Consider the following 57,671-nt stretch of genomic DNA (forward strand, 5'->3'; position numbering starts at 1 on the left):
TTCACTTGAAAATCTAGAAAGAACCATTCAATTATTCAAAGATTAAGGGAGGCTTTTATATGGAATTTATTATTGTCATATTATTATTTGTTGTAGTTGGAACGATCGTAACAGCAGTTCGATCAAACAAAAAGAAGGTAAATCTTACAAAACAAAATAACATTCATAATTCATCCAACAGCTCATCACCATTATTTTTCTTTGCTGGATCGGATAATGATGGCTCGCACGATGGAGGTTCACATGATTGCGGAGGTTCTTTTGGTGGAGATAGTGGAGGTAGCTGCGGTGGTGGAGGCGGCGGTGATTGATGAGAATACGCCCTATAGGGGGGCGTATTTCTTTTTAAACAAACGTTTGATTAGTTGGCTTACATATGCATAAAAACAGTTAAACAAACGTTTGATTAATATTTTTAATGTAATAAGGGGAATAGAAATGAAAAGGGAACCGAAAGTGAAAAATAAGGGGAAAGTAATGTTATTTTTATTAGCTGCGGGAGGCGTATTTCTTGTTAAATTAGGATTTAAAATTGGAATAATACATATGATTCGAACGTGGTTTGAAAGTACGTTTTCTTAAATAAGGAATATAGCCTCTTGCGATAGAGGTTTTTTATTTGTTATTATTAGACTGAACGGTCGGTTTGAAGAGGTGTAAATATGAGAAGAAGTACAGAAGAGATAAAGAAAGAAATTGCTTATAAAGCAGAAAGTCTGTTTTCACAGAAGGGTTATGCAGCTACATCTATGGAAGAGATTTGTGAAATTACAGAGCGAAGTAAAGGAAGCATTTATTATCACTTTAAAAGTAAAGAAGAATTATTTTTATTTGTAGTAAAACAGCATACGTATGATTGGCTTGAAAAATGGAATGAAAAAGAGAAGTTGTATAGTACGAGTACTGAAAAACTATATGGTCTCGCGGAATATTATGTAGAGGACATACAGCAACCCATTTCAAATGCAATAGAGGAATTCTCTATGAGCCAAGTTGTAAGTAAAGAAATTCTGGATGAACTGTTAGCTTTAACTAGAGAATCATATGTTACGGTTGAGGAATTAGTTGAAGCAGGTATACAGTCTGGAGAGTTTCGAGAAGATGATACGCGTGATCTTATGTATATTGTGAATGGATTATTATCGGGGCTTGGAGTACTTTACTACGAGTTAGATTATAAAGAGCTGAAACGTATTTATAAAAAGGCAATAGATGTATTGTTAAAAGGAATGGCAGCTGAATAATAGGTCAGTTGCTTTTCTTACAAAAAAATAGACCGAACGGTCGGTTTATGAAAGAGGAATGAAAATGAACGCTTTATTTAAAAACCGAGCATTTATGCTCGTTATGGCATCTGATATTTTACAACAATTTGCAATTTGGATTAGAAATATGGCTCTTTTATATTTCATAATGGAGCGAACGAATAATGATCCAGTTTCAGTTTCTTTGTTATCGGTTATGGAATATGCACCTATTTTTATTTTCTCGTTTATCGGTGGGGCGCTAGCTGATCGCTGGAATCCGAAAAGAACGATGGTTGCTGGAGATGTATTAAGTGTACTGTCTATTGTAGGAATTGTCTTGTTGTTAAAGCTGGATTATTGGCAGGCTATATTTTTTGCAACACTCATTTCCGCGATTGTAGGTCAGTTTTCTCAGCCATCATCTTCGCGTATATTTAAACGCTATGTAAAAGAAGAACAGGTAGCAAATGCGATTGCATTTAATCAAACATTACAGTCATTATTTATGATTTTTGGACCAGTGGTAGGATCGCTTGTATATACACAACTTGGTTTATTTACGTCACTATATAGCTTAATCATTTTATTTTTGTTATCTGCTATAGCCCTTTCATTTTTACCAAAATGGGTGGAACAAGAGCAAGTGGCGAGAGGTTCATTAAAAAATGATATAAAAGAAGGATGGAAATACGTTCTTCATACGAAAAATTTACGTATGATTACGATTACTTTCACCGTTATGGGCTTAGCTGTTGGACTAACGAATCCATTAGAGGTATTTCTTGTAATAGAGCGCCTTGGAATGAAAAAGGAAGCAGTTCAATATTTAGCCGCAGCTGATGGAATCGGTATGTTAATCGGTGGTATTGTTGCTGCAGTTTTCGCTTCAAAAGTGAACCCGAAAAAGATGTTTGTATTCGGTATGAGCATATTAGCAATGTCATTTTTAGTAGAAGGGCTATCTACATCATTTTGGATTACTAGTTTCATGAGGTTTGGAACAGGTATTTGTTTAGCTTGTGTTAATATAGTCGTCGGTACGCTTATGATTCAACTTGTACCAGAAAATATGATTGGAAGAGTAAATGGAACAATTTTACCACTGTTTATGGGGGCAATGTTAATCGGAACTTCACTAGCTGGAGGATTGAAGGAGATGACCTCACTAGTTACTGTATTTTGTATAGCAATGTCACTTATTTTGTTAGCAATAGGTCCGGTTTTACGTATGCAAATAAAGAAAGAAGATATTGTGAATCGAGAGGAAATGACGAATTGATTAGTTTCGAAATAGCTATTGTAAGGGAGCAGAATTGCTCCCTTTTCTTGCGGCAATCTTTTGACAATGATATGCCCCAACTATATACTGATGATGTAAAAACGATTTTACAGGTTAGGAGAAATGGTGTGAAAAATCAAATCTATGAATTACGCACTGAAAACAATATTTCACAAGGTGCATTGGCTGATAAGTGTAAAGTTTCTAGACAGACGATAAATGCAATTGAGAATAATAAATATGATCCAAGCTTAGCGTTAGCATTCCGTTTAGCTGAAGTATTAGGAACAACTGTTGATAAACTATTTTTGTACAAGCTGTAGGGGGAGTAGTTGTTGGGGAAAGAGAAAATAAGTCTTGTAGTTACGGCATTAGTAGCTATAAGTACGTTAGTGTTTGCACTTTATTATTGGTTAACTGAACTTCAAGTAAACTGGTATGCACTATTTATTTGTAGCATCGCATTACATTATATGTTTAAAAGTTTGGCATCGGTAGGTTTTAATAAATGGATTGATTTTCATAACATACCTCTTTTATTTGCGTTATGCGCTGCGGTAGTTGTAAAGCCGGCTGTAGAATTTTTAATTGTAAGACGTTATCGCTAAAACTAAAGAAAAGATCCTCTTCTCATGAGAAGAGGATCTTTTTTTTATAGCGTTTTAGTTTTTGGACTAGGTGGTGTAACCGATGTATCATTTTCGGGAACCCTAGTTAGTAAGAATCCACCGATAACGAACAGTACAATAATACTAAGGACACCAGCGTTGGTTTTTCCTGTTAATTGCGTTGTAACACCGACTAATACTGGCCCCATAATTGCCGCGAATTTACCAAAGATATTATAAAATCCGAAGAATTCATTTGCAGATTCTTTTGGTACCAGTTTTGCAAAATAGGAACGACTAAGTGCTTGAATACCACCTTGAGAAGTGGCAACTAACATTGCTAAAATCCAGAAATCGAGTGTCGTTTTTAAGAAATAAGCATATATGCAGATAATGATATAAATAATAATGCCGACGTATAGCATTTTTTTACCTGTAAATGTTTCTGATAACTTTCCGTATAATAAGGCGAATGGACAAGCTACAATTTGTGTGACAAATAAGATGATTAATAGATTCGTTGCACTAATACCGAGATCTGTTCCGTAAGCGGTAGACATAGTAATAATTGTATCGACCCCGTCAATGTAGAAGAAGTAAGCGATTAGGAACATAAATACAGTTTTATATTCTTTAATATTTTTAAAAGTATCAGCAAGGCGTTTGAAGCTCATTGCAATTGGTCTTGGATGACGTTCAATGTAATGTGTTTGCTCTACATTTTTTAACATTGGAATTGTAAATAATCCCCACCAAAGAGCTGTTATTGCGAACGAAATTTGACTAGCAATGCCGACTGATAAAGGGATAGTTCCTTTTTGAGCAAGAATAATAAGAGCGATACAACCGATAAAAGGAATTGTGCTCCCAATATAACCTAATGCAAAGCCCCTTGTAGAAATTCGGTCCATTCTATCTTTAGAGGTAACATCTACTAAAAATGCATCATAAAAAATGTTTGCTCCCGCAAAACCGACTAATGCGAGCATATAGCAGCCTAGTAATAAGTACCACTGAGATGTTGGGACGACTGCTAGCATACTTGTAAATACGATACCGAGTCCAAAGAAGAATGTGAAAAATCGTTTTTTAAATCCTTTATAATCAGCAACTGTGCCGAGAATAGGAGCAAGTATAGAAATTAAAAGTGTAGCGAAAGAGTTCGCATATCCCCAATATGCCGTTGAAGTTGCACCAGATAGTCCGGCTTCTTTTGCAGCTGCTTTAAAGTAAATTGGAAATAATGCAGTGGTAATGACGAGCGAATATACCGAATTCGCCCAATCGTATAATATCCAGCTTTTTTCTTGTCTGGACATTTTTTTCATATAATGTTCCCCCTTAAATTAGTTCTACTAACAGTGTACAAAAATAAAAATTATAAAAAGAGAAACAGTGATGATTTTTACATAACTTTTACATATATACACAGTTCTTTACAATTGAAGTAAATCCTCTACAATTGATCCGTCTGTTTCACCTAAGTGTAAACCGAGTAGTCTAGCGATAGTTGGACCTTCATCAATAAGTCTCATATACGGAATGGTAACGCCGCTTTTTATCCCTTTCCCAGCAGCGATAAAAATTGTTTCATAGTTAGGTTTTGTTGGAGAGTATCCATGCGTACCAAATGTATATTTTTTACTAGGCGTAACATCTTTTTCAGTAATTTCTTTTATAAAATCGCCTGTATAGTTTTCAGTGAAATAATATCCTTCTTGTGCTTCCAACATAAATAAACAATTACCATCTGCACCGCAGTCTTTTGCAGCTTCATCATGAAGCATAAATTCAATACCATTTTGTTTATTTTGAAGTAACTCTTCAAGTAGTAGTTGTACTTTTTGAATTGTATCCGTATCATTTTTGTCCTTCACATATACATAGGCAGAGCCGTCGCAACTTTGGCAATAGACCTTCCAGTCTACTAATTTTCCTTTTGAATTTATAGATATAAGCCCTTTTTGATGAAATAGTACATTTAATTGAATGGCTTTGTTTTCACTTAAGGCGCTATGATCACCGAGAGCGATAATTGTACTTTCTTCGTATAGGTCACTGTCTTTTAAAGCTTGAATAATTTTTCCTAGCCGTTCATCATGTCTATAGATAGCAGCTATTGTTTCGTTAGATTCAAAGCCGTGATAGTGTCTTTGAGTGTCTAAATCGGTGAAATGTACAAACATGACATTAGGCTTCTTCGTCTGGATTGTATACACAGCAGAAGCAAGTACGAAATCATCGAGTTCAGGTTGTGACAGCCCATTTCGTATATGGCCGAAGCGCTGATTTAAATCTAATTGATATAGCGGGCTACCGCTAAATAATGAAACTAAGATTTGATTTTGCCACGGTCTATTTGGAAAGATTTCTGGTAAATTGTAATCAATATTTGCTCTGCCGGTAACAGGCCATAGAAGGGCAGCTGTCGTTAAATTTGCTTTACGTGCTTCATCGTATAACGTTGTTCCTTTAATGGATTTTCGGTACCAATGCCAATCTGGTGACTCGCGTCCAGGTTGAAGTAACGTATTGCTAACTACACCATGTTTATTAGGGTAGTTTCCAGTAACGATTGTTGAGTGACTTGGATATGTTACAGAAGGATAAATAGGTTCCACTTTTCTCGCCATCGCGCCCTTATTTATTAATGTTTGGAAATTAGGAAGCTTTTGTAATATAGGAAAATCTAAAGCTGATAAGCAATCGAAAGATAAAATAATGACGTGATTTGTTAATGCTTTATCCATAAAGTTCCCTCCTGATTATATAAAACCTATTCTTATATATTACTATTAATACCTAGTAATAAAAATATATTTCTAGGTAAAAATTTATTATTTATTTTCAGAAAAATTAAACATATAATTAAGTATAAGGGAATGAATGGAAGGAGGGAATACTATGGAGTGGCTAGATGGATTTAGTATCTTTTACATCATTGGCGGAATTACGATTATCCTTGTATTTGCTATTTCGTATTTACTAAAGAAACGGTTTCCAAACAAACAGTTCGATATTATATTTGCACTTAGTTTAATACTTCTGTGTTTAGCATCTTTTCCCGTTACAATGATGGTGATTGGTGGATGGGAAGGAATGGGATATGGATTTATTGGTTTCTTCGTTCTACTTGGTACACTTATCGGTATGATTGCACATCAACTTGTAAAAATCTCGCGAAAAAGCTACGTATAAAACTGCAGAAAATGAAAAGAATATATAAAGATGAGAAAATTAGCTATTGTTTTAAAAAAGAATTTATATTATGATAATCAACAAATTTATTTCGTTATAACGATGAAAAAGGACTAGTACATGTTCAATCTTTTTAGCAGAGAGAGAATCCGTCAGGCTGAAAGATTCTTAAAAAGGCGATATGGAACCTACCTTTGCGTTCTGCATATGCAGCGGGAATTTCCCGTTATCCAAAAGAGAGCATGCGCAATTTTTGTGCATGAATCAGGGTGGTAACGCCGGCAAAGCTCGGTCCCTATTTAGGGACACGGGCTTTTTTGTATTTTCAAAAGGAGGAAGACTGACTATGGCAAAAGAACAAGTACAAGCGATTACGAAGATGGAAGAGGACTTTGCACAGTGGTACACAGATATTGTAAAAAAAGCAGAACTTGTTGATTATTCAAGTGTAAAAGGATGTATGATTCTACGCCCGTACGGTTATGCCTTATGGGAAAATATGCAGAAAGTTATGGATGAGAAGTTAAAAGCAACTGGTCATGAAAATGTGTATATGCCAATGTTTATTCCAGAAAGTTTATTGCAAAAAGAGAAGGATCATGTAGAAGGATTTGCTCCTGAAGTAGCATGGGTGACACATGGTGGGGATGAAAAGTTAGCGGAGAGACTTTGTGTACGCCCTACATCTGAAACTTTATTTTGTGAGCATTTTTCAAAAATTGTGCAATCCTATAATGATTTGCCAAAGTTATATAATCAGTGGTGTTCAGTAGTTCGTTGGGAGAAAACAACGAGACCATTCCTTCGTACAACGGAATTCTTATGGCAAGAGGGTCATACAATTCATGAAACAGCAGAAGAATCGCAAGCTGAAACGTTACATATTTTAAATCTATATGCTTCTTTCTGTGAAGATTACTTAGCAATACCAGTAATTAAAGGGCAAAAAACAGAAAAAGAAAAGTTTGCAGGAGCAAAGGCAACTTATACGATCGAAAGTTTAATGCATGATGGGAAAGCACTTCAAACAGGAACATCCCATAACTTTGGAACGAATTTCTCTGAAGCATTTGATATTAAATTTTTAGATCGCAACGGTAAGTGGCAATATGTACACCAAACATCTTGGGGTGTATCAACAAGAATGATAGGTGGACTTATTATGGTTCATAGCGATAATAATGGTCTTGTAATGCCTCCTAAAGTCGCACCAGTACAAGTTGTTATTGTGCCGATTGCTCAGCATAAAGAAGGAGTTTTAGCGAAAGCAACAGAGTTACAAGAACATATTCAAAAGGTTGCACGAGTAAAAATAGATGCTAGTAATAAAACACCAGGCTGGAAATTTAATGAGTATGAAATGAAGGGCATTCCAATTCGATTAGAAGTTGGTCCTAAAGATATTGAAAAGAATCAAGTTGTACTTGTTAGAAGAGATACGAAAGAAAAAGAATTTATATCAATGGATCAATTGGAAAAACGTATTCCAGCACTACTTGAGGAAATTCATAATTCTTTATTTAATAAGGCAAAAGTATTCCGCGATGAGAATACGTATAGTGCGACGAATTTCGAAGAGATGAAAAAAGTAGCTGATGAAAAGCAAGGATTTATTAAGGCAATGTGGTGCGGAGAATTAGCTTGTGAAGAGAAGCTAAAAGAAGAAGTTGGAGTATCTTCTCGCTGTATGCCTTTTGAGCAAGAGCATTTAGCTGACCAATGTATTTATTGTGGTAAAGAAGCTAAACAAATGGTGTATTGGGGAAAAGCGTATTAATGCTTTTTTGATAGATGATAAAAAGGATTTTGGGCTGCATAATAAAATGCAATCCAAAGTCCTTTTTAGTTTTGCAATTTGTTTCATGTATGTTTTAGATGGAAGGATGTGTTTTTATTTTGCGTTTTTACGGCGAATAAATAGTAACATACCGATTAGGAATGTTGAAAGTCCCATTAAAATAGATGCAGGATAATGCGTTGCCGTATTAGGTAACTTATCGCCTTCTTTTTTCACATTATCTTTTACATTCCCACCTTGGGATCCGTTGCCACCTTGAGAACTGCTATCGCTTTTAACGCGGTTGCCGCCTTGTGAGCCATTCCCACCTTGAGAACTGCTATCGCCTTTAACACGGTTACCACCTTGAGAACCGTTGCCGCCAGAACCGTTACCACCAGAACCGCTGCCACCAGAACCGTTGCCGCCGGAGCCATTGCCACCAGAACCACTGCCACCAGAGCCACTGCCGCCAGAACCGTTGCCACCAGAGCCACTGCCATCAGAACCGCTACCGCCGGAGCCATTGCCGCCAGAACCGTTGCCATCAGAACCGTTACCACCAGAACCATTGCCGCCAGAACCGTTACCACCGGAACCATTGCCACCAGAACCGTTACCACCGGAACCATTGCCACCAGAACCATTGCCACCAGAACCATTGCCACCGGAACCATTGCCACCGGAACCATTGCCACCAGAACCGTTGCCATCAGAACCGTTACCGCCAGAACCGTTGCCACCAGAACCGTTACCACCGGAACCATTGCCATCAGAACCGTTGCCACCAGAACCGTTACCACCAGAACCGTTACCGCCGGAGCCATTGCCACCAGAACCGTTGCCACCAGAACCATTACCACCGGAACCATTACCACCAGAACCACTGCCATCAGAACCGTTACCACCGGAACCATTGCCACCAGAACCACTATCGTCCTGAGAACCACTGTTTCCTGGTGGCTTATTATTATCTTTTGAGTTGCCTTCTGCTAAATGATCGTTATTTTGTACAATTGTGTTTGCTGCTGGAGAGAAGTTTTCCGTTGCTGCATTACCGATATTTAAACCGCTAAAAAAAGATAAAGAGAGTGTTGATGCTAAAATGAAGATTTTCGTCATTGTTTTCCTCCTAAGAAATTAATATTCCATCTAAAATACATCCCTTTGTAATATTTCTTAGGAAAAAGAGTTTTATGCAAAAAAAACTATATATAGAAAAAGGTGGTGTGTTTTTGAAGAGAGAAAAGAGTTAATGTAAACTCTTTATCCCGCTATTTGACGGGTAGTAAGATCCCCACCTGAAAATTCAGCGAAAGCAAAGAATTTAGGTGGGGGATGAACAAAACCCCACTGATTAAAGTTTCACTTTATAAATAGTGGAGCAGTGAGAATTTTACACTCATTACAGTAGAGGAAGTGACAGCAGATGAAAGAATATATTGCATTTGATATTGGTGGTACACAAATTAAATATGGAATTGTTTCAGAAACAGGGACAGTACTAAAGCATAAAACAGTTCCAACAGAAATTCATTTGGGTGGGGAACAAATCATTCAAAAACTTATTCTTCTATCCCGAAAATTAATGAATGAACATACGATTTCGGGAATTGGCATTAGTACTGCGGGAATTGTTAATATTCATAAAGGGGTTGTAACGGGAGGGGCGGAGCATATTCCGAACTACGCGACTATTCCTATTATTGATAGATTGCAAGGGGGATTACAAGTTCCTGTATCCGTTGAAAATGATGTGAATTGTGCAGCTTTGGGTGAGAAGTGGAAAGGTATTGGAAACGGAAAAAGAAATTTTATTATGCTTACTCTTGGAACTGGTATTGGAGGAGCGATATTTATAGATGGAGAGTTATACAGAGGACATTCTTTTAGTGCTGGTGAATGGGGAAATATGTTAATAGAAGGAAAGCAGTTTGAAGAGGTCGCTTCCATTTCAGGGTTAATTCGTCTTGTGCGAAAATATAAAGGTGAAAGTGATTGGAATGGAAAAACGATTTTCGAACTGTATGATAAAGGAGATAGAGAAGTTACGCAAGCAGTTGAGGTTTTCTTTAAACATTTAGCGATTGGAATTAGTAACCTTGCTTATATTTTTAATCCAGAAATGATTGTTATAGGTGGAGGAATTACTGGTAGGGGAAATCAGTTCTTAAAAGAAGTAAAAAGAGAAGTAGAAAAATATTTAAATAAAGAGATTTATAATAATTGTGAGATTGAACTTGCACAAAACGGAAATTGTGCAGGAATGGTTGGTGCTATTTACCACTTCTTACATTAGCATAAATAAGTTATATGAATGTTTTCATATAACTGAGAATTTATCCTTTTTATCACTAGGTAAATAATGCTACAATATAAGGGAAGAATACAATATTTTCCGATTTGGAAAATGCTTTGTAGAAAGGAAGAAACTTCATGCCTATTATTTTAGAAAAAGGTCAAAAGATCGATTTAACGAAAGGACAACCAAAAGTAGCAAAACTACAGGTTGGCTTAGGCTGGGATCCAATTGGACAATCAGGTGGGTTTCTGTCTTCATTATTTGGAAGTAAACCAAGTGTAGATTGTGATGCATCTGTTGTTATGTTAGAAGGGGATCGCTTTTTAAACAAAAACGATTTAGTTTACTTCGGAAACAAACTTTCTACTTGTGGTAGTATTATTCATTCAGGAGATAATTTAACAGGTGAAGGCGCTGGTGACGACGAAACAATTTTCGTAGAATTACATAAAGTTCCGAGCCGTATTAATCGTTTAGTATTCGTTGTAAATATTTATGACTGTGTAAATCGTCGTCAAGATTTCGGGATGATTCGTAATGCATATATTCGTATTCAAAACCCGCAAACTGGTGAAGAATTAGCACGCTATAATTTATCGGATAATTATGCTGGCAAAACGACTCTAATTGCAGGTGAAATGTATCGCCACGGAAGTGAATGGAAGTTTTCAGCTGTTGGAGAAGGCACACAAGATAAAAACTTAAGTGAGATTGTATCACGTTATCAATAAAATAAACCGAGGAGGAATTGAATATGGCATCAATTTCATTGAAAAAAGGACAAAAGGTAGACTTAACAAAAACAAATCCAGGTCTTTCAAAAGTTCTTGTAGGACTTGGTTGGGATACGAATCGTTATGACGGACAAAACGATTTCGATTTAGATGTTAGTATTTTCTTAGTAGGTGCTAACGGTAAAGTTTCAGGTGCAGAGGATTTCGTCTTCTATAATAATCCAAAAGGTGCGAATGGTGCTGTCGAGCATTTAGGAGATAACCGAACTGGCGAAGGTGAAGGCGATGACGAATCGATTAAAGTAGATTTAAAAAATGTACCTGCACATATCGAGCGTATTTGTTTCTCAATCACAATTTACGATGGAGAAGGTCGTAGCCAAAACTTCGGACAAGTTTCTAACTCTTTCGTACGTATTTTAGATGAAGAAAAGAATGCAGAGTTAATTCGTTACGATTTAGGAGAAGATTTCTCTATTGAAACAGCTGTTGTAGTAGGGGAATTATACCGTCATGCAGGTGACTGGAAGTTCAATGCAATCGGAAGTGGGTTCCAGGGCGGATTAGCGTCTCTATGTAATAATTTCGGTTTAGATGTAGAGTAATAGATTTTATATATCCATCGGTGAAACATATGTTTACTGATGGGTATATTTTTTAAGATATAAAATATAGAGGTGAATGTAAATGGTTATTCAATTGCAAAAAGGACAGAAGATTGATTTAGGTAAGACAAGCCCTGGCTTAACAAAAGCAGTAATTGGTCTTGGATGGGATATTAAATCCTATGACGGTGGATCAGATTTCGATTTAGATGCATCAGCATTCCTATTAGATGCGAATGGAAAATGTACGAAGGAAACTGATTTTATTTTCTATAATAATTTACAGTCTCCTTGTGAATCTGTTCTACATACAGGAGATAACCGCACAGGTGAAGGTGAAGGCGATGATGAACAACTTGTTGTAGACTTGAAGAAAGTTCCGGCAGATGTGCACAGAATTGCTATTACAGTTACAATTTATGATGGAGAAGGCCGTAATCAAAACTTTGGACAAGTTGGAAACGCATTCGTTCGTTTAGCAAATGAAGAAACGAATGAAGAAGTTCTTCGTTTTGATTTAGGGGAAGATTTCTCCATCGAAACAGCAGTTGTCTTTTGTGAATTATACCGTCATAATGGACAGTGGAAGTTTAATGCAGTAGGAAGCGGTTTCCAAGGTGGATTAGGTGCGCTTGTAAGAGCGTATGGCTTGGATGCATAAGAAGGGAAACGATATTCGTTTCCTTTTTTTGACCTTTCTATAAATCTAGCAAAGAATAGGGGATAAAGGTAAGATGAGTATTTTGCAAGGAATCCTTGATACGTATGCTCAGTTTTTCGACTTGGACATGTGGATTAGAGTGTTGCAAGATCCAGTATCTTGGGGATTAATAGGTACACTTGTTGTACTTGAAGGGTTGTTATCTGCTGATAACGCACTTGTATTAGCGGTAATGGTAAAACACCTTCCGGAAGAAAAGCGTAAAAAAGCATTATTCTATGGACTTATTGGAGCTTATGTATTCCGTTTTATTGCGATTGGAATTGGAATGTTCTTAATTAAATTAGCGTGGGTAAAAGTGTTAGGTGCACTTTACTTAGCTTGGCTTTCGGTTAAATACTTCATTGATAAAAGAAAAGGTAACGCAGAAGAAGAGGAAGCTCATGGTATGAACCAAAACAGTATTCTCTTCAGAATGTTTGGTGTCTTTTGGGGAACAGTTGCGATGGTGGAATTAATGGATATCGCGTTCTCTGTAGATAGCGTACTTGCTGCATTTGGTGTATCAAATCAAGTTTGGATTCTATTATTAGGCGGAATGCTTGGTATTTTAATGATGCGCGGTATCGCTGGCGTATTCTTAAAATTGTTAGAGCGTATTCCAGAACTTGAAACGACAGCATATATTTTAATCTTAATTATTGCAGCAAAAATGTTATTGTCTGTTATTCATATTGAAGTAAGCCATACGCTATTCTTTATTATTTTAGTTGTAGCATTTGGAGCAACGTTTATACTTCACTACATGAAGAATTCTGGACAAGCTAAAGAAGAAGTTGCAGCTACTAAAAATAATCATAAATAATTGAAATGGGTTTGCTCGTTATGCGAGCGCCCATTTTTTATAACTAAAAATAGTTTATAATAGAAGAGAGACTTTATAAAAAAAAGTAAATGTTTTTGGAGGTGAACTGTTGTGTTTTCACGTTTTACACTTCAACCATGTGCATTAAAAGACGAATCAGATTTAAAGCAATTTGAAGCGCTTTTAGAAAAACGCCCACAATATGAACTGACAGAGAATGAGATGAAGTTTAGTTATATAGCAACTCGTATTCTTGGTGTTCCTAATGATGTAGATGAATATTTCAATGAGCTATTTGATTATAGTGAAGTAAAAGGGATTGTGGTTTTGCATGAACAAAATTTAAATAAGGTGATTGATCCCGAAAAACTGCGCCATATCCAAGAGGTTTTTACATTACATCAAGAAGCACCGAATGGCCTTACAGTAAATAGGCTTGTCGCCCATCTGTCTGGAAAACAACTATTACCACAAGTAGACAATCCTGACTTACAGCATTATATACATACGACGTTTATTTCTGTATTGAAATTGTATGAAAAACAACATAACCAATCATTAAAAACAGAAGGATTCCGTCGTTTCTTAATCGATATGATTAAGTTAAGTGACAATTACGTAGCGAAGTGGTTCTCTACGATTAATTATAAGAAACAAATGCCACGCATCATTTGGTACGGTGATGCACAGGAAAGCCGTATATATTTCTTATACTTTCTTATTATGCTCGGTTGCGATGTACTTTATTATCACCCAGAAGGAAAAGATGGATTTGAGAATGTTGATGAGGAAGGAAGAAGTTTTGTTGTGTCTTATCCAAGTCGGATTTCTCTTGAACCATTTCCAGATCGCCGCCGTGAGCGAGTTGCGACAGTAGCGTATCAGGCTTCAAAAGAAATTGAACAAGTACTTCACCACGATAACTCACTGCTGTACAAGCCATGGCAATTTCGTTCCTATACGCCTGTAGCTCGTACGCTCAAAACAACGTATGATGAACTCTTTTTAATTACGAAAGAAAAGGCATTTGTGCGTCCAACATTCTTTGTTGAAAATAAACACATTTATATCCCTTCTTTATTTGCGAAAATATCAGGTGTCTCAAAAAATGATAAAGAATATTTTCAGCGATTAAAGGCTGTTACATCGTTTGATAACAGTTTATTAATTAATACATTCCCGTTTACGAAAGAACAAAAAGCGAATTTCCAATATCATTACCGAGATGCGTTAGACCGCGGGGGGAAATTACACCCTGATTTAATTATGAACAGTCATTGGTGGCCACATAAACGTTTGCCAGAAGGATTGCAACATGGTATTGCAGAGGCGATCATCCATACGTGCGAAAGTGAAATGTGTAAACCCATTGCGAAAGAGACGAAACAAGATGTAGCACTGTATGTTTTCGCACAGCTTTCTCAAATACCACCGAACATTTTAGAGCAACTTGAGAAATTTGATTACTCGCAAGAAGTACCTAAAATTGTTATATTTAATAATGAGAAGAGCGGAGAATTAAGCCGTTCGGATGCTGTTTTATTACTATTTTTAAATCAAATAGGAGTAGATGTATTCCACTTCAATCCAACGGGACGAAATGATATTGAACCGTATATTGATGCAGCAGCATTTGATTCGCATTGGCTTGAAGAAGTTAATTTCGATCTTGAGTTTCATAGTTCATCAGCCTATAAAAATTTATCACAAACAATAAAAGGACTATTTCGTCCATTTTTATAAGGAAAGGGAGAATACCATATGAATAACCCAGTCGTACTAGATTCGAAAACAGAATTAAATGAGCAAACAGCACAAGATGTTCGCTTACAACTTAGACAAGATGCAGATGTGCAACGTATTTATAATTCGGTAGATATTAAAGATCAATTAGAATTAATTGAACTTGGAAAAGAACCATCTATGGAAATTTCACGTTTCGCTGATCAAATTTTACATACAATGTCTTTATCAAAAATAGAAGACTCTGGAGAATTATTAAAACAGCTTGGTAAAATTATGGATAGATTCGATAGCAAAGACTTTGCGGAAGAGAAAAGCGGTTTCTTCTCACGTATGTTCAAAAAAGCTGATAAAATGATTGAACAAATCTTTAGTAAGTACCAAACAATGGGTCGCGAAATGGATAAAGTATACGTAGAAATTACAAAGTATCAAGATGAAATGAAAAAATCAATCGGTACGTTAGATGGTTTATATGAGCAAAATTTAAAATATTATTTAGACTTAGAAAAGTATGTAGTAGCAGGGGAAATGTTATTAGAGCGTTTAAATACAGAGTTGGTTCCAATGTACGAAGAACGTGTGCGTAACAATGACCAATTAGCAGGTATTGAATTAGAATCACTGAAAAACTCTGTTGAAATTTTAGAGCAGCGTATTGATGATTTAGAAAAAGCACGTATGGTTGCGCTACTTACAGCACCACAAATTCGTATGGTTCAACGTGGTAATAATAAATTAATTGGTAAAATCAATACAGCATTTATTACAACGATTCCTATCTTTAAAAATGGTATTATTCAAGCGGTAAATGCGAAACGTCAAAAGCTTGTTGCAGATTCTATGGCTGAACTTGATCGCCGCACAAATGAATTACTTAAGAAGAATGCACAAAATATCGCAACGCAAAGTGTGGAAGTAGCGAGATTATCAGGTTCTTCTAGTATTAAGATGGAAACACTTGAGGAAACTTGGAACATTATTTCAAGAGGTATGCAAGAAACACAACAAATTGAAGAGCAAAATAAACGTGAGCGTGAGGAAAGCCGCAAGCGTATGGCTACGTTAACAGAGAACATAAAAAAAGAATTACAAGGATAAAGTGAAACTTTAATCGGCGGGGACATCTCCCACAAATAGTGAAATAGGTGAAAAGGCAATGAGGAATAATCCTCATTGCCTTTTAGTTTCTCTTTACTAATTTAATGATCTCATTCACAACAAGTGGAATAATACTTAATAAGAGAACAAATCCCCAATCTCGCATCGTTAATGCATGTACACCGAATATATTTGCAAGAGGTGGGATGGAGATAATACAAACTTGCATAAGAACACCGATAAGAAGGGAGAAGACTAAATATTTATTTGTAAAAATCCCAATTGAAAAAATGGATTTCGTTCTTGAACGCAAGTTAAATGAATGAACGAGCTGAGAAAAACTAAGAACGACAAATGCCATTGTTTGAGCGTGTAATAGAGCATCTTCATCAATTTTCTCTGGGAAAAGAGGAAATAAATTTGTATCTCCGGTATAGAGTTTTGCCCCGATGATAAAGGCTGTTAGCGTTAAAAGTCCAATGACAGCCCCGTTGAAAATAAGAAAAGGAACGCTACCACTAAATAAGCTTTCTTTCGCATGTCGTGGTTTTTCTTTCATCACATCTGGATCTTCAGGATCAACCCCAAGTGATAATGCAGGTAGTGTATCTGTAATCAAATTGACCCACAAAATGTGAATAGGGCGTAGTGGTGTTGCCCAGCCGAGTAAAATCGCTAAAAATAAAGCGATAATTTCTCCAAAGTTACAAGAGAGTAAGAAGAGAATTGATTTTTTTATGTTACGATAAATATTTCTACCTTCCTCAACAGCTTTCACGATAGATGAGAAATTATCATCTGTTAACACTACATCCGCTGCTCCTTTTGCAACGTCTGTTCCTGTAATGCCCATCGCTACGCCAACATCAGCCTGCTTTAAAGATGGAGCATCATTGACACCATCACCAGTCATAGAAACGATATTTCCTTTTGCACGTAATGCTTTTACGATTTTTACTTTATGCTCTGGAGAGACTCTGGCGAATACATTTAAGTGATTAATTTTATTTGCTAGTTCTGTATCTGGAATGTTATCTAATTCAGTTCCAATCATAATTTCAGATATTTCTTTGGCAATACCAAGTTCTTTGGCAATTGCAAAGGCGGTATCTTTATGATCACCAGTAATCATAACTGTGCGAATACCTGCTTTTTTACATTCTGTAATGGAATCTTTTACTTCAGTTCGCGGTGGATCGATCATACCGACAAGACCAATAAAGATGAGGTTTTCTTCAAGATGATCTATATCCACATCGTTTGAATTGTATTGTTTAAATGCGAATGAAAGTACTCTTAAAGCCTCTTGAGACATTGACCCGGCAGTTTCTAATATTTGATTTTTATCAGCATCTGTTAGAACCTCGATCTTACCGTTTTTAAATATGTGGGTACATCGAGGTAAGAGTTTATCAATGGCACCTTTCGTCATGCTACAGTAGCTTTCATCGTATGTATGAACGGTTGACATCATTTTACGATCCGAATCGAAAGGCAGTTCGTTAACGCGTTCATGTATCTTTTCTAAATGATCTTTTTGCATATTAAAAGTGTTTCCGGCAACAAGAAGGGCGATTTCTGTAGGGTCCCCTGTTTGTGAGTCGGAACCGTAAGAAGCATCGTTGCATAGCACCATATTTTCTAACAATAGACGTTGTACATCATTATTTACATTTAAGTTTTCTAAGTGGTCGTATGTGTTATCACTATAAAAGTGAGTAACGGTCATTTTATTTTGCGTTAACGTACCTGTTTTATCTGAACAAATAATTGTGACAGAACCGAGAGCTTCAACAGCTGGTAGTTTACGAATGATAACATTTTGTTTAATCATTCGCTGCACACCAATTGCAAGAACGATGGAAACGATAGCTGGCAAGCCTTCTGGAATAGCTGCAACGGCTAAACTAATAGCAGTCATAAACATTTCTAACGTATCTCGTCCCTGTAAAAAACCGATGATAAACATAATGACGCAAATAGATACAGCGACAAAGCCTAAATACTTTCCGACTTGTGCTAAGCTCTTTTGAAGTGGTGTCATATCATCGTCTGCTTCATGTAAGAGGGTAGCGATCTTACCAATTTGTGAGTTCATTCCAGTTTCAACAGCGATACCGACTCCGCGTCCGTATGTTACTAGCGTTGACATAAAGGCCATGTTTTTTTGATCACCCAGTGGTACTTGCTCATCACTTTGCATAGAAGGATGGTAGATTGCATCTTTATCAACAGGGACAGATTCACCAGTTAGAGCAGATTCTTCAACTTTCAAATTTGCGGTTTCGATAAGCCGTAAATCACATGGGATATAACGTCCTGCATCCAGCATGACAATATCACCTGGAACGACTTGTTCAGATGGGATTTCTTTTAGTTCACCATTTCGCTTGACGATAGCTTTAGGTGTCGCCATCTTTTTCAATGCCTCTAAAGCTTGTTCTGCTTTTGATTCTTGGACGACACCGATAACAGCGTTTAAAACTACAACGAGCGCGATAATACTTGCATCAGCCCATTCACCTACAAAGGCAGAAATAAGGGCAGCAATAATAAGGACATATACGAGGACGTCATTAATTTGGGCGAAAATACGCTGCCATAACGTGCGTTTTTGTTTTGTAGCTAATTCATTGGAGCCGTATTGCTTTAAACGTTCACTTACAATTTCATCTGTTAAACCGTGTTGTTCGTTTGTTTCTAGGTCGATTAATGTTTGATCTTTCGTCTTACTGTACCAATTGCTCATAAGTAAGCACCTCCAGTAAAAACAGTTAGCAATGGTAGTGTTGCTATTATTTGTGAGTAGTATGTATGGAGAAAAAATCTAAGGTGAGGTTCTACTTCTATTGTACAATATTTTACAGTTAGTTGAAGGGAAGAGAAGAGTTGTCATGAATTTGTTGGAAATAAAAAGAAGCCTCATATAACGAGGCTTTTTTTACTTTTTAATTAATGTACCTAATTCTTCTGTAATAGCTTGCATTTCACTGATGCTGAATGTTTCACGTTTCATAACATGCTCATAAATGTCACGTAAGTCTTCGTACATTTCTTCATTAAAGCTAGCAGCTCTCATCGCTCCAGCATTAACCATACGTAATTTTTCTTTAATAGCTTCGACCATATATTCAACGTTTTCTTCTGACTTTACGGATAAATCCACCGAAGTGTCCCCCTTTAAAATAACATAAGGATATCTTAACATTTTTTATCATTTTCGTTAATGAATCTTTTCAATCCTATTAAATTAGTAGGGATTTCCTTTATAATTAATAATTGGTTGTTTATACTATAAGTATATATTAAGAAATGCACCAAGAAGGGAAGAAACAAATATATGGTTCAAGTATTGTTTGTTTGTCTTGGGAACATTTGCCGTTCACCGATGGCAGAAGCGATTTTTCGAGATCTTGTCGTAAAAGAGGGACTCGAGGAGAAAATTGTCATTGATTCTGCAGGAACTGGAGATTGGCATGTTGGCCATCCGCCACATAAAGGAACACAAAAAATTTTAAAAGAAAATGCAGTCACTTTTGAAGGAATTAAAGCAAGGCAAGTAGAAAAAGAAGACTTAACAAAGTTTGATTATATTATTGCCATGGACAACAAGAATATAGCAGATTTAAAAAGTTTAGGTAAAACTGGAGGCTATATTGGTAGACTGTCCGATTTTGTTCCAGACGGTGGCTGGACAGACGTTCCCGACCCTTACTATACAGGGAATTTCCAAGAAGTATATGACCTTGTAACAGAAGGGTGTGCAAAGCTATTAGCTTTCATTCGAAATGAACAAGGAATATGAGGAAGCTTAGAAAGAAATACTTTCTAATATAAGAAATGAAAGGGTGAAGGAATATGGCAAAGAAAAATAATATTGCTCGAAACATTGCGATTGGTGTAGCTGCAGGTGTAGCTGTATCTATGTTGAAGAAGGAAAACCGTGAAAAAGTAAAAAATACTGCGGAAAAAGCAAAAACAAAGATGATTGAAATCGGTGAAAATGCGAAGATAAAAGAAAAAGTGCAAACTGTTACAGATAAAGGACGCGAACTCGCTGACTTCAATGTAGTAAAAGCGAAAGTAGCAGAAATTAAAAAATTGACGCCGTCTGTTGTAGAGACGTTAAAAGAAACGAAAGAAATTTTTAGTAAGAAAAAGGTTGAGCCAGCAGAGAAGCCAGAAACGATTGAAATTCAAGCTGTATCTTCAAAGGTAGATGAGCTGAAAGCAGAAGAAGAGCCAGTAGTTGCTGAAGATGGCGGTATGAAAGAAGCGCGTGAACTATTTATGAAAGACTCAAATGTAGAGGAAAAAAAAACTGAAGCGTACATTGAGTTGAAGCAAGATAAAGAAGAGAAGAAAAGCGTTTAAACATATATGAGAAAAATTTTAGAAAAGGTGAGGAGACATCGTACTTATTCGTTTGGTAAAGACTTATATGACCGAACGATGCGCGATGATGTAGCGGGCTTGGCAGCACAGCTCGCTTATTTCTTCTTGCTTGCAATTTTTCCTGGGCTCGTTTTCTTAATTACGCTTCTTGGATTTATTCCCATTCAAACAGAGGATGTGCTTAGTTTATTAGAGGTTTATGTACCAGATGATGCAATGAACTTAATTGAGGTAAATGTAGATAAAGTTGTAAATCAGCAAAATGGTGGTTTATTATCATTTGGTTTATTATCCATGTTATGGTTTGCCTCAAATGGTGTTAATGCGGTTATGAATGCTTTTAACCGCGCCTATGACGTGAAAGAAACACGTTCTTTTATTACAACAAGAGCGTTATCAATTGTGTTTACATTAGCTATCATTTTTATGATTGTCTTTGCTTTAATTGTCCCGGTATTCGGACAAGTTATTGGAGCAGCCGTGTTTAAAGCACTCGGTTTATCAGATAGTTTCTCTTTCGTATGGAGCATTACACGCTTAGTAGCGAGTTTCTTCGTACTATTCGCCTTGTTTAGTTTCTTATATACATTTGCACCAGATCGAAAGTTAAAAAGAAGAGAAGTCATTTCAGGAGCAACATTTGCTACTGTAGGATGGATTGTGGTATCGTACTCATTTGCTTATTATGTAGATAAGTTTGCGAATTACGCCAATACATATGGTGGTCTCGGTGGTATCATTATTTTAATGTTATGGTTTTACTTAACTGGATGGGTAATTTTACTTGGCGGTGAAATTAATGGTTTACTCCATCATTATAGGACGGGTGACAATAATTCCCGTAATGAAAAATGACCTCTTGTTCCATAATAATAGGGAACAGGGGGGATATTTCATGAGTAATAATAAAAAGAACCACAACAACAAAAATAACAATAAACAAAAGAGCAGTTCGCATCCAAAGCATAAAACGAGTAGTAGTGCGAACGGGCATAATAGCTACCATTAAAAAAACGGGTCCTCTATGAGGGGCCCGTTTTTATTTGTTTCCTTTTAATAATCGTAAGCCATTTAAAATGACAAGAATCGTACTTCCTTCATGCCCAATAACACCGAATGGAAGAGCTAAAAATTGTAAGAAGTTTGAACAAATCAGCATTGCAATTACAGCTAGTGAAAAGATTACGTTTTGTTTTACAATACGGTTCATTCGTTTTGATAAACGGATTGCTTGGGAAAGGCGAGATAATTCGTTCTTCATAAGTACAACGTCTGCAGTCTCTAAAGCTACGTCTGTTCCTTCACCCATTGCTACACCAATGCTGGCAGTAGCGAGTGCAGGAGCATCATTTATACCATCTCCGACCATTGCTACTGTCCCATATTTTTCTTTTAGCTTTTTAATCGTTTCAACTTTTGTTTCTGGTAAGCATGATGCGTAATATTCCTTTATATTACTTTCAGAGGCAATTGCTTTTGCCGTTTCTTCATTATCTCCAGTAATCATAATTGCTTCGACACCAATGCTTTGTAATTCACGAATAGCAGCTATTGTTTCTTGGCGAAGCGTATCTTTTAAAGCGATAAGTCCAAGAATGCCTTTCTCATCACTAATATAAACGACAGTTTTACCTTCTTTTTCAAGGGAGGCAGAAATACCATTATGAAATGTCTTTGTTTCTTCACCGATAAAATCAGCTTTACCTATTTTATAAGCTTTGTTTTCAAATATTCCTTTGAGTCCAAAACCAGTTACATCTTCAACATTTTCTGGTTTTGTTAATGCAATGTCATACGCATGTTGTGCATATTTAACGATAGATTCAGCTAAAGGGTGTGTAGAGTGACTTTCAATTGATGCTGTAATAGAAAGTACTTCTTTTTCTGTCATACTTTCTCGAACATATACATCTGTTACGGTAGGTTTTCCTTCTGTTAATGTTCCTGTTTTATCAAAGGCGATCGCTTTTACTGAAGCGAGGCGTTCTAAATGTATGCCACCTTTAAAGAGAATTCCATTTCTTGCTCCGTTAGAAATTGCAGATAACGTTGCTGGTGTAATGGCAGCAACGAGTGCACAAGGAGATGCGACTACAAGTAAGATCATAGCGCGATAAAACGTTTCATTCCAGCTCCAGTCCAGTAAAAAATGGGGAACGAACATCATAAGCGCAACAACGAGTAGTACACCTTTTACGTATGTTCCTTCGAATTTTTCGATGAATAGTTGTGATGGTGATTTTTCACTTTGTGCACTTTGGACGAGACGGATAATCTTTTGGAATAATGTTTGATCGCTCGGCTTCGTAATTTTAACTTCGATAGCACCGCGTAAATTTACAGTACCGGCAAATACTTCATCGCCATGTTTTTTTTCATTTGGAATAGGTTCTCCAGTAATTGCTGCTTCATCGATATTTGTTTCACCGTTATGAATCGTACCGTCAGCAGGAACGCGCTCACCTGGCTTAATTAAAATAATGTCTTTAATTTGTAATCGTCCAACAGGAACACGTTCTTCGATTCCATTTGAAATACGTAATGCTTCTTCAGGTTGTAAATCAAGAAGCGCTGAAATTTCTTTTTGACTTTTACTCAATGTATAAGATTCCATCGCACCGCTTAGTGCGAAGATAAAGATTAAAATTGCACCTTCTGCCCAGTAGCCAATGATTGCAGCACCGATAGCAGCAAAGAGCATGAGCATTTCGACATTTAGCTCTTTCTCTTCAATGGTATCTTCAATACCTTCTTTCGCTTTTGCATATCCACCAACTATATAAGCAAGGATATAGCAAGTAATGCCTACATTCATTGCATCGTTCTTTGTGAATAACCAACCAGCTAAAATGAAAATACCAGATGCGATTGCAAATATAAGTTCATGATGTTTCTTTAATGTATCCCATAAAGAGGGATGAGAAATAGATTTTTGTACTTGTAATGTTTTTACTTCTGAGTTCATTACTACTCGCTCCTTCCAAATTCTTATTGAGAAAAAGAATCAAAATCGAAACCCCTATAAAACGACGAAAGCTGCCATCCATAATGGATAGCAGCATTTCTGTTGAACCTGATTTTAATAGTTATTATATTGTAATTATTCTATAGTATAGCATATTTTTTCGTTAGATGATATGTTTTGTTTGCGTATAAACTGAAAACTTGTGTTTTCACACTTCCTTTGGTATATATGAATATTGTTCATAAAAAGATCGGAAAGGAAGACAACAAGTGAAGACAGAGAAATTTTTTACCCATCCGATTGGCGTACTAATTGCTGCAATAGTAGCGACTTTTTTGTGGGGGAGCGCATTCCCATTTATTAAATTAAGTTACGCTGAACTTGGAATTCAGCCACAAGAAGTTGGGGAGCAAATATTATTTGCTGGTTATCGTTTCTTTTTATCTGGAGTCATGCTCTTATTATTCTTTAAAGTGTTAGGAAAAGATATGAGCTTCAAAAAAGGAACGGGGAAGCAGTTAGTACAAATTGGTTTATTTCAAACATTTCTTCAATATATATGTTTTTATATTGGAATGAGTTATAGTTCTGGCATTGAAGGAGCTATCATTTCAGGAACATCATCATTCTTTCAAATTTTACTTGCGCACTTTTTATATAAAGATGATGCGCTCAATATGAGAAAAATAATTGGGGTCTCTATCGGCTTTTGTGGTGTCATTTTAGTAAATGTACCGAGTGATGGTAGTTTGTCATTCCATTTCGGAATTGGTAGCTTATTACTTCTTAGTGCAGCAATGTTGTATTCATATGGAAACATATTGGCGAAAGAAGGTAGCAAAACATTAGATGTTGGTTATATGACAGCATACCAAATGATTTTTGGTTCTATCGGGCTATTATGTATAGGAGCTCTGCAAGTTGGAGTAATGCCATTTACATTTAGTGTACATGCAATATTTATGCTTATCTATTTATCTTTCTTATCCGCAGCAGGCTTTTGCATTTGGAATACAATTATGAAGTATAACAAGGTTGGAAAAGTATCAATGTACATGTTCTTTATACCTGTATTTGGTGTGTTATTATCGAGCATGATTTTAGGAGAAGCAATTCATTCATTTGTATTATTCGGTTTGGCATGTGTAGCCGCGGGAATTATCGTGGTGAATCGGACGACAGCTAAGCAGAAAAGGGCGAACGCAAAACAAGTAGCATAGATAACAGGAAAACGATTACAATGGAAGAACAGTACTGTTCTTCTTTTTTTATATAGAAAAAGGATAATAGACTAGGTGTAACGAAAAAAGATACAAAAAGCATTTATTGAGGAGAACATGTTATGAATCTACTTTACATGGTGTTAATTGGGCAAATCATTCTTTTTTTAATTGGTGCAATGTATGCAATAGGACAGACAAAAAAGACAAGAAATAATATGCCGTTACCTTTAGCAGTACGTCTTATTCTTAGCTTTTCTTTAACAGCAAGTGCAATTTGGATATGGTTACAAGATCCATCAGTAGCGTATAGTACGTGGGTTGCACTAGGTATGACGTTATCAACTGTAGGAGATTTATTTATGGCAGGTTTGATTCCAATTGGTCATCGATTAATTGGAGGGATGATTACTTTCGCGCTTGCGCATTGTTTTTATGTAAAAGCATTTTTGCAAACAGGCATCTCATGGAATGGTTTTTGGATTGGTTTACTCGTATACGGACTCTTTCTAATTATAGGATGGTTCTTTTTTATACGAAATGATAAACAAGATAAATTGTTTACGATAGGAGCTCTAATTTACGGATTGTGGGTTGGAGGAATGGCTTGCTTTGCATTCGCCCTATACTATGAGAATACAGGAATATGGTGGATACCGGCTTTTGGTGGTTTACTATTTGTGATTTCTGATTTTGTTATAGGCGTGACAGATATTGGAGGGCGCAAATTAAAGTATGAACCACTTTGGATTTGGTTTACATATGTAGCGGCTCAAATGTGTATTGTATATGTGGGAATATAAAAAGATACTCTCAAAAATAGTGGATAGACTATTTTGAGAGTATCTTTTTTTGTTACTATGCTACGATGCTACGATGTTTTTTTGTTGTAGAGCAGAAAGGCTATATTTATCAGCTGCTTTATAACCTTGAGCTAATAAATCATTGATGTAAAGCTTGTTGTAAATAAAGCAGAAGACTAGGTTAGAGAATCCGAACGTAAACATGCTAGCGATTAAAATAATTAAAAATCATTTCCAATCTCCATGGAATATAGCAGGGAAGAAACCAAAGAAAAATACAGTCCAACTAAAACCAATTTTTGCTTGTTTAATTTGGCCGGTATTTTCATTTTTAAGCATAACTTTCATAGAAAAAGTCCTCTTAAGTAAATATAAATATAAAATAATAAGTGTAAGATATATTATATTTAGATAATATATTTTTGAATATTATTATTTAAAAGTTTTTAATATTACGATTTTGCAATTCAGAATTTTGTGGAAATTATACAGTTGAAGTCCTTATAATAAAAGTAAAAAGATGATGAGATGGTGGAATGATGCAAAAGAAAAAACGTTTGCGTGAATTCTTTGGAACAATTGCAATTGCATGTTTGTTGGTGTTTTTGGCAAAAATCTTTTTGTTTTTTCCTACGACTGTAAAAGGAGCATCCATGAAGCCAACGTTACAAGATGGGGATAAGCTGATTGTTAATAAGTTAGCAAAGCAATTTGAAAGTTATGGGCGAGAAGATATTATTGTTGTGAAGACGGATAATTTTTATGTGAAAAGGGTTATTGGTTTGCCTGGTGATGTCATTGAGGTGAGAAATGATCAATTATATGTGAATCATGAAGTGATACAGGAAGCGTATTTGTATAGTAATAAAAAACAAGCTGAAAAAAAACTTATGAATTTAACAGAGGACTTTGGACCAATTACAATTCCTAAAAATAAGATTTTTGTTATGGGGGATAATCGCTTAATAAGCAGAGATAGTAGAAATGGTTTGGGACTTATTGATAGAGAAGATGTATTGGGAGAATTAGCGGCGATTTATTATCCATTTGAACATATGAAAATAATGAATTAAAGTAAAAAACCAAGCAAATTTCATTTGCTTGGTTTTTTATGTTAAATCGTAGGAGACTCATTAAATTCATAGATGTTTTCATTGTTTTTGTTCGTACTTAAAACGAATTTGTGCTGTAATAGTTGCAGTTTAAAGAATGCTAACGGATCGTGATAAGTTTCTGGGTTGCTTCTTAACGTTGCTAATGTTTGCTCGTCTTCCTGTATTTCAAGTTGAGCTGATTCTACATTTTGTTTCAGTATGCTAAGTGGATCTTTAAAGAACATCATGATATCTCGTTCTAATGCGCCTTCAAATACTTCAAATTGAAGGAAGAATTGTTTTGAGATTGTTTGAGCAATTTCCGTATAATCTTCCGTTTCAATGTATTGTTTATATTTGTTTGCGAGCATAGATTGATTTTTTTGCATGTTACCAAATAGTTTTCCCGCACTCTTTAAGAAAAATTGTGTCGGTGTAAAGCGTAATAAAATATTGATGTTCGATACTGTAATTCGATTTGTCATACGTACAACATCTCGATGCCAATCATCTAGTAATTTGAAATCGCAAGGAAGTTTCATGCGTTCTTCTTTATATAATTTATTAAACGTTTCACTCATTTCATCTAAATAAGATTGAGCTTGAATAAATTCATTATGAGCTGTTTCAATCCACTCTTGAATAGAACCAGTAAATTTAGGAAGAAGCACTTGTTGTACATGTTTTTGAACTCGTTCGTTCATCGCAGTATTTAATTCTTCATGAACTAATTTGAAGTCGCTATCTTCTTGAACAAGGTCAGAACAACTCTGTAATAATTCAGGGATTTGAGAATGGATATCTCGTGTGATTTCTTCTTTCGTTAAAAGATAAGATTCTGTAATAGAACGAATTTTATCTTTTTCAAGAGCAGTAAGGTTGTTAATAAATCCATTTAATTTAACTGAGATATGTTTATTCCAGCGTACTGATTTCACTAATGTATTTTCTAACTCCACACGTTCATTTACAAGGTATGCGATTGTCTTTTGAGTAAACCATATTAGTTTTTCTATACGTTCTTGTTCCATGTTACGTTCTGCCAAATTAGAAAGAATAGACTCTGTCACGTCCCCAAGTTGTTGGCTACTCTCTTGTGAAGGAGAGTATGGGAAGAACTGTGCATTTGGGAAATGGACTTTAATCTTACTCATTAGTTTTTCATTATTGGTCGTATTATTTGTGTGTAATACGAAATGAATTTGTAAATTTGGCACTTGTTCCCGTAAATAAAGTAATGTATCAAGTTCTTCACCATGTAATGGTGAAGCAGAATTTAATACGTAAATAAGGCTATCTGCTGCTTGTAAGTATTCAAAATATGAGCTGTTTTTATCCACTTGCCCTTGAATGGATGGTGTAACAAGAAATGCAAACTTATTTTTTCTTAAAAATCTACTCGGTAACTTAATTTCTATACATTTTTTCTCAAGTTCTGACTGGGAAGATGTAGCCATTATTTGATGGAATTCATCAAAGTTCGGTATATTGTGTACATCTAGCGCAGTGAATTCTGTTATTTCAGTTTGGCTATCATCTTTAAATAGAATAGGAGTTGTTAAGGTCTTAGTTAAGATGTTCTCTCCTAATATTGAATTGATGAATGATGATTTATCATGGTCACTAGTTCCCGCTATTAGTAATTGTGTAACATTTAAATCACACAGTTCGTGAACGAGTAACGTAAATTGATGACTTAAATCCACATCATTTTTTTCAGCCCATACAGCAATTGTTTCGAATAAATGAGAAACTGTTTCCATATTTACATTTGTTTCAGCTGTTGAATTAGAAAGTAGGGCTCCAGCACTTTTTACGAGTAATGACTCTAAAGTTGTAGGTGAAACTTCATTCCATGCTAACACTGCAGCAGAGACAAATAGGGCATCTTTTGCTTTCGTTAAACTAAACCAATTTGTTAATAAATCTGGTACAAGTCCCTGCATTTCATGCATGAAATGCTCACCAGTAATTAACTCAAAGTACGTATTTTGATAGCGTTCAACAATTTCATGCCAATCGTCATTGTTGTCTGTTTCAATATGTAAGAATAAATGATTTATTGTTTGAACCCAAGGGAGATGCAAGTTTTCATTTTGATAGCTGTTCCAAAGCGCAATAACAAGTTCTTTAAATTGGACTTGATCAATGGCATATAAAGCTTTTAAAGATTCATAGAAATATTCTGGTTTGATTTGTTTCGTGAATCCTTGATTCACATAATTGATTAAAGTATCGAACCAGTGTAACGATTTTGTTCGAATTCCTTCTTGAACGGCAAGCTCGATAGCATTATTCCAATCTTTTTGTTTTTCATAGAATGAGCGAGCGATTGCAGTAATATTTGGATAGTCAGGTTGAAATGCAACAGCCTCACTAATCGTCTTAAATGCTAGACCTAAACGATCTTGTTCGATGTAAAGAGAAAGAAGTTGTAAGGAAACTTCCATTGTAAGAGCTGTATCTTCCGTTTGAATAGATTGATAAATTTCTTCTGCTTTTGGCAAGAATCCTAGTTCAAAATAAGAATCTGCAATATTTTTGGTTGCCCAAAGTGCAAGTTCGTTATTTACTTTCTCCCATTTAAATATCGCTGCTTCAAAGTCTTTATTTTGGTAATAAAATTCACCTTGAGCAAAGCGGATATTAGAAATGTTGGAGAATTCATTTGTGGATTCATTTATATATGCTTCACCGAGTACTTCTGATACTGGAGTAGAAGTTTCTTCTGTTAAAAATGTTTTATAGTAAACCTTTTGGATAAATTGATTTTCAATGGTCATGTTCGTTCCCCCTGTATAATTTAGAAAAATGATGTTGTATGTAAAGGGTGTATGTTCTTTTAATAGGTAGAAGTTGCATTATATCGACCAAACTATGTTTTTGCTGGATATATCATTTTTCCTGAGAGTTAAACCGTTGCGAAAAGTAACTTTCCTTTATTGTAACAAAAAAACAAGCATATGAATTTTTATTTTTTAATCCCGCCATTTGTGGGTAGTAAGACTAGCGCTTCAAAAATCGGTGAATATAAGGGAAGTAGGAGGGAGTTCGGCGCACAATTAATGGTTCACTTTCTTCCTGCTAAAGGAATGGATAGAAGTAGAGTTCATTATAAAAACAATGTATAGTGAATATGTATACCATGTTTGTCTGGAAGATAGAAAGGGCACAATGTGGAATAACGATCGTGCATAGGATGTGTTTTCCGAATGGAACAACATATTGGCGAGTTAATCGCGCATTATGGGTATTTTGGAATTATTATAGCGTTGGCCGGTGGAATTGTTGGATTACCGATACCAGACGAGTTTTTATTGACTTTCGTTGGTTATAATGTTTCTAAAGGAGTTATGTCAGGAACTGCTGCTTTTTTAAGCGGGATGGCTGGTGCGATGTTAGGTATTACATTAAGCTACATATTAGGTTTAAAACTTGGACTCCCTGTTTTAAAAAAATATGGACCGAAGATTAGAATTAAAGAACATCACATTGAAAAAACGCATATTTTATTTGAAAAGTATGGCCCCTTTCTTTTAATGATTGGTTACTTTATCCCGGGAGTACGTCATTTAACAGCCTATTTTGCTGGGATGTCGAATTTAACACTTTGGCGTTTTTGTTTGTACGCTTACGGTGGTGCGCTTATTTGGATAAGTGTTTTTATTGGACTTGGCTGGAAGTTAGGAGAGAAGTGGCGTTTCGTTGAGTATAGTCTACATCATTACGGAATATGGATTTTATGCATTTCAGTAGTTGTTACATGTATTGTATGGTTTTATATAAAGAAAAAGAAAAACCGCTAATAGCGGTTTTTTTAGCTGAAAGCAATAAATAATACACCAGCTGTAATAAAGACTACACCAACGCCAGTCATAAAGTTTAACTTTTCACCGAGTATAATCATCGCGAGAATGATAGAAAATACGACGCTTAATTTATCGACAGGAGCCACTTGTGAAACTTTCCCTGTTTTGAGGGCAAGAAAATAAAATAGCCATGACGAAGCACCTGCAACCCCACTTAATGTGATAAAGAGCAGTGCTTTTTTATTTAGCAGTACATCGCCGATATTTTGAAATTTACCTTGGATAATAATAACGCCCACCATAAATAATGCCATAATAATAGAACGAACCGTTGTTGCAACATTGGCATCGATTCCATCTAAACCAATCTTTCCAAAAATAGATACAAGGGCAGCAGCAATTGCTGATAATAGTGCGAATAAGAGCCATGAACTCATAGTAAAATTCCTCCAATCTTACATTATTATACATGAAAACCATTCTCACGTATAAAATGAAACTTTAATCAGTGGGATTTTACCGCCCCGTAAATAGCGGAATAAATAACGAAATAATCCCCACCTTATGTTGCTAATAAGGTGGGGACTATTATACTACTCTGCAATTTCCTCATAGAAAAAGTACGTTACATTATAAATATGTTCTACTTCATCGTCTGTCATAAACAATAATTCATCACGCTCAATCCCTTTTTTCTTTTCAATAAACTCAATCATGTTTTTGCGTTCTTCTCTTTTCATCAATTTTATTTCTCCCCTCAACCTGTTTTAATACAGTTTATTTAAGTTACTGCTATTATATAACAGAATCTTTAGGAAGTTCCACCTATTTTATTGTTTTTTTTAGAAGAACTTTTCGACAAAACAAGCCCACCTAAAGGGGGCTTGTTTTGTTTTATAGTCGTAAAAACTCGGGCTCCGTCGTACCAGCACCATCGATGTAATAAATTGTGTCAGGATTGATTTTTATTAATACGTAATTAGGGTCTTCAGGACCAAGTAACCAGCGTTTTAAGCTATTATTCCAAAACTTGTTTTTTAATGTGGAGTCTTCCTCGATGGAAGCTAAGCCTTCAACTTCAATATAATCTTCATCTAATTTTTTTCCTTCTCGTCCAAGTAGTACATGGACATTTGGATTGTTTTCAATGTCTGTTATCTTTTTTGATTTCCGATCTGTTGCAACATATAACACAAAATCTTCGTGGAAAAACATCATAAAGGCGCTATGAGGTTTATTTTCACGTACAGTAGATAATACACCAGTTCGTTGACCACAAATAATAGTTTCAATTTTTTCTTTTAAATGCATGCTTTTAACCCCTGTTCATAATTTATTGTTTTCTCCGTTTAAACAAGATAATTTGAATATCTTTTATACTGTTTTCTTCAATCCGATTTTTTAAACGTAATTGTGATGAAATCGGACAAGTTAGGAGAAGAATAATAATAATATCGAGGAGAAATACATACGATGGAAGGATGAAAAGCATGTTTAATAAAATATTTCTTATAGTAGCGCTAATCGGGGTACCACTTTCTGTACTTGGAAAAACGCTTCATTGGCCTCAAACAATTATGTTCGCTGTGTATTGTATTACGATTATCGCATTAGCAGGCTTTATGGGCAGAGCGACAGAAAGTTTGGCAATTGTCTCTGGACCTAGAATAGGCGGATTATTAAATGCTACTTTCGGTAATGCTGTTGAACTGATCATTTCCATTTTTGCACTTCAGGCGGGATTAATTGAAGTGGTGTTAGCCTCATTAACGGGTTCTGTACTTGGAAATTTATTATTAGTAGGAGGGCTATCCTTCTTTATAGGAGGGCTTAAATACAAAAGACAAAGTTTTAATGTGTATGATGCAAGGCATAATTCAGCTTTATTAATCTTTGCTGTAGTAGTAGCTTTTGTTATTCCAGAGATTTTTTCAATGAAGATGGATGCTGGAAAGACGTATCAATTAAGTATCGGTGTGTCTATTATTATGATTATTATGTACCTTGCTGCATTGCTATTTAAGTTAGTTACGCATCGTGGTGTATATCAGCATAAAAGTGATGAAGTCGCTCATGAGGAAGAACCAGAGTGGTCGAAAGGTAAAGCACTACTCATTTTAGCAATAGCGACAATTGCGGTAGCGTATGTGTCAGAGGCGCTCGTGCATACATTTGAGACAGTTGCAAAGTCATTTGGTTGGTCAGAGTTATTTATAGGAGTTATTATCGTTGCAATTGTTGGGAATGCAGCGGAACATGCATCTGCAATTATTATGGCGTATAAAAATAAAGTAAATATTGCAGTTGAAATTGCAGTCGGTTCTACGTTACAAATTGCCATGTTTGTTGCTCCTGTATTAGTACTGCTTTCTATGTTATTCACGCAAAGGATGCCTTTAGTATTTACAATACCAGAACTTGTTTCTATGATTACAGCTGTTTTCTTAACAATTGCGATTTCAAATGATGGAGATACAAATTGGTTTGAAGGCGGTACGTTATTAGCAGCGTATGTCATTATGGGAATTGGTTTTTATTTATTATGAAAAATAGGCATAACAATTGTATTGAGAGAAAACAATAAACAAAGTAGTATATATACCTTTACGTAGGAAGGAGCCAGACAGGTGAAACGAGTATACAGCATATGTCTTTCAACTATGGTCTCGTTTATTCTATTATTTCCTAACATGAGTTTTGCAAAGACAACGGTAGAAACAAAAATGCCTTCATCTGTTTTAAATATTTCTAAAGACAATACGTTTCCAAATGATGCGCAAGATTTGCCGCGCTTACAACCGAGTAAGTTTGCTCAAGAACTATTGAAAACAGCAAATATTAAAATTGAAAATCCGGACTTAATTCGAATGTTTAATGAAACGACAATTTCGAATGCTCCGCTTGCGGTAGGGTACCGAGCGAAGATTTATTTAGGTCAATGGGCTTTAAATTATGAATCGGTTGATACATCGATTAATTGGGAATATAAACAAGTAAATCGTAATGTGTACGATAATCGCGGAGGAGATCGCTTATATCCGCTACGCTATAAGCAAGAAACGCAAAAAACGGTTGAAGGTGATTTAACAGCAGATATGAAAAATACTGCGGATGTGAAAAAAATGATGCTTCTCAAAGCACTTGAAAAAGTACAATTGCCGCTTTCATTTAAAACGACCATTGGTTATGGTACTGGACATGAGCGTGTGTATAATATTAGTCCGAGTCAACTTGGATATTTATACGCTTATACACCAGCAGTAAATGAAAAAGGAAAAGTAACGTTTGGAGAAGTGTACCTTGTGTTAAAAGGAAATCAAAAGAGGCTTGTAGTGAAAAATATTACCTCACAAGGAATTGGAGCGGCGATTCCAATTCATGATCATTTATATTTTAAATTCATTTCATCTTCTCACTCGCAATAATATGAAAAAAACGTCAGCTTATAAGCTGACGTTTTTATTTATCCCGCTAGTTGTGGGCAATTGGTTCAACTTTAAAATGTTATGTTTGCTGTTTTTGATAAGAAATCTTCTGTCGGATAGTAGCTATTTTTTACAAGAACATTTGGTCCAAGGCATTTTACTGCAGGACAGTGACAGCTTAATGATTGTGCTGTTTTTGAAGCACTCCATTTGTCATACGCTTCTTGTAGTGTGTTTGTTTGTACGTTACCTAGAAGGGGAACGTCACCGAAATCAGTTACAATAATATTTCCATCGAAAATGTTGACGTTTAAACGAGAACGACCATCTGGATCGTTACGAACTGTTACATTTTTGCTTTCTTGTAATTTCTTAAATGTGGCAATGTCTCGCTCGTCATCGCTACAAGCGTAGAAAGGTAAAGTTCCAAATAACATCCATACATTTTCATCGCGAATTTCTAGTAAATGCTCAATTGCATCACGAATTTCAGCTTTTGTTAAAATCTCTAGATTGCTCGCAAAATCACTCGGATACATCGGGTGAACTTCATGACGTTTACAGCCCATCTCTTCGACAATTTGACGATGAATATGTTCAATATGTGGTAGAGTTCTTTTGTTTAACATCGTTTCAGCTGATACGAGTACACCTGCATCTGATAGAGCTTTACTATTTGTAATCATTCGTTCAAATAGTTTTGCACGTTGTTCATAAGTAGGTTTACGTTCCATCATTGCAAATCCACCTTCAACGAAGTCATCAATTGTTCCCCAGTTATGGGATATATGCAATACGTCTAGATAAGGAATAATTTGTTCGTAACGTGCTAAATCTATAGTTAAGTTTGAGTTGATTTGAGTGCGAACGCCTCGTTCATGGGCGTATTTTAAGAGTGGTGTTACATAGTTGTCGACGGATTTCTTTGAAAGCATTGGTTCTCCGCCAGTAATACTTAAAGAACGTAAATGAGGAATCTCATCTAATCTTTTTAATAAAAGCTCCATCGGAAGCGGATTTGGATCTTTCGGCTGTAATGTGTAACCAACAGCACAATGCTCGCAACGCATATTGCATAACGTTGTCGTTGTAAACTCAACGTTTGTTAATAGTAGTTTGCCGTACTCTTCAAGGTCCATATACGCTTCCCATGGATCGTAAGAAGGAGTAATCGGCTTCATTTTTTGTGATATCGTCATATGAAATACTCCTTTGACTATTGAAATAACAATTTGTCCATTCTCTATAATAGAAGAATATGTACTTTTTATAAAGTGAAACTTTTTTGTGAAAAAAGAGAGAGGGCTTACATTTGAATGAATGACTGTGATAAAATTGATGAAATTTCATGCCCATAGCAATCATTTTTGCGGTATAATAAAAGCAACTCGAATTAAAAGGAGAGTGCCTTCATGGGAAAAGCAATTGAAGATAAAGATTCACAACTAGTATATTTAAAAGAACGTTTAAATATGTTCATTGAAGTAATTGATACAATTGAACCTGAAGAAGTAGAGTTAGAGGATGTAGATCGTCTTCTTGCGATGTTAGATGAATTAGAATTAAAATGTGAGCAATTTAAAAAAGACGAATAATATATTAAAAAGGCTGCCAATGCAAAATTGGCAGCCTTTTTCTGTATGGATAATAGAAGGACGGTAGAAAAAAAGGTATAATCAAGTTGTGAAAAATTTCATTTATGCTTTAATAGCGTGAAACAAATAAAAAGCTGAAGAGCATAACAATGGAATTTTCAGCTCATAACGTTTTGGTAGCGTTCACAATTGAGGGGGAAGTAACAATGGAAAAGCTTCAAGAAAGCATGTATCAACTAATTGTTGAAACGTCAACGAACTTACCGAAAGATGTTCGTCGTGCGATTCAACAAGCGAAAGAACGAGAAAATTCAGGGACTCGTTCTGCGATGGCACTTGGCACAATTACGAATAATATTAAAATGGCTGATGATAACATCTCGCCAATTTGCCAAGATACAGGGATGCCAACGTTTAAAATTTATACACCAGTTGGTGTGAATCAATTAAAGTTGAAGGAAGCTATCTATAATGCGCTTGAGCGGGCGACAAAAGATGGTAAACTTCGTCCCAATTCTGTTGATTCTCTTTTTGGAGACAATAGTGGAAATAATTTAGGACCAGGTACACCGGTTATTAAGTTTGAACAATGGGAAAAAGATTATATTGATGCACGCTTAATTCTAAAGGGTGGTGGCTGTGAGAATAAAAATATACAGTATAGCTTACCGTGTGAATTAGAAGGACTTGGACGCGCTGGTCGTGATTTAGAAGGAATTCGTAAATGCCTTCTTCATGCTGTATATCAAGCGCAAGGTCAAGGTTGTAGTGCAGGTGTAATTGGTGTTGGTATCGGGGGAGACCGCACATCAGGTTACGAATTAGCAAAAAATCAATTATTCCGTACATTAGATGATGTCAATCCAGTACCAGAGTTACAAAAACTTGAAGAGTACGTATTAGAAAAGGCGAATAAGCTTGGTATTGGTACGATGGGATTTGGTGGAGAAACAACTTTACTTGGTTGTAAAATTGGCGTGTATAATCGTCTGCCAGCTAGTTTCTACGTATCTGTTGCGTATAATTGCTGGGCATATCGCCGTCTTGGCGTAACAATCCATCCTGAAACAGGTGAAATTATGGATTGGCTATATCAAGAAGGTGAGGATACACTTCAGCAAGAAGCACAAGAAAAAACAGAGCAACGTGAGATTGTATTACAAGCACCAATTACAGAAGAGCAAATTCGTGAACTTCGCGTTGGTGATGTTGTAACAATTAATGGCATGATGTATACAGGTCGTGACGCAATCCATAAGCATTTAATGGATAACGATTGTCCAGTAGATTTAAAAGGACAAGTTATTTATCACTGTGGTCCAGTTGTCGTGAAAGATGAAAATGAAAACTGGCAAATTAAAGCGGCAGGTCCAACGACAAGTATTCGTGAAGAACCGTACCAAGGCGATATTATGAAGAAATTCGGTATTCGCGCTGTCATTGGAAAAGGTGGTATGGGTGCGAAAACATTAGCGGCTTTAGAAGAGCATGGTGGTGTATATTTAAATGCAATTGGCGGTGCAGCGCAATATTATGCTGAATGTATTAAAGAAGTGAAAGATGTTGATTTCTTACAATTTGGTATTCCAGAGGCAATGTGGCATTTACGTATCGAAGGATTTAAAGCGGTTGTAACGATGGATGCTCATGGTAATAGCTTACATGCAGATGTTGATAAAACATCACTTGAAAAATTAGCTAGCTTTAAAGAGCCAGTATTTAAGTAAACAAAAATGCATCTCGAATCATTCGAGATGCATTTTTTGGTATATATAGAAAAATATGTTCAGCATGAAAGAATGCACGGCAACAGAAACTACAAGTACGATTATATATGGAAAGGAGACTATTTATGAAATATAAATGGTTATATATCGGTCTCATTTTTTCAATTATGATGGCACTTGTTCCAGTTTCAACATTAGCTTATACAAATACTCCACATAACTGGGGAATCCCGCGTCCTAAAAATGAAACAGTACCAGATGCAGGGAAGCTATATACAGAATTACTACAAAAAAATGGTGGGTTTTATTTAGGGGATACAAAGAAAAAAGATATTTATTTAACATTCGATAATGGGTACGAGAATGGATACACAGGGAAAATCTTAGACGTATTAAAAGAGAAAAAAGTACCGGCAACTTTCTTTGTAACGGGTCATTATATAAAAACACAAAAAGATTTGTTATTAAGAATGAAGGATGAAGGACATATTATTGGAAACCATTCGTGGAGTCATCCTGATTTTACAACGGTAAATGATGCGAAACTTCGTGAGGAATTAACGAGTGTAACAGAAGAAATTAAAAAAGTAACTGGGCAAAAGGAAGTAAAATATGTACGTCCGCCGCGAGGTGTGTTTAGCGAAAGAACGTTAGCTCTTACGAAAGAAATGGGCTATTATAATGTATTTTGGTCACTTGCATTTTTGGATTGGAAAGTGGATGAGCAAAGAGGATGGCAATATGCACATAATAATGTAATGACGATGATTCATCCAGGATCTGTTTTATTACTTCATGCAATCTCGAAAGATAATGCAGAAGCACTTGCGAAAATCATTGATGATTTGCGCGAGAAAGGGTATCATTTTAAAAGTCTAGATGACTTAGTAAAAAGCAATCAACCGTAAGCATGTATGCTTGCGGTTTTCTCATGCTATAATGATGTGTAAAAAGGATGGGGAAACGTATGTGGAGCGAACATGTTACGTTAGAGTATCCGTATCATTTTGAAGAGGTATTAAAACGTTTATCTTTTGATCCTCTTCACGTCATTCAATTAGATGAGAAAGTCATTTATGTCCCGCTTTGTATAGACGAGGAACAGATTGTTGTTCGCTTGCAAGGGATTGGTACTGTTCAAAATCCACAGTTTTGGATCTCTAGTCAGGCAGGAGATCAAGAGAAAGTCATGAAACGAATGAGGGCCATTTTTCATTGGAATGAACCGTTTCAAGATATACAAAATCATTTTTTAAACACATCATTACGTCCACTATTTGAAACATATGCTTATACTCCAATTATTTTAGAGTTTGATTATTTTGCTTGTCTTCTTCGCTGTATCATTCATCAACAAATAAATTTGAAATTTGCTACTGTGTTAACAGAACAGTTTGTGAAACGATATGGAACAGAGAAGAACGGTGTATTCTTTTTCCCCACTCCAGAAATAGTAGCAAATATTTCAATAGAAGAATTGAGAGAGCAGAAGTTTAGTCAGCGAAAGGCTGAATATATAGTAGGGTTAGGTCGAAGTATTGTCAGCGGTACATTAAATTTAGCGAGTATAGAAACCAGGGCGGATGAAGAGGTTTCCGCACAATTGTTACCAATTAGGGGGATTGGTACATGGACAGTGCAAAATTTTTTAATGTTTGGGCTTGGACGGAAAAATATGTTTCCGAAAGCGGACATTGGGATTCAGCGTGCAGTGCAAGGTGTATTTCAATTAGATGATAAACCTGATGATGCATTTTTAGAAAAAGTGAAACAAGAGTGTGAACCATACTGCAGTTATGCAGCGTTATATTTATGGAAAAGTATAGAGTAGAGGTGTAATAATGATACAAAAGCAACATGAGAGTAAGTTGGAAGTTGGTCAAACGTTTCCTGTGACAATTAAACGTCTTGGGATTAACGGAGAAGGCGTTGGTTATTTTAAGAGACAAGTTGTTTTCATTCCAGGGGCATTACCAGGAGAAGAAGTTGTTGCTGAAACAACGAAAATTCAGCGTGGCTTCGCTGAAGCGAAAGTGAAAAAAGTTCGTAAAGCTTCACCACATCGTGTGAAAGCACCATGTCCGGTATATGAAGAGTGTGGCGGTTGTCAGCTGCAACATTTAGATTATAAAGAACAATTAAATCAAAAGCGTGATATCGTTGTACAAGCATTCGAGAAGTATATGAACAACAGTTTGGAAGAAAAAATTCGTCCAACGCTTGGTATGGAAAACCCATGGCATTATCGTAATAAGAGTCAATTACAAGTGGGACGTAAAGACGAAAAGGTTATTACAGGGCTGTATAAGCAAAACTCACATCAGTTAATTGATATTGCTCACTGTATGATTCAACATAAAGCAACGAATGAAGCGACAAAAGTTGTAAGACGTATATTAGAAAAATTAAATGTTTCTATTTACAATGAGAAAAAACAAAAAGGTTTAGTACGCACAATTGTGACACGTACTGCAGTTCAAACAGGGGAAGTACAAGTTACACTTATTACAACAAAAGAAGAATTACCAAATAAAGATCAATTTATCGCAGAAGTACAAAAACAGATGCCAGCTGTTAAATCAATTATGCAAAACGTAAACTGGCGTAAAACATCTGTTATTTTCGGTGATAAAACATTTAAATTAGCTGGAAAAGAAGTAATTCAAGAAACACTAGGTGATTTATCATTTGAATTATCAGCATGTGCATTCTTCCAGTTAAATCCAGAACAAACAGTTGTTTTATACGATGAAGCGAAAAAAGCAGCTGCTTTAACAGGCGATGAGAAAATTGTAGATGCGTATTGTGGTGTTGGTACAATCGGTCTTTGGCTTGCAAATGATGCAGCGGAAGTACGTGGTATGGATGTAATTCCAGAAGCGATTGAAGATGCAAGAAAAAATGCGAAGCGTCACGGATTTACAAATACGAAATATGAAGCAGGTAAAGCTGAACAATGGTTACCGAAATGGGTAAAAGAAGGATGGCGTCCAGATGTAATTGTTGTCGATCCACCTCGTACAGGTTGCGATGATAAATTACTGGAAACAATTTTAAAAGTGAAACCAAAACAAGTTGTTTACGTATCTTGTAATCCTTCTTCATTAGCACGTGATGTACAAGCATTAATGAAGAGTTATGAAGTGGAATATGTACAACCAGTTGATATGTTCCCACATACAGCTCATGTAGAAAATGTAGTGAAGCTTGTTAGAAAGTAAAGTGTATTCATATTCCCTCACGATATGAGGGAATATTTTCTATGAAGGAGAGTAAAATGAATAATTATAAATTAACGATTCAGTACGATGGTGCACGTTTTAAAGGATGGCAACGTCTCGGTAATAACGATAATACAATTCAAGGAAAAATCGAGAGTGTCATATCTGAAATGATCGGAAAAGAAATTGAAATTATCGGTTGTAGTAGAACAGATGCGGGTGTACATGCTTTGAATCAAGTTGCTAACTTTCAAAGTGATGAGAAGTTAGTGGAACATAAAGTGAAAAAATATTTAAATCAATATTTACCCAACGATATTAGCATTACGAGTGTAGAAGAAGTACAAGATCGCTTCCATGCTCGTTACAATTCTAAAGCAAAAACATATCTTTATAAAATTTGGAATGAAGAGCATACAAATCCATTTATGCGTAAATACAGCATGCATGTGAATAAAAAATTAAATGTGAAAAGCATGAAAGAAGCTGCGAAACATTTAGTTGGTTCACATGATTTTACTGCTTTTTCAAATGCGAAATCAAAGAAAAAGTCTATGGTTCGAGAAGTATATACACTTGAAGTGATGGAAGAAGCAGGATTTGTACAAATTAGAGTAAGTGGTAACGGATTCCTTCATAACATGGTAAGAAAAATTGTTGGAGCATTAATTGAAGTTGGATTAGGACAATTAGATGCGGACACAATCCCAAATATTTTAGAGGAAAAACAACGTAATCAAATTAATTGTCTTGCTGAGGCAAGTGGTTTGTATTTGGAGAATGTTGAGTTTTAATAAACAGTAAAAAAATCGAGCTGTGTAAGCTCGATTTTTTTATTGTTTTGGCATTAAGAAGATTTTTCTTTCTTCATACGTATCTTCAAATTCCAAAAAGCAGCAAGCATAATAGCTGCAAAGGAGCCGCTAATTGTTGCTAATAGTTTTGCATAAGGATAAGCATTCATATCAACTAGTAACATCATACATACAATGGTAGGGAAGAAGGCTAAGTATTGTAATAACTTTAATTTGTTATCATTACTCATATATATCGTTCCTTTCTAGTATGTTATATGTTTATTGTAGCATATTTTTCCAATTTATATTTGCGCTTGGAAGCAGATTTATCCTGCATTAACAGGCAATAAAAGTCCAATTGGTGAGGGTAGACAAAACCTCCACAGATTAAAGCTTCACTTCATTTCATATGTGTAAATGCAATTTTTTAATTCGATATTGTAAGTTTTGCCTACTTAATCCTAAAAACTTTGCAGCCTGTGAGATATTACCGTGATACTCTGTCAGAATTTGATTGATGTAGTTCTTCTCCATTGCCTCTATTGTGTGCTTTAACGTTTTAGGTGCATCAGCATCGTTATTAGTTAGGGAAGGTTGCATATTGAATTCTTTTTTTATTTGTTCACGAAAGCGAGTGGGAAGATGAAAAGCTGTAATGATATTTTCATCTTCAACTAAATTCATTGAACCTTCAATGATATGTTCCAATTCTCGTACGTTTCCAGGCCAATCATATGCATACAAGAATTCTCTTACATGTACATCTAGATCCGTTACGCCAAGTCCAAATTGAATGTTGTACTTTTCGATAAAGTGCTGCACAAGATCAGGAATATCTTCTTTTCGTTCACGTAAAGGCGGGAGACATAAAGTAACGACGCTTAATCGGTAATATAAGTCTTTCCGTAATCGATTGTGTGTAATAGCTTCAAGAGGATCTTCATTAATAGTTGCTATAATACGAACATCAATTTCTTTTTCTTGTGTGCCTCCGATTCTTCGTATTGTTTTTTCTTGTATAGCTCGTAGTAACTTCGCTTGAAGTGCTGGACTTAATGAGTTGATCTCATCTAATAACAAAGTTCCTCCATTTGCTTCTTCAAATAAACCAGCTTTATCGATAGCTCCTGTAAATGCACCTCGGTTCGTACCAAATAATAAGCTTTCCATGAGTGTATCAGGTATAGCGGCACAGTTTTGTGAAATAAATGGTTTTGTTGAACGTTGACTTTCATTATGGATACTTTGTGCAAATAGTTCTTTACCGGTCCCTGTTTCTCCTACGAGAAGTATGGATGAGGATGTACGAATTACTCTCTTTGCTTCTGTAATGACAGATTGAAGAGCATTAGAATCACCGATTATGTGATCAAAGGTAAATTTATTATTTTGTTTTCGAGAAAGGTTCGTTTTCATCGTTTGTTTGAAATGGCTAATCTCTGTTGAAATTTCAATAGCGCCTTTAATTTTTCCGTTTTCTATTATAGGGAAAGTATTGTTAATCGTTGTAATTTCTTGCCCTTTATTGTTAAAATACGTTTGTTTTATATTTTTGTTTGTTTTTCCTAATTTTAATGCCTCTATAAGAGTACTATTTTTATTTTCTTCAAATGCGAATACTTCTATAGGACTTTTATATAGCACATCTGAGCGTTCCATTGATTCAATTTCCATCATTTTGCGGTTATAGATAATCGTTTTACTTTCCTCATTAATAATATGAATCCCGATATCGAGCTCATTAAGTAAAGTTTCATATAGCATATTCATTTCAATGATCTGTTTAAAATTAATTTCTTCTGTACGCATAGATTATCTTCTCCTCATTTCACCCTATGAAGACTGACTTTTTATAATTTTATTAAAATTCTTATAAAATCGCAAAATTTTTTTGCTATTTTCTCTTTAAAATTTCTCAAATGATAGAAAAATTTTGCGGTTATGAAGATTTTTTTTTGAGAAACCTTCATTTTAAATAGGAATTGGAGATTGGTACGCATTTTGCATAAATAATAGTTGAAATCTCTAAAGGAGGGATATGCAACGTTTCAGTACCAATTAATAAGAAGGAGGAGTTTATAAAGTGAAGATGGTTATAGAAGGCGTGTATAGTCCTTGTTATGGGAAAGTAGAGAAGTTATTTGTTACGGAAAGTTCTTACGTATACGAGTGGGAGAAATTAGCGTTAATTGAAACAATAGATAAACAGAAAGTAGAAATTAAAGTAGGGATCAGTGGATATATCGAATCCTTAGAAGTAGTAGAAGGACAAGCTATCGCTGATAAAAAGTTATTAATAACAGTGAGGGATGATCTTTTAATAACAGGTAGTGATTGATACTATGTATTTTGCTCTTTTCAATAATTATTCTTATTATGAATATTTTTAAAAACGCTTACATGAAATGGGTTTCCAAAGGGAAAAGGGGGGATTTATATGATGGATCAAAACCAAGGGTTAAAACGGGAATTGAAAAGCAGGCACATATTTATGATTGCACTTGGAGGAGTTATTGGTACCGGTCTTTTTTTAGGATCTGGGTATACAATTCATGAAGCTGGGCCTGGAGGAGCGATTGTAGCGTATCTTGTTGGAGGATTTGTTATGTATTTAACGATGCTCTGTCTTGGAGAGTTAGCTGTTGCGATGCCTGACGCAGGATCTTATCAAACGTATGCTACAAAGCACATTTCCCCTGCAGCGGGTTATGTAGTCGGCTGGATGTCGTGGCTAAACTGGTCTGCTACGATAGGTATTGAACTGATTGCAGTTAGTATTTTAATGAAACGATGGTTTCCTGATGTACCGTCATGGATTTGGTGTGTAGTGTTTGCGGTGCTTCTTTTTGCTATCAATGCGTTATCTTCAAGAAGTTTTGCAGAAGTTGAATTTTGGTTTGCAAGTATTAAAGTAATTACAATCATTGCATTTATTATTTTAGGCGGGGCAGCAATGTTTGGTTTTCTAGATATGAAAGGAAACGAACCTGCACCGATGTTCTCTAGCTTTACTGATTATGGTGGGTTGTTTCCAAATGGGTTATCAGCCATTTTAATTACGATGATTGCAGTTAATTTTTCCTTCCAAGGAACGGAACTAGTTGGTATTGCAGCTGGAGAGAGTGAAAATCCAGAGAAAACGATCCCGAAGGCAATTAATAATACAGTTTGGCGTATACTTGTGTTCTTTGTATTATCTATTTTCATTCTTGCAGGCTTATTCCCTTGGCAGCAAGCAGGAGTGATAGAAAGTCCATTCGTAGTTGTATTTGATAAAATTGGCATTCCTTATGCAGCCGATATTATAAATTTCGTTATTATTACAGCGGTTCTATCCGTTGCGAATTCAGGATTATATGCAACTTCTCGTATGCTATGGTCTATGTCTAACCAAGGCATGATTAGTCCAATTTTCGGTAAGTTATCTAAAAATGGTGTTCCTATTTATGCATTGATTGTAAGTACAATTGTAGGTTGCCTTTCATTACTATCAGGTATTTATGCGGAAGATACAGTTTATTTATGGCTACTTTCTATTGCCGGGTTTGGGGCGATATTAGTTTGGGCATCTATTGCTCTATCTAACTTATTGGCTAGAAGGTCATACATTAAGCAGGGCGGGGATGTGAAGGACTTGAAATTTAAAACACCGCTGTATCCATTTGTACCACTGCTTGCGTTAGTATTAAATGTAACAGTAATTGTTGGTATGGCTTTTATTCCAGAACAAAGAATGGCATTATATTGTGGTATTCCATTTATGATTGTTTGTTTACTGTTTTACCGTGCGACAAGAAATAAGGCACGTAAGGTAGAACATATTGAAAAAACAAATAAAACAGAGGCAGAAAGTTTATAAATATAGTAGAAACTTATGCTAAAAAAAGAGACTGTAAAATTGTAAACAGTCTCTTTTTTTGTGACAATAAAGCTGGAAACATACTATGTATGCAAAGGGGAATTAGCGATGAATCAAGAAGTTTCACAGCTATTAGAACAGATTGATTTACGAAAAGATGAGTTACTAGAGCTTACAAAAACTTTAATTCGCTTTGAAACACCAGCACCGCCGGCGAGGAATACAAATGAGGTGCAAGAATTTGTTGCAGATTTTCTAAGAAAACGAAATTTTAGTGTTGATAAATGGGATGTATATCCGAATGACCCGAACGTTGTTGGGGTGAGAAAAGGGATAGAAAGTGACACACATAAAAGTCTTATTATTAATGGACATGTGGATGTAGCTGAAGTGTCAGCAGATGAGGCGTGGGATACAAATCCGTTTGAACCATTTATAAAAGATGGTTGGTTAGTTGGACGTGGTGCGGCAGATATGAAAGGGGGACTGGCTGGAGCGCTATTTGCTATTCAGCTTTTACAAGAAGCTGGTATTGAATTACCTGGAGATTTAATCTTTCAATCCGTAATTGGGGAAGAAGTGGGAGAGGCAGGTACACTTCAATGCTGCAAAAGAGGTTATGATGCTGATTTTGCAGTCGTAGTGGATACAAGTGATTTACATATGCAAGGACAGGGCGGCGTAATTACTGGATGGATTACTGTGAAAAGCCCCCAGACGTTTCATGATGCAACACGCAGGCAAATGATTCATGCTGGAGGACGTTTATTCGGAGCGAGTGCAATTGAAAAAATGATGAAAATTGTGCAAAGTTTACAAGAATTAGAGCGTCATTGGGCAGTCATGAAAACATATGAAGGCTATCCATCTGGAACAACAACAATTAATCCAGCTGTTATTGAAGGCGGACGTCATGCAGCGTTTATTGCAGATGAGTGCCGGTTATGGATAACGGTGCACTTCTATCCGAATGAAACATATGAACAAATAATAAAAGAAATTGAAGAGTATATTGAGAAAGTAGCGGCTGCCGATCCATGGTTAAGTGAAAATCCACCACAATTTAAGTGGGGCGGAGAATCAATGATTGTGGATCGTGGCGAAATTTTCCCTTCTTTAGAAGTAGATCGTGAACATGCAGCAGTAAAAACGCTTAGCTCAGTGCACGAATCAATTCTATCTAAAAATGCAATTTTAGATATGTCTGCAACGGTAACGGATGGTGGTTGGTTTAGTGAATTTCATATTCCAGCTGTTATTTACGGACCAGGTACATTAGAAGAAGCTCATTCAATAAATGAGAAAGTTGAAGTAGAACAGTTAATTGAATTTACAAAAGTAATAACAGCATTTATATATGAATGGTGTCATACAAAAAAATAGATTAGTGTGTTGAAATCGTACAGGTATGTATACTTGTACGATTTTTTAGTGAACTATTTCAGAGTTGAACAGAAACAACTGAAATAGTTCTTTATTTTTCTATGTCTTTCGTTTTAGTTCGATTAATTTCTCTTTCGCTAATTCAACAGCAATTGCATCATCTAAATAGCCAATTGGAAAGAGATAGTCGGGAATAATATCTGTCGATAAAATGAAATACAGTAATGCGCCTCCAAGAACTGCACGTTCTTCTTTTGAGATAGTTTCATTGCAAAATTGTTGATACATATCGGTTAATTGTTCAATAAAAGGACCAGCGCTATCAATTTGTTCTAATTTACTGGCGAAACTTTCATGAATACGTTTTTCGCCTTCTGTTGTCTGAGCATAGCGTTCATAGTTTTCAAGTTCTTGTTTTACGCGAGTTGTTGTATAGTCGAAATCGAATAAGTTAGAGGATTGCAGCGTTTGCTGAATTGTATCAAGAGACGTGTACATATCCGTCTTCTCTTTATTAATGTGAGGAGAATCAGGATACATTTCATCAAATAACAATTGGGGTGGAACTTGCAAACATTCTGCAAATTTTTGTAGATGTTTTTGTTTTGGCGGTTGTTTACCATTCATAATTCTTGAGATTGTTGCGGGATCAATATTTGTATGCATTCCTAATTGGCGCATGGATAAGGCACGTTCTTTTAAAAGTTTTTTTATTAATGTACTAAGCCGCTCATGTGGATTTTCTCTAGGCATAGTGAAGGCACTCCTTTTTTATTGTTGAAAAAATGTTGAGCATTTATTACATGTATATGAAACAGACAGGCACAGTTGCTCAACATTTTCATAAGATGCATGGAAAAGTGAGAAAAAGGGGTGGCTGTTTATGAGTACGGCAGGTCTATTTTCAATTTTTTTAATCGGGATTGCTTCTAATTTAGATAATGCAGGTGTTGGGATTGCATATGGCATTCGTAAAATTCGAATTTCGTGGCTTAACAATTTTATCATCGCATTTTTTGGGTTTTTATTTACTTTGTTAGCTGGATTTTTTGGGAACTGGATAGCGTTATTTATTTCAGAGTTTACTGCAAACCTGATTGGAGCAATCGTTTTAGGAATAATCGGGATGTTTATTTTGTGTCAGCCTTTCTTGGGGCAAAGAAATACTGTAGGTTCTAACGATGGTAATGTACTTATGGGAATTTTACGTGATCCAGAAAAAGCAGATTTTGATGGTTCTAAAACAATTAGTTTTTCAGAAGCAATTGTTTTAGGGATTGCATTGTCTATTAATAATATTGCAGGTGGATTTGATGCTGGGGTAACAAACTTGAATCTGTGGCTTACAGCAACTATTTCTGGGGTGTTTAGTTTTATTTGTATTAGTGGTTTTGCGTATGTAGGAAAAAGATTTTTAGCAGCATACTTAGGGAAATGGGCTACTGTTATTGCGGGCATGCTATTAGTTTTTATTGGGATAGATCAGTTATTGTAACATACAATGTTCGAGCATTTCCTCGGAAATATTCGAATGAATTGCATATATCGACACCGGATGCGCAATTACCGAAACGTTACTGCTTTTATAAATATTAAAGCACCTACATAGGTGCTTTTTTAACGTATATCTTCAATTAATTGTTCCGATTCTTCATACATACTGTACTCACTTAACACTTGAATGCAAAGCCACTTTAATTCTTCAATAGTATGTTCAAGTTCTTCAGGAAGCACATGATGAATGTCTTCAAGTCCCATTCCGAAGTGGATGAGTTCAAGTACTTGATCATCGATGTTTCGATCCATTAGTAGTTCAAGCACTTCTAAATTGAATATGTATCGGTGAGCTTCATCGAGTGAAACAACTTTTAACTTCAAGCTTTCTACAATACTCAATATAAAAAGGAGAATTGTTTTTTCAAGAACAGGCTGTTTTTCCATTTGAAATATTAGTTTCATCTTTCACACCTCCACATATAGCGCTAGGTTGTACTATATTATTCAGGAGGGGGGAGCAAATATGCATGATATAGAGAAACTTTCAGTACGGTTTTTGTAAGGATATGGATAGCTGATAAAATTGAGGGTTTTATGAAATAAAAAAATCCTGCTAGTATAGCAGGATAACTCTGAATTAAAAAATGCTCCAACCTTCTTGAGCAGAAAGAAGTTCAAGAATTTTAAAACCGGCGATACTATTTCCGTTTGCATCTAAAGCTGGTCCGAAAATACCAATTCCCATTTCTCCTTTTACGCAGCCGAAAATACCACCAGCTACACCACTTTTGGCTGGAATACCAACACGAATCGCAAATTCACCAGACTCGTTATACATACCGCATGTAACCATAAATGTTTTACAGATTTTTGTAATATGTTTAGGGATAATTTGTTTTTTCTTATATGGATCATAGCCATCCATCGCAAAAATTAAGCCGATACGCGCTAAATCGATACAGTTTACTTCAACTGCACATTGACGAGTGTATAAATCCATAAGTTCTTCGATGTCACAATCGATAATTCCGTTTTGTTTCATATAGTAACAAAGTGAACGGTTTAAGTAAGCTGTCTCTAATTCTGAATTGGCAACTTTAGAAGAATAATTAATAGTAGGATTATCTGTTATTTCACGTACAAAATGAAGGATGCGCTCCATTTTTTCTTCATTATCATTTCCGGTTAACATACTTGTAATAGCTAGTGCCCCTGCATTAATCATTGGATTAAGTGGCTTAGAAGGACTTGTCGTTTCTAACTTAATAATAGAATTAAATGGGTCACCAGTTGGTTCCATTCCAACTTTAGAAAATACATATTCTTCACCACGATCTAAAAGGGCAAGTGCAAGTGTAATTACTTTTGAAATACTTTGAAGAGTAAATAGTGTTTGTGAGTTGCCAGCATGGATGTATTCTGTTTCTTTATGGAAAATGGCAATCCCTAAATCAGCCGGATTTGCATTTCCTAGTTCGGGGATATAAGTAGCAAGCTTTCCTTTTTTCGTATATGGTTTTACTTGTTCTAACAACTGTTGTAAGTTGTTTGTTTCAATGCACTGCATAGTACCAACGCTCCTATTTCGAATTAACTACGTTTACTTTTCCCGATATGCTCGGAAATAAATAATAACATGAAAAGGTGGAATGATAAAACGAAAGTTATATGTACTATAGTAGGTATTTCGTTTCGAGTATTCTATATTAAAAAAGGATAATTTTCCTTTTATATAACAGTTTGGAAATAGGAGATTTATCCATAAAAAATTCGAAAATAAAAACTACACATCTATACAACTATATGTTATTATGGTTATGTAAATAGAAAGCGTTTTCTAAGGCGTACTTATAATGATAACGATTTCATAAATTTGATAGGGGGAATTAAAATGTTGCAGTTTTTACAACGTATTGGTAAAGCGTTAATGCTTCCAATCGCCGTACTACCAGCAGCAGGATTATTGCTTCGTTTAGGGCAACCGGATGTATTTGATATTCCTGTTATGGCACAGGCCGGCGCAGCGGTTTTTGATAATTTAGCACTTATTTTTGCAATTGGTATTGCAATCGGTCTTTCAGTGGATGGTAGTGGTGCAGCAGGTCTTGCAGGTGCAATTGGTTATCTGGTTATGAAAAACAGTATTGATGCACTTAGTAAGGGATATTCTACTGTAGAATTACAAGATAAATTAGGTAAAGTTCAAGATTTAATAGGCAATAGCGCAAATGTAGATCCATCTAAGCTGGCAGATACAATGACACAAGTATCTAAGGCCGCCGAATTATCGACTAAAGTGGATATGAAAGTTTTAGGTGGTATTATTGTCGGCGTTATAGCAGGATTCCTTTATAATAAATTCCATAAGATTAAACTTCCAGAATGGTTAGGTTTCTTTGCTGGAAAACGTTTCGTTCCGATTGTTACATCGGTTGTGATGCTAATATTAGGAATTCTATTCGCTCAAATTTGGCCAGCAATTCAAAATGCTATCGATGCATTAGCTCATGGAATTGTTAATTTAGGTGCAGTTGGTTCAGGTCTATTTGGTTTATTAAACCGTCTATTAATTCCAATTGGTTTACACCACGTAATGAACACATACTTCTGGTTCGTATTTGGTGACTTTACAAATGCAGCAGGTAATGTTGTAAATGGTGATATTGCTCGCTTCCTTGCAGGGGATAAAACAGCAGGTATGTTTATGACTGGTTTCTTCCCAGTTATGATGTTCGGTTTACCAGCAGCATGTTTCGCAATGATTGCAGCTGCTAAACCAGAAAAACGTAAAATGGTTACAGGTATGTTAGGTGGTCTAGCATTAACTTCATTCTTAACTGGTATTACAGAACCAATTGAATTCTCATTCATGTTCTTATCACCAGTATTATATGGTATTCATGCCGTGTTAACAGGTATTTCTTTATTTGTAACAACATCACTTGGCATTCACGATGGTTTCACATTTAGTGCCGGTGCAATTGATTACTTCTTAAACTTCGGTATTGCAACAAAACCAGTATTGCTAGCGGGAATCGGTTTAATTTACGCAGTAATTTACTTTGTAGTATTCTACTTCTTAATTAAGAAATTCGACCTAAAAACTCCTGGTCGTGAAGATGACGATGAGTTAGCTGAAGAGGATGATGCGCCAGTTGCAGGTTCAATTGGTGAAACTTACGTAGCAGCTTTAGGTGGAAAAGAAAACTTAACAGTTATTGATAACTGTGCAACACGTCTACGCTTACAAGTGAAAGATGCTGGTCAAGTAAACGAAGCAGCATTAAAACGTGCTGGTGCAAAAGGTGTTATGAAATTAAGTAACACGAGTGTCCAAGTTATCGTAGGTACAAATGTTGAATCCGTTGCCGATGATATGAAAAAACACGTATAAATAATGAGATAAGAGGATATCCCAAAAGATTGATAACATCAATTTTTTTAGAGGATATCCTCTTTTTTTGTTAACAATTTAACGGGAATCTTACTTTTGTAAATTTTCTTTTTCTTTTTCATACATATAGGTTGGTAATATGGGTAGTGCGTGATAAAGTAGGGATGACGTCGAATGGAATGTCAAAAATCTATGAAAAAGATCCGGAATGAATCTTGTGTAGTGGAATTAAATTATCGGTAAATAAGGGGAAAAAAGCAATCATGGATCAGGAAAAAAATAATGCGAATGGGAAAGCACGTCGGCCGATTGTATACATAAAAAGAACAATCATTCTCGTCTTACTATTTTCAGTTGTATATTTCATGTATACAAAAATTGTTGCGCATAATAAGAAAGAAGAAACTTTAAAAGCAGCAGAAATGAAGAAACAAGAAGAGCTAAAAAAGAAAGAAGAAAAGAAGAAGCAAGAAGCACAAAAACAAAAAGAGCAGGAAGAACAAGTAAAGCAAGTACAAGCTGTGGAAAAGCCTGCTGAGGGACCACCTCAAGAAATTAATGAAAACGCTCAATTAGATCAATATTTACAAAACGCAGGATTTAGCGGGACGGCTGTTATTGTGAAGAACGGAAAAGTTCTTTTAAATAAGGGATACGGTATGGCGAACAAAGAGAAACAAGTACCGAATAATTCAGAGACAACTTTTTATATTGGTTCTATTTCAAAGGCATTTGTAGCGACTGCTATTATGCAATTAAAGGATCAAAATAAATTAAACGTAGAGGATACGGTTGCAAAGTATATTCCAGATTTCCCTCAAGGTAATGGTATTCAGTTAAAACATTTACTAACACATACATCAGGAATCCCAGAGTATGAGCAGGGAACAGAGGATATTTCTCATGAAGAATTGATAAAACGAATAGGAAAGCAAAAGCGTGTTGGGGGTCCAGGAGAGAAATGGAAATATTCCGATTCGAACTATTCGATACTTGCCTACATCGCTGAGAAGGTAAGTGGACAACCGTTAGAAGAATATATTAAACAACATATTTTTGCTACTGCGGGTATGAAACATTCTGGTTTCGGTAAAGCGTTAGAGCAAACAAGGTTTCCATCGACAGGTTATAAAATAGTAAATAACAATATGACAACACCTAATATTCCAAGTATGTCACAACTATATGGTTGTGGTGATATATATACAAGTGCACATGATTTATATTTATTTAATGAAGCACTCTTCTCTGGGAAGTTAATTTCAAAAGAGAGCTATGATCAAATGTTTACAGGCGGAAAAAAAGATTACGGATTTGGTTGGTACGTAGACCCAGGTAGTTATTCAAATCACGGTGTAATGCCAGGATGGAATTGCTTAAATGGATTTAGTAAAAACGGAAGTGTGTATGTCGTTTTATTATCTAACATTCAAAACAACATTAAATCGTTTGGTAAAGTGAATAACGACATTTATACGATGTTGCGAAATATTGAAGTGTAAGAGGCTATCCTATTGGATGGTCTTTTTTTATTGAGGAAGTGTAGGGGGCAATGAGATAATGAAATAAAGTGAAACTTTAATCAGTGGGGGCCTTACTGCCAGTTAATGCGGGATAAATGGAAAAGGGGGGAGGGACATGAGTATACATAAGCATCACGCACGTAATGCAAAACGCATATTTTTTGTATCTGTCATTGTATGGATTATCGTCGCAATTGTATTAGTGATGGAATATAAAAAAGGAAGGCTGTTCACTTCGGAGAAAGAAAATCTGAAATTAATAAGTGTTGTACTACCAGCATTTGGATTATTAATATATAGTTTTATGGAAAAACGAAGGTCAAAAATGCTTAAACAGGAAAATTATAATATAGAGACTTCTGAATTATTTGAGCAAAAAAAATTTGTTGTTCGCAAAGAGGTAGGGGTATTTCAAGTAATAACGTACTTTGGATTAGATGGCAGTGCATTAGGATTTTTAAAAGAAGAGTATGATTTGGTTATTCAACGTGTATGGCAAGCTGTACTTTCGTTTCTTTTTAAGGGACTACATAAGCAACAATTTTATTTGTATAATCACTCGGGAGAAAAATTATTGCGTGTTCAAAAGGAGAAGGGATTACGCAATTTCTATACTTTTTCTAATGTAGATGGAAAGAAAATTGGAGAGTTGAAACAAGTACTAAGTTTAACAAAGTGGGAATGAATCTTTTTAGGGATGGATGGTAAAGAATTTGGTAAAGTGACTGGGGACCTTTCAGCAACAATGCAGAAAATAGATTGGCGAGATGGAACGCATATTGATGTAAAAGAAGATGGTATTCCTTTAGAAGCTGTTAAGTATTTCTCGGTAAGTGGTGGTTCACTTGTTACAGCTTCTATAAGTGAGCAGGCAGAATTACCACGAGCGGTTTATTACAGTGTCTCTGCGATAGTTACAATTAAAAATTAAAATATACAAAAAGATAGATGGGATACCATCTATCTTTTTTAGGTGACTAGAAAAGATTGTTTCTTTGAAAATGTATGCCTTACCTATCACAAAAAAAGCCTGCTCTGTATACATTAAGATGTATGGATGTAATTTTTAAACTTTAAAAAATAATAGGAGGAGAAGTATATGTGTCTGTTCAAAAAATATTGGCATAAATTATCTCGATTATTTAATAGACAATTAGGCTATTTTTTAGATGACAAATTATTACCTGCTGTGGAACGAATTTTATTTTCGCAAAACTTTGCAAGGTTTATTCAAAGAAATTCAAAGAAAGCTACGGAAGAATTTATTGAATCAAGTCAATTTCAATCTATTATTTGTAACATATTAAAAGAATGTAATACATCACCGTTTAAAGAAATTGCAAAGCAATATTTAGGTAAAAACGTCGAAATTACTGTGACGGTTGGACAGCTAACAGGTGTGATTGTAGCAGTTGGTGATGATTTCTTAACACTGCAAGAAGGAATCGGAACTGAAGTTTTAGTACCATTTACAAGTATTATATCAATTAAAGAAGCGTAAGAAAGGAGATTTATATATGTTATTTACTGATGAATTGCGTAACCATGTTGGTGAGTTAGTGCAAGTTGTGACAGCTGTTGAAATTGTTGCAGGTATTCTGTTATCTGTGACAGATGGGGCAGTAAGTGTTCGTACTTCTCCTTCTTATGGAACACCGGAAGATGTAGTTGTGCGTACTCCTATTATTGCTTATGTTCGCTTGGAAGGGTAAGCGTGATACAAATATGAGAGTATCAGTTGTTATTCCAGCACATAATGAAGCGAGTACTTTATCACAAGTTTTAGTAGAAGTGGAGAAGCTCGAACCTTATGAAATTATCGTAGTTGATAATGGATCGACAGATGGGACAAAAGAAATAGCGTTACAACATCATTGCCATGTCATTTATTATCACTATTCTCTTGGCAATGATGTTGGACGGGCAATCGGAGCAAGAGAAGCGAAAGGTGACATTGTTTTGTTTTTAGATGGTGATATCGTCATTGATAGCAAAGAGTTGCAACGTTTCGTAAAAGGAATTCAGCAAGGCCACCAAATTTTTGTGAATAATTTAACATGGTCCGTTTATTTAAAGATGAGACCGCATTATACGACAGTTGGCAAGTGTATGTTGAATCGTTATTTGAATAAAAAAGATTTTGTTGTTGGATCTTTAATCGCAATTCCACATGCAATGAGTAGGGAAGTTATTCAGAAATTTGGTTGGTGGAATTTAGCAGATCCAGCGCTGTTTCAAGCGATGGCGATGTCTAGAGGAGTAGATATTGTCGATACGGCTTCGGTCGATGTTATTCATACAAATAAAGTGCGTCCTGTGCATACTGGTACATCACCCGATTCGCCTTATCCGAAAGCGACTAGTCGTATTATGGGAGATCATTTACGTGCTCTGCAATACGTAATCGAAATATATGGTAAGCGTGGTGGTTTTTCGGAAGGAAATAGGGATAGAGGGTTTATAGGAAAGTATAAACCAGTTGTATTACAAAAGAAAAAAGCGAAATATAGTGCGATCATCCCCGTATCAGAAGAGAAAATGACGATAAGGTCTGTTATACAAGAAGTAAAAAAAGCAGGTGTAGATGAAATTATAGTGGTTGCGAATGGAGCTGATATTGAGACAAGTAAACAAGCAAAGTTAGAGAATGTGATCGTTATTGAATTCGAGGAGGCTCTCGGGCATAATGTGGCCCGAGCGATAGGCGCTATGCATGCCACGGCCGATATTTGTTTATTTGTCGATGGTGATTTTGTTATTCCGGGAAAAAAACTAATTCCATTTTTACATGCTATTGAAGATGGGTATGATGTGGCATTAAATGACTTACAGTGTTTATTAGATATGTTTCATCCGGCAGATCCAATTAGCATGGGGAAATATTTTGTGAATTTAGTAGCAAAACGACCAGATTTATGGAATAACTCATTAACGGCAGTACCACATGCTATGCATAAAAAGGTAATAGAACAAATAGGATATGACTCTCTCGTTATTCCTCCATTAGCTCAAATGAAAGCTATTTTGGAGGGATTTTCTATTACAGCAGTAGAATTTGTGGATGTAATAAAAACAAATCGAGTACGCCCAGAGCAACATGGATTTGTAAATGGACGTATTCCGGCATTTGACCGTATTTTCGGTGATCAACTTGAGGCGATTGCACATTTATTACAATCCACAGACGAACGCGGGAGTTTTACAGATGGAGAGCGGGATAGAAATATAATTCAACAATTGAGAAAGGAAGAAGAGAATACAAATGAATGTTAGTAGTACAGTTGCCATTATCGGATTAGGATATGTTGGCCTTCCTTTGGCAGTCCATTTTGCAGAGAGAGGACATACAGTACTTGGATTAGATAAAGATACTAGAAAAATAGAATCAATTGTAAAAGGAGAAAGTTATATTCCGGATGTTTCTTCTAAATTGTTACAAAGTTTATTGGCTAAAAAAAAATTAATAGTAAATACACCGGATCAAGGTATTGCTGATTTTCAAAATAGTGATTATGTTATTGTCACTGTCCCGACTCCAATTAATGAACAAAGAGAACCAGACTTAAGTGCCCTCATTTCAGCTTCGCATTATATACAACAAAACCTTCAAAAAGGACAAACCTTCATTTTCGAAAGCTCCACATATCAAGGTACGCTCGAGGAAGTTATTATTCCGATTGTTTCTCAAGGCGGCCAAAAGGTAGGAGAAGATTTCTATATCGGATATTCTCCTGAGAGAATTGATCCAGCAAATAGTCAATATTCCGTTCAGGATATTCCAAAGGTTATTAGTGGACAAACTGAACAGTGCAAACAAAAGGTACAGGATTTATATAGCACAATTTTCGATGTAGTCGTTCCTGTTAGCTCTCCAAAAGTAGCGGAAATGTGTAAGTTATTTGAAAATATTCAGCGCCTAGTCAACATTTCATTAGTAAATGAGTTAAACACACTATGTGAAAGTTTAGGAATTGATTTTTATGAGGCGCTTGAAGCTGCATCTACAAAACCGTTTGGATTTACCCCATATTGGCCAGGACCAGGAATAGGGGGACATTGTATTCCAGTAGATCCTTTATATTTCCAATGGAGAATAAAAAAGAATGGGACAATTAGTAAATTAATTGAAGCAGCACATGTGATTAATGAAGAAATGCCAGAGAAAATAGTCCGGAAAGTAAAAGGCATGGTGCAATCACCTGCATCAGTTTTAATTGTAGGAATTGCGTATAAGAAAGATGTAAATGATTTGAGAGAATCACCGGCTTTACCAATTATTGAATTGTTAATAAAAGAAGGATATGAGATAGAATATCACGATCCATATATTTCTTCTACAAAATTTGGAGATAAGTTGTACCAATCTGTTTCTTTGGATGAACAAGTCATTAAACAAGCGGATTGTATTTTAATTTTAACTGATCACTCTAATATCGATTGGAAGCTTTTTAAAGGAATGAAGCGAGTAATAGATACACGTGGAATTATAAAGAAGGTGAGTGTATGAGTAAGAAATGTTTAATTACAGGTGGAGCAGGATTCATTGGATCGCATCTAGCCGAAGAATTGGTGAAAAGAGGAAATGAAGTCACGATTGTGGATAACTTCTATAAAGGAAAAAATAAATATCATGATGAGTTAATGAAAGAAATTCGGGTTATTCCAATAAGCGTTTTAGATAAAAATTCTATTTATGAATTAGTAAATCAACATGATGTAGTGTTTCATTTAGCAGCAATTTTAGGTGTGAAAACGACAATGGAAAAGAGTATAGAGCTTATTGAAACGAATTTTGATGGAACGAGAAACATTTTACAAGCAGCGCTAAAAGGAAAGAAGAAAGT

General features: G+C 35.6%; 59 protein-coding genes, 2 pseudogenes and 1 other annotated feature (2 of these 62 running past the window's edge). Of the genes and pseudogenes, 44 read left to right on the forward strand and 17 right to left on the reverse strand.

Annotated elements, in window-relative coordinates; genetic code table 11:
• From MKX31_RS00510 to MKX31_RS00540, 7 genes are all read left to right on the forward strand, one after another.
• Positions 1-46, forward strand: the 3' end of a protein-coding gene (locus MKX31_RS00510) for a thioredoxin family protein (RefSeq protein ID WP_064477227.1). It extends 269 nt beyond the left edge of the window; 46 of the gene's 315 nt are visible here — the last part of the coding sequence; the start codon falls outside the window, past its left edge; the stop codon is at positions 44-46.
• Positions 47-59: 13 nt separating this feature from the next.
• A complete protein-coding gene (locus tag MKX31_RS00515) occupies positions 60-311 on the forward strand; it encodes a hypothetical protein (protein ID WP_064477228.1) in 252 nt (83 codons plus the stop codon).
• A gap of 127 nt (positions 312-438) precedes the next feature.
• On the forward strand, positions 439-582 hold the full coding sequence (locus tag MKX31_RS00520; protein ID WP_000817976.1) for a hypothetical protein: 144 nt from the start codon (positions 439-441) through the stop codon (positions 580-582).
• 80 nt (positions 583-662) lie between these two features.
• The gene (locus MKX31_RS00525; RefSeq protein WP_088046932.1) at positions 663-1,244 is read left to right on the forward strand and encodes a TetR/AcrR family transcriptional regulator; all 582 of its coding nucleotides are present in this window, start codon (positions 663-665) and stop codon (positions 1,242-1,244) included.
• A gap of 64 nt (positions 1,245-1,308) precedes the next feature.
• Complete coding sequence (locus tag MKX31_RS00530) at positions 1,309-2,526, forward strand: MFS transporter (protein ID WP_088046933.1); 1,218 nt, start codon at positions 1,309-1,311, stop codon at positions 2,524-2,526.
• A 71-nt stretch (positions 2,527-2,597) separates the two neighbouring features.
• The gene (locus MKX31_RS00535) at positions 2,598-2,849 is read left to right on the forward strand and encodes a helix-turn-helix transcriptional regulator (RefSeq protein ID WP_002070345.1); all 252 of its coding nucleotides are present in this window, start codon (positions 2,598-2,600) and stop codon (positions 2,847-2,849) included.
• Positions 2,850-2,861: 12 nt separating this feature from the next.
• The gene (locus MKX31_RS00540) at positions 2,862-3,134 is read left to right on the forward strand and encodes a hypothetical protein (protein ID WP_088046934.1); all 273 of its coding nucleotides are present in this window, start codon (positions 2,862-2,864) and stop codon (positions 3,132-3,134) included.
• 44 nt (positions 3,135-3,178) lie between these two features.
• On the opposite strand, the gene MKX31_RS00545 is transcribed toward MKX31_RS00540, so the two are convergent.
• Both MKX31_RS00545 and MKX31_RS00550 read right to left on the reverse strand, forming a co-directional pair.
• On the reverse strand, positions 3,179-4,462 hold the full coding sequence (locus MKX31_RS00545) for an MFS transporter (protein WP_000738835.1): 1,284 nt from the start codon (positions 4,460-4,462) through the stop codon (positions 3,179-3,181).
• A gap of 108 nt (positions 4,463-4,570) precedes the next feature.
• The gene (locus MKX31_RS00550; RefSeq protein WP_088046935.1) at positions 4,571-5,884 is read right to left on the reverse strand and encodes an alkaline phosphatase family protein; all 1,314 of its coding nucleotides are present in this window, start codon (positions 5,882-5,884) and stop codon (positions 4,571-4,573) included.
• A gap of 154 nt (positions 5,885-6,038) precedes the next feature.
• Here MKX31_RS00550 and MKX31_RS00555 point away from each other — a divergent pair, with 154 nt between their 5' ends.
• Both MKX31_RS00555 and proS read left to right on the forward strand, forming a co-directional pair.
• Positions 6,039-6,332, forward strand: coding sequence for a YesK-like family protein (locus MKX31_RS00555; RefSeq protein WP_064477233.1), 294 nt, complete (start codon positions 6,039-6,041; stop codon positions 6,330-6,332).
• Between the two features lie 93 nt (positions 6,333-6,425).
• Positions 6,426-6,632 (forward strand) — a binding site (T-box leader).
• Positions 6,633-6,678: 46 nt separating this feature from the next.
• Positions 6,679-8,109, forward strand: coding sequence for a proline--tRNA ligase (gene proS / locus MKX31_RS00560; protein ID WP_064477234.1), 1,431 nt, complete (start codon positions 6,679-6,681; stop codon positions 8,107-8,109).
• A gap of 114 nt (positions 8,110-8,223) precedes the next feature.
• Here proS and MKX31_RS00565 read toward each other — a convergent pair whose 3' ends face one another.
• A complete protein-coding gene (locus tag MKX31_RS00565; RefSeq protein WP_340979711.1) occupies positions 8,224-9,231 on the reverse strand; it encodes an LPXTG cell wall anchor domain-containing protein in 1,008 nt (335 codons plus the stop codon).
• A 307-nt stretch (positions 9,232-9,538) separates the two neighbouring features.
• Here MKX31_RS00565 and MKX31_RS00570 point away from each other — a divergent pair, with 307 nt between their 5' ends.
• From MKX31_RS00570 to MKX31_RS00600, 7 genes are all read left to right on the forward strand, one after another.
• Positions 9,539-10,408 carry an ROK family protein gene (locus tag MKX31_RS00570; RefSeq protein ID WP_064477236.1) on the forward strand — a complete coding sequence of 290 codons (870 nt, stop codon included), beginning with the start codon at positions 9,539-9,541 and terminating at the stop codon, positions 10,406-10,408.
• A 137-nt stretch (positions 10,409-10,545) separates the two neighbouring features.
• On the forward strand, positions 10,546-11,142 hold the full coding sequence (locus MKX31_RS00575) for a TerD family protein (protein ID WP_064477237.1): 597 nt from the start codon (positions 10,546-10,548) through the stop codon (positions 11,140-11,142).
• 23 nt (positions 11,143-11,165) lie between these two features.
• Positions 11,166-11,750 carry a TerD family protein gene (locus MKX31_RS00580; protein ID WP_000146727.1) on the forward strand — a complete coding sequence of 195 codons (585 nt, stop codon included), beginning with the start codon at positions 11,166-11,168 and terminating at the stop codon, positions 11,748-11,750.
• 82 nt (positions 11,751-11,832) lie between these two features.
• Positions 11,833-12,411 carry a TerD family protein gene (locus tag MKX31_RS00585; protein ID WP_048559725.1) on the forward strand — a complete coding sequence of 193 codons (579 nt, stop codon included), beginning with the start codon at positions 11,833-11,835 and terminating at the stop codon, positions 12,409-12,411.
• Positions 12,412-12,484: 73 nt separating this feature from the next.
• Entirely contained in the window at positions 12,485-13,276 is a 792-nt protein-coding gene (locus MKX31_RS00590; RefSeq protein WP_064477238.1) for a TerC family protein, read from the forward strand.
• A gap of 111 nt (positions 13,277-13,387) precedes the next feature.
• A complete protein-coding gene (locus MKX31_RS00595; RefSeq protein ID WP_064477239.1) occupies positions 13,388-15,019 on the forward strand; it encodes a YceG family protein in 1,632 nt (543 codons plus the stop codon).
• 18 nt (positions 15,020-15,037) lie between these two features.
• The gene (locus MKX31_RS00600; protein WP_001064414.1) at positions 15,038-16,120 is read left to right on the forward strand and encodes a toxic anion resistance protein; all 1,083 of its coding nucleotides are present in this window, start codon (positions 15,038-15,040) and stop codon (positions 16,118-16,120) included.
• 82 nt (positions 16,121-16,202) lie between these two features.
• Here the strand turns inward: MKX31_RS00600 and MKX31_RS00605 are convergent, their stop codons facing one another.
• Together MKX31_RS00605 and MKX31_RS00610 are read right to left on the reverse strand one after the other, a co-directional pair.
• A complete protein-coding gene (locus MKX31_RS00605; protein ID WP_340979713.1) occupies positions 16,203-18,869 on the reverse strand; it encodes a cation-translocating P-type ATPase in 2,667 nt (888 codons plus the stop codon).
• 192 nt (positions 18,870-19,061) lie between these two features.
• Positions 19,062-19,286 carry a DUF1128 domain-containing protein gene (locus MKX31_RS00610; protein ID WP_000366197.1) on the reverse strand — a complete coding sequence of 75 codons (225 nt, stop codon included), beginning with the start codon at positions 19,284-19,286 and terminating at the stop codon, positions 19,062-19,064.
• A gap of 174 nt (positions 19,287-19,460) precedes the next feature.
• Here MKX31_RS00610 and MKX31_RS00615 point away from each other — a divergent pair, with 174 nt between their 5' ends.
• Genes MKX31_RS00615 through MKX31_RS00625 form a run of 3 tightly spaced genes read left to right on the forward strand, consistent with a single transcriptional unit; the run spans position 19,461 to position 21,370 of the window.
• Positions 19,461-19,925, forward strand: a complete 465-nt coding sequence (locus MKX31_RS00615) for a low molecular weight protein-tyrosine-phosphatase (protein WP_000250910.1) — start codon at positions 19,461-19,463, stop codon at positions 19,923-19,925.
• Between the two features lie 53 nt (positions 19,926-19,978).
• On the forward strand, positions 19,979-20,494 hold the full coding sequence (locus MKX31_RS00620) for a DUF4075 domain-containing protein (RefSeq protein ID WP_016133535.1): 516 nt from the start codon (positions 19,979-19,981) through the stop codon (positions 20,492-20,494).
• Positions 20,495-20,500: 6 nt separating this feature from the next.
• A complete protein-coding gene (locus MKX31_RS00625; RefSeq protein WP_001226522.1) occupies positions 20,501-21,370 on the forward strand; it encodes a YihY/virulence factor BrkB family protein in 870 nt (289 codons plus the stop codon).
• A 184-nt stretch (positions 21,371-21,554) separates the two neighbouring features.
• Here MKX31_RS00625 and MKX31_RS00630 read toward each other — a convergent pair whose 3' ends face one another.
• Positions 21,555-23,480, reverse strand: a complete 1,926-nt coding sequence (locus tag MKX31_RS00630) for a heavy metal translocating P-type ATPase (protein WP_088046939.1) — start codon at positions 23,478-23,480, stop codon at positions 21,555-21,557.
• Between the two features lie 269 nt (positions 23,481-23,749).
• On the opposite strand from MKX31_RS00630, the gene MKX31_RS00635 reads away from it, so the two are divergent.
• Entirely contained in the window at positions 23,750-24,700 is a 951-nt protein-coding gene (locus MKX31_RS00635) for a DMT family transporter (protein WP_064477242.1), read from the forward strand.
• A 122-nt stretch (positions 24,701-24,822) separates the two neighbouring features.
• Complete coding sequence (locus MKX31_RS00640) at positions 24,823-25,503, forward strand: lysoplasmalogenase (RefSeq protein WP_064477243.1); 681 nt, start codon at positions 24,823-24,825, stop codon at positions 25,501-25,503.
• A 60-nt stretch (positions 25,504-25,563) separates the two neighbouring features.
• Here the strand turns inward: MKX31_RS00640 and MKX31_RS00645 are convergent.
• Positions 25,564-25,851: pseudogene (locus tag MKX31_RS00645) on the reverse strand (hypothetical protein).
• Positions 25,852-26,039: 188 nt separating this feature from the next.
• On the opposite strand from MKX31_RS00645, the gene lepB reads away from it, so the two are divergent.
• Entirely contained in the window at positions 26,040-26,576 is a 537-nt protein-coding gene (gene lepB, locus MKX31_RS00650; protein WP_064477244.1) for a signal peptidase I, read from the forward strand.
• A gap of 41 nt (positions 26,577-26,617) precedes the next feature.
• Here lepB and MKX31_RS00655 read toward each other — a convergent pair whose 3' ends face one another.
• Positions 26,618-29,380, reverse strand: a complete 2,763-nt coding sequence (locus MKX31_RS00655; RefSeq protein WP_064477245.1) for a tetratricopeptide repeat protein — start codon at positions 29,378-29,380, stop codon at positions 26,618-26,620.
• Between the two features lie 429 nt (positions 29,381-29,809).
• Here MKX31_RS00655 and MKX31_RS00660 point away from each other — a divergent pair, with 429 nt between their 5' ends.
• Positions 29,810-30,403, forward strand: coding sequence for a DedA family protein (locus tag MKX31_RS00660; RefSeq protein ID WP_048559737.1), 594 nt, complete (start codon positions 29,810-29,812; stop codon positions 30,401-30,403).
• A gap of 11 nt (positions 30,404-30,414) precedes the next feature.
• Here the strand turns inward: MKX31_RS00660 and MKX31_RS00665 are convergent, their stop codons facing one another.
• The 3 genes from MKX31_RS00665 to MKX31_RS00675 form a co-directional block, all read right to left on the reverse strand.
• Positions 30,415-30,843 (reverse strand): EamA family transporter, encoded by a 429-nt coding sequence (locus MKX31_RS00665; protein WP_000100307.1) that lies wholly within the window; start codon positions 30,841-30,843, stop codon positions 30,415-30,417.
• 156 nt (positions 30,844-30,999) lie between these two features.
• Positions 31,000-31,146: a BH0509 family protein gene (locus MKX31_RS00670; protein WP_064477246.1), complete on the reverse strand. Its 147-nt coding sequence runs from the start codon at positions 31,144-31,146 to the stop codon at positions 31,000-31,002.
• 154 nt (positions 31,147-31,300) lie between these two features.
• The gene (locus tag MKX31_RS00675; protein WP_048559739.1) at positions 31,301-31,717 is read right to left on the reverse strand and encodes a pyridoxamine 5'-phosphate oxidase family protein; all 417 of its coding nucleotides are present in this window, start codon (positions 31,715-31,717) and stop codon (positions 31,301-31,303) included.
• A gap of 179 nt (positions 31,718-31,896) precedes the next feature.
• On the opposite strand from MKX31_RS00675, the gene cax reads away from it, so the two are divergent.
• Both cax and MKX31_RS00685 read left to right on the forward strand, forming a co-directional pair.
• Positions 31,897-32,952, forward strand: coding sequence for a calcium/proton exchanger (gene cax, locus MKX31_RS00680; RefSeq protein ID WP_064477247.1), 1,056 nt, complete (start codon positions 31,897-31,899; stop codon positions 32,950-32,952).
• A gap of 81 nt (positions 32,953-33,033) precedes the next feature.
• Entirely contained in the window at positions 33,034-33,831 is a 798-nt protein-coding gene (locus MKX31_RS00685) for a YfkD famly protein (RefSeq protein WP_033662157.1), read from the forward strand.
• Between the two features lie 71 nt (positions 33,832-33,902).
• Here the strand turns inward: MKX31_RS00685 and yfkAB are convergent, their stop codons facing one another.
• Positions 33,903-35,030, reverse strand: a complete 1,128-nt coding sequence (yfkAB, locus tag MKX31_RS00690) for a radical SAM/CxCxxxxC motif protein YfkAB (RefSeq protein WP_000156029.1) — start codon at positions 35,028-35,030, stop codon at positions 33,903-33,905.
• 213 nt (positions 35,031-35,243) lie between these two features.
• On the opposite strand from yfkAB, the gene MKX31_RS00695 reads away from it, so the two are divergent.
• The 6 genes from MKX31_RS00695 (at position 35,244) to truA (ending at position 41,168) form a co-directional block, all read left to right on the forward strand.
• Positions 35,244-35,426 (forward strand): SE1561 family protein, encoded by a 183-nt coding sequence (locus MKX31_RS00695; protein ID WP_000513547.1) that lies wholly within the window; start codon positions 35,244-35,246, stop codon positions 35,424-35,426.
• A gap of 206 nt (positions 35,427-35,632) precedes the next feature.
• The gene (fumA, locus tag MKX31_RS00700; RefSeq protein ID WP_222661586.1) at positions 35,633-37,153 is read left to right on the forward strand and encodes a class I fumarate hydratase; all 1,521 of its coding nucleotides are present in this window, start codon (positions 35,633-35,635) and stop codon (positions 37,151-37,153) included.
• Between the two features lie 125 nt (positions 37,154-37,278).
• The gene (pdaA, locus tag MKX31_RS00705) at positions 37,279-38,061 is read left to right on the forward strand and encodes a delta-lactam-biosynthetic de-N-acetylase (RefSeq protein WP_064477249.1); all 783 of its coding nucleotides are present in this window, start codon (positions 37,279-37,281) and stop codon (positions 38,059-38,061) included.
• 59 nt (positions 38,062-38,120) lie between these two features.
• Positions 38,121-38,984, forward strand: a complete 864-nt coding sequence (locus MKX31_RS00710; RefSeq protein ID WP_222661585.1) for a DNA-3-methyladenine glycosylase family protein — start codon at positions 38,121-38,123, stop codon at positions 38,982-38,984.
• A gap of 10 nt (positions 38,985-38,994) precedes the next feature.
• Positions 38,995-40,374 carry a 23S rRNA (uracil(1939)-C(5))-methyltransferase RlmD gene (rlmD, locus tag MKX31_RS00715; protein WP_340979721.1) on the forward strand — a complete coding sequence of 460 codons (1,380 nt, stop codon included), beginning with the start codon at positions 38,995-38,997 and terminating at the stop codon, positions 40,372-40,374.
• A 56-nt stretch (positions 40,375-40,430) separates the two neighbouring features.
• On the forward strand, positions 40,431-41,168 hold the full coding sequence (gene truA / locus MKX31_RS00720) for a tRNA pseudouridine(38-40) synthase TruA (RefSeq protein WP_064477251.1): 738 nt from the start codon (positions 40,431-40,433) through the stop codon (positions 41,166-41,168).
• A gap of 53 nt (positions 41,169-41,221) precedes the next feature.
• Here the strand turns inward: truA and MKX31_RS00725 are convergent, their stop codons facing one another.
• Positions 41,222-41,419 (reverse strand): hypothetical protein, encoded by a 198-nt coding sequence (locus MKX31_RS00725; RefSeq protein WP_000063919.1) that lies wholly within the window; start codon positions 41,417-41,419, stop codon positions 41,222-41,224.
• Between the two features lie 157 nt (positions 41,420-41,576).
• On the reverse strand, positions 41,577-42,980 hold the full coding sequence (locus MKX31_RS00730; RefSeq protein WP_064477252.1) for a sigma-54 interaction domain-containing protein: 1,404 nt from the start codon (positions 42,978-42,980) through the stop codon (positions 41,577-41,579).
• Positions 42,981-43,254: 274 nt separating this feature from the next.
• Here MKX31_RS00730 and MKX31_RS00735 point away from each other — a divergent pair, with 274 nt between their 5' ends.
• From MKX31_RS00735 to MKX31_RS00745, 3 genes are all read left to right on the forward strand, one after another.
• Positions 43,255-43,509, forward strand: coding sequence for a biotin/lipoyl-containing protein (locus MKX31_RS00735; RefSeq protein ID WP_000784766.1), 255 nt, complete (start codon positions 43,255-43,257; stop codon positions 43,507-43,509).
• Positions 43,510-43,608: 99 nt separating this feature from the next.
• On the forward strand, positions 43,609-45,030 hold the full coding sequence (locus MKX31_RS00740; protein WP_064477253.1) for an amino acid permease: 1,422 nt from the start codon (positions 43,609-43,611) through the stop codon (positions 45,028-45,030).
• A 108-nt stretch (positions 45,031-45,138) separates the two neighbouring features.
• Entirely contained in the window at positions 45,139-46,413 is a 1,275-nt protein-coding gene (locus tag MKX31_RS00745) for an acetylornithine deacetylase (protein ID WP_064477254.1), read from the forward strand.
• Between the two features lie 99 nt (positions 46,414-46,512).
• Here MKX31_RS00745 and MKX31_RS00750 read toward each other — a convergent pair whose 3' ends face one another.
• Entirely contained in the window at positions 46,513-47,166 is a 654-nt protein-coding gene (locus MKX31_RS00750; RefSeq protein ID WP_098102470.1) for a DUF1232 domain-containing protein, read from the reverse strand.
• Between the two features lie 130 nt (positions 47,167-47,296).
• Between MKX31_RS00750 and MKX31_RS00755 the strand changes: the two genes are divergently transcribed.
• Complete coding sequence (locus MKX31_RS00755; RefSeq protein WP_098102471.1) at positions 47,297-47,908, forward strand: manganese efflux pump; 612 nt, start codon at positions 47,297-47,299, stop codon at positions 47,906-47,908.
• Between the two features lie 122 nt (positions 47,909-48,030).
• Here MKX31_RS00755 and MKX31_RS00760 read toward each other — a convergent pair whose 3' ends face one another.
• Together MKX31_RS00760 and glsA are read right to left on the reverse strand one after the other, a co-directional pair.
• Complete coding sequence (locus MKX31_RS00760) at positions 48,031-48,372, reverse strand: DUF3969 family protein (protein WP_283792337.1); 342 nt, start codon at positions 48,370-48,372, stop codon at positions 48,031-48,033.
• A 175-nt stretch (positions 48,373-48,547) separates the two neighbouring features.
• On the reverse strand, positions 48,548-49,477 hold the full coding sequence (gene glsA / locus MKX31_RS00765; RefSeq protein WP_001149843.1) for a glutaminase A: 930 nt from the start codon (positions 49,475-49,477) through the stop codon (positions 48,548-48,550).
• A 69-nt stretch (positions 49,478-49,546) separates the two neighbouring features.
• Here glsA and MKX31_RS00770 point away from each other — a divergent pair, with 69 nt between their 5' ends.
• The 9 genes and pseudogenes from MKX31_RS00770 to MKX31_RS00810 form a co-directional block, all read left to right on the forward strand.
• Complete coding sequence (locus MKX31_RS00770) at positions 49,547-49,630, forward strand: transcriptional regulator (protein ID WP_081257449.1); 84 nt, start codon at positions 49,547-49,549, stop codon at positions 49,628-49,630.
• A 171-nt stretch (positions 49,631-49,801) separates the two neighbouring features.
• Positions 49,802-51,304 (forward strand): N-acetylglucosamine-specific PTS transporter subunit IIBC, encoded by a 1,503-nt coding sequence (gene nagE / locus MKX31_RS00775; protein ID WP_064477256.1) that lies wholly within the window; start codon positions 49,802-49,804, stop codon positions 51,302-51,304.
• A gap of 263 nt (positions 51,305-51,567) precedes the next feature.
• Positions 51,568-52,806: a serine hydrolase domain-containing protein gene (locus MKX31_RS00780; protein WP_088046945.1), complete on the forward strand. Its 1,239-nt coding sequence runs from the start codon at positions 51,568-51,570 to the stop codon at positions 52,804-52,806.
• Positions 52,807-52,942: 136 nt separating this feature from the next.
• Positions 52,943-53,758, forward strand: a pseudogene (locus MKX31_RS00785) (sugar ABC transporter ATP-binding protein).
• Positions 53,759-53,926: 168 nt separating this feature from the next.
• Positions 53,927-54,328: a DUF2642 domain-containing protein gene (locus tag MKX31_RS00790; protein WP_098102473.1), complete on the forward strand. Its 402-nt coding sequence runs from the start codon at positions 53,927-53,929 to the stop codon at positions 54,326-54,328.
• Between the two features lie 16 nt (positions 54,329-54,344).
• The gene (locus MKX31_RS00795; RefSeq protein WP_098102474.1) at positions 54,345-54,539 is read left to right on the forward strand and encodes a hypothetical protein; all 195 of its coding nucleotides are present in this window, start codon (positions 54,345-54,347) and stop codon (positions 54,537-54,539) included.
• Between the two features lie 13 nt (positions 54,540-54,552).
• Entirely contained in the window at positions 54,553-56,100 is a 1,548-nt protein-coding gene (locus MKX31_RS00800) for a glycosyltransferase family 2 protein (protein WP_229135727.1), read from the forward strand.
• On the forward strand, positions 56,090-57,334 hold the full coding sequence (locus tag MKX31_RS00805) for a nucleotide sugar dehydrogenase (RefSeq protein ID WP_340979733.1): 1,245 nt from the start codon (positions 56,090-56,092) through the stop codon (positions 57,332-57,334). The genes MKX31_RS00800 and MKX31_RS00805 overlap by 11 nt, the downstream gene beginning before the upstream one ends.
• Positions 57,331-57,671: the beginning of an NAD-dependent epimerase/dehydratase family protein gene (locus tag MKX31_RS00810; protein WP_000037030.1), read on the forward strand. 625 nt of this gene lie beyond the right edge of the window; only the first 341 of its 966 coding nucleotides appear in the window; it begins with the start codon at positions 57,331-57,333; the stop codon falls past the right edge of the window. Before MKX31_RS00805 ends, MKX31_RS00810 begins: the two co-directional genes overlap by 4 nt.

The organism is Bacillus sp. FSL M8-0063 (assembly GCF_038005545.1).
In the GTDB taxonomy this organism is placed as follows: Bacteria; Bacillota; Bacilli; order Bacillales; family Bacillaceae_G; genus Bacillus_A; species Bacillus_A wiedmannii.

Coding starts and splice junctions, on each gene's coding strand:
- MKX31_RS00515 (WP_064477228.1), top strand. CDS start 60: ATGGAATTTATTATTGTCATATTATTATTTGTTGTAGTTGGAACGATC.
- MKX31_RS00520 (WP_000817976.1), top strand. CDS start 439: ATGAAAAGGGAACCGAAAGTGAAAAATAAGGGGAAAGTAATGTTATTT.
- MKX31_RS00525 (WP_088046932.1), top strand. CDS start 663: ATGAGAAGAAGTACAGAAGAGATAAAGAAAGAAATTGCTTATAAAGCA.
- MKX31_RS00530 (WP_088046933.1), top strand. CDS start 1,309: ATGAACGCTTTATTTAAAAACCGAGCATTTATGCTCGTTATGGCATCT.
- MKX31_RS00535 (WP_002070345.1), top strand. CDS start 2,598: ATGCCCCAACTATATACTGATGATGTAAAAACGATTTTACAGGTTAGG.
- MKX31_RS00545 (WP_000738835.1), bottom strand. CDS start 4,462: ATGAAAAAAATGTCCAGACAAGAAAAAAGCTGGATATTATACGATTGG.
- MKX31_RS00550 (WP_088046935.1), bottom strand. CDS start 5,884: ATGGATAAAGCATTAACAAATCACGTCATTATTTTATCTTTCGATTGC.
- MKX31_RS00555 (WP_064477233.1), top strand. CDS start 6,039: ATGGAGTGGCTAGATGGATTTAGTATCTTTTACATCATTGGCGGAATT.
- proS (WP_064477234.1), top strand. CDS start 6,679: ATGGCAAAAGAACAAGTACAAGCGATTACGAAGATGGAAGAGGACTTT.
- MKX31_RS00565 (WP_340979711.1), bottom strand. CDS start 9,231: ATGACGAAAATCTTCATTTTAGCATCAACACTCTCTTTATCTTTTTTT.
- MKX31_RS00570 (WP_064477236.1), top strand. CDS start 9,539: ATGAAAGAATATATTGCATTTGATATTGGTGGTACACAAATTAAATAT.
- MKX31_RS00575 (WP_064477237.1), top strand. CDS start 10,546: ATGCCTATTATTTTAGAAAAAGGTCAAAAGATCGATTTAACGAAAGGA.
- MKX31_RS00580 (WP_000146727.1), top strand. CDS start 11,166: ATGGCATCAATTTCATTGAAAAAAGGACAAAAGGTAGACTTAACAAAA.
- MKX31_RS00585 (WP_048559725.1), top strand. CDS start 11,833: ATGGTTATTCAATTGCAAAAAGGACAGAAGATTGATTTAGGTAAGACA.
- MKX31_RS00590 (WP_064477238.1), top strand. CDS start 12,485: ATGAGTATTTTGCAAGGAATCCTTGATACGTATGCTCAGTTTTTCGAC.
- MKX31_RS00600 (WP_001064414.1), top strand. CDS start 15,038: ATGAATAACCCAGTCGTACTAGATTCGAAAACAGAATTAAATGAGCAA.
- MKX31_RS00605 (WP_340979713.1), bottom strand. CDS start 18,869: ATGAGCAATTGGTACAGTAAGACGAAAGATCAAACATTAATCGACCTA.
- MKX31_RS00615 (WP_000250910.1), top strand. CDS start 19,461: ATGGTTCAAGTATTGTTTGTTTGTCTTGGGAACATTTGCCGTTCACCG.
- MKX31_RS00620 (WP_016133535.1), top strand. CDS start 19,979: ATGGCAAAGAAAAATAATATTGCTCGAAACATTGCGATTGGTGTAGCT.
- MKX31_RS00625 (WP_001226522.1), top strand. CDS start 20,501: ATGAGAAAAATTTTAGAAAAGGTGAGGAGACATCGTACTTATTCGTTT.
- MKX31_RS00630 (WP_088046939.1), bottom strand. CDS start 23,480: ATGAACTCAGAAGTAAAAACATTACAAGTACAAAAATCTATTTCTCAT.
- MKX31_RS00640 (WP_064477243.1), top strand. CDS start 24,823: ATGAATCTACTTTACATGGTGTTAATTGGGCAAATCATTCTTTTTTTA.
- lepB (WP_064477244.1), top strand. CDS start 26,040: ATGATGCAAAAGAAAAAACGTTTGCGTGAATTCTTTGGAACAATTGCA.
- MKX31_RS00655 (WP_064477245.1), bottom strand. CDS start 29,380: ATGACCATTGAAAATCAATTTATCCAAAAGGTTTACTATAAAACATTT.
- MKX31_RS00660 (WP_048559737.1), top strand. CDS start 29,810: ATGGAACAACATATTGGCGAGTTAATCGCGCATTATGGGTATTTTGGA.
- MKX31_RS00665 (WP_000100307.1), bottom strand. CDS start 30,843: ATGAGTTCATGGCTCTTATTCGCACTATTATCAGCAATTGCTGCTGCC.
- MKX31_RS00670 (WP_064477246.1), bottom strand. CDS start 31,146: ATGAAAAGAGAAGAACGCAAAAACATGATTGAGTTTATTGAAAAGAAA.
- MKX31_RS00675 (WP_048559739.1), bottom strand. CDS start 31,717: ATGCATTTAAAAGAAAAAATTGAAACTATTATTTGTGGTCAACGAACT.
- cax (WP_064477247.1), top strand. CDS start 31,897: ATGTTTAATAAAATATTTCTTATAGTAGCGCTAATCGGGGTACCACTT.
- yfkAB (WP_000156029.1), bottom strand. CDS start 35,030: ATGACGATATCACAAAAAATGAAGCCGATTACTCCTTCTTACGATCCA.
- MKX31_RS00695 (WP_000513547.1), top strand. CDS start 35,244: ATGGGAAAAGCAATTGAAGATAAAGATTCACAACTAGTATATTTAAAA.
- fumA (WP_222661586.1), top strand. CDS start 35,633: ATGGAAAAGCTTCAAGAAAGCATGTATCAACTAATTGTTGAAACGTCA.
- pdaA (WP_064477249.1), top strand. CDS start 37,279: ATGAAATATAAATGGTTATATATCGGTCTCATTTTTTCAATTATGATG.
- MKX31_RS00710 (WP_222661585.1), top strand. CDS start 38,121: ATGTGGAGCGAACATGTTACGTTAGAGTATCCGTATCATTTTGAAGAG.
- rlmD (WP_340979721.1), top strand. CDS start 38,995: ATGATACAAAAGCAACATGAGAGTAAGTTGGAAGTTGGTCAAACGTTT.
- truA (WP_064477251.1), top strand. CDS start 40,431: ATGAATAATTATAAATTAACGATTCAGTACGATGGTGCACGTTTTAAA.
- MKX31_RS00725 (WP_000063919.1), bottom strand. CDS start 41,419: ATGAGTAATGATAACAAATTAAAGTTATTACAATACTTAGCCTTCTTC.
- MKX31_RS00730 (WP_064477252.1), bottom strand. CDS start 42,980: ATGCGTACAGAAGAAATTAATTTTAAACAGATCATTGAAATGAATATG.
- MKX31_RS00740 (WP_064477253.1), top strand. CDS start 43,609: ATGATGGATCAAAACCAAGGGTTAAAACGGGAATTGAAAAGCAGGCAC.
- MKX31_RS00745 (WP_064477254.1), top strand. CDS start 45,139: ATGAATCAAGAAGTTTCACAGCTATTAGAACAGATTGATTTACGAAAA.
- MKX31_RS00750 (WP_098102470.1), bottom strand. CDS start 47,166: ATGCCTAGAGAAAATCCACATGAGCGGCTTAGTACATTAATAAAAAAA.
- MKX31_RS00755 (WP_098102471.1), top strand. CDS start 47,297: ATGAGTACGGCAGGTCTATTTTCAATTTTTTTAATCGGGATTGCTTCT.
- MKX31_RS00760 (WP_283792337.1), bottom strand. CDS start 48,372: ATGAAACTAATATTTCAAATGGAAAAACAGCCTGTTCTTGAAAAAACA.
- glsA (WP_001149843.1), bottom strand. CDS start 49,477: ATGCAGTGCATTGAAACAAACAACTTACAACAGTTGTTAGAACAAGTA.
- MKX31_RS00770 (WP_081257449.1), top strand. CDS start 49,547: ATGAAAAGGTGGAATGATAAAACGAAAGTTATATGTACTATAGTAGGT.
- nagE (WP_064477256.1), top strand. CDS start 49,802: ATGTTGCAGTTTTTACAACGTATTGGTAAAGCGTTAATGCTTCCAATC.
- MKX31_RS00780 (WP_088046945.1), top strand. CDS start 51,568: ATGGATCAGGAAAAAAATAATGCGAATGGGAAAGCACGTCGGCCGATT.
- MKX31_RS00790 (WP_098102473.1), top strand. CDS start 53,927: ATGTGTCTGTTCAAAAAATATTGGCATAAATTATCTCGATTATTTAAT.
- MKX31_RS00795 (WP_098102474.1), top strand. CDS start 54,345: ATGTTATTTACTGATGAATTGCGTAACCATGTTGGTGAGTTAGTGCAA.
- MKX31_RS00800 (WP_229135727.1), top strand. CDS start 54,553: ATGAGAGTATCAGTTGTTATTCCAGCACATAATGAAGCGAGTACTTTA.
- MKX31_RS00805 (WP_340979733.1), top strand. CDS start 56,090: ATGAATGTTAGTAGTACAGTTGCCATTATCGGATTAGGATATGTTGGC.